Source organism: Streptomyces lomondensis (assembly GCF_014651035.1).
GTDB lineage: Bacteria > Actinomycetota > Actinomycetes > Streptomycetales > Streptomycetaceae > Streptomyces > Streptomyces lomondensis.
The window spans coordinates 1,247,929-1,305,599 of the sequence record NZ_BMWC01000001.1 but is presented as its reverse complement, the minus strand read 5'-3'; the positions used below and the strand labels follow the sequence as shown (position 1 = coordinate 1,305,599).

Below are 57,671 nucleotides of genomic sequence, written 5' to 3'. Positions count from 1 at the left end.
ACTCCTCCGTGGAGAACTCCACGTCGAGCCCGAAGCCCGGCTCGCTGCTGTCGGCCTCGCCCATGCCGCCGAAGAGGTCGAACTGCCCCTCGGCCTCCTTGCGCTTGACCGCGACCACGTTGTCGATCATCGGTTCGTACTGCGCGGTGAGGCCCTTGCGGGTGTGGCCCATGGAGTCGAAGGCGCCGGCCTTGATGAGCGACTCGGTGGTGCGCTTATTGCAGACGACCGCGTCGACCTTGTCGAGGTAGTCCGGGAAGGAGGTGTACTTCCCCTTGGCCTTGCGGCACCTGATGATCGACTCGACGACGTTCGTACCGACGTTGCGGACGGCGGACAGGCCGAAGAGGATCACGTCGTCGCCCTGGGCCGCGAAGTTGGACATCGACTCGTTGACGTTCGGCGGGAGCACCCTGATGCCCATGCGGCGGCACTCGTTGAGGTAGACGGCCGACTTGTCCTTGTCGTCCTTCACGGACGTCAGGAGCGCGGCCATGTACTCGGCAGGGTGGTTCGCCTTGAGGTACGCCGTCCAGTACGAGACGAGTCCGTACGCGGCGGAGTGCGCCTTGTTGAACGCGTAGCCGGCGAAGGGGACCAGCACGTCCCACAGCGCCTGGATGGCCTCGTCGCTGAAGCCCTTCTTGCGGGCACCCTCCTGGAAGAGGACGAAGTTCTTCGCCAGTTCCTCGGGCTTCTTCTTGCCCATGACGCGGCGGAGGATGTCGGCCTCGCCGAGCGAGTAGCCGGCGATGATCTGGGCGGCCTTCTGCACCTGCTCCTGGTAGACGATCAGGCCGTAGGTGACGTCCAGGACCTCCCTGAGCGGCTCCTCCAGCTCGGGGTGGATGGGCGTGATCTCCTGCTGCCCGTTCTTGCGCAGCGCGTAGTTCGTGTGGGAGTTCATGCCCATCGGGCCCGGGCGGTACAGGGCCGACACGGCGGAGATGTCTTCGAAGTTGTCCGGCTTCATCAGCCGGAGCAGGGAGCGCATGGGGCCGCCGTCGAACTGGAAGACGCCGAGGGTGTCGCCGCGCTGGAGCAGTTCGAAGGTCGTGGGGTCGTCGAGCGGGAGGCTCAGGAGATCGATGTCGATCCCCTTGTTGGACTTCACCATCTTGACGGCGTCGTCCATGATCGTCAGGTTGCGCAGGCCCAGGAAGTCCATCTTCAGCAGGCCGAGCGACTCGCAGCTCGGGTAGTCCCACTGCGTGATGGTCACGCCGTCGGTGTGCCGGACCCAGACCGGGACGTGGTCGGTGATGGTCTCGCTGGACATGATCACGCCGGCGGCGTGCACGCCCATCTGCCTCACCAGGCCCTCGACGCCCTTGGCGGTGTCGATGACCTTCTTCACGTCCGGCTCGTTCTCGTACATCGCCCGGACCTCGCCCGCCTCCGAGTAGCGCGGGTGGTTCGGGTCGGTGATGCCGTCCAGGTTGATGCCCTTGCCGAGGACGTCGGCGGGCATGGCCTTGGTGATGCGGTCGCCCATCGCGTACGGGTAGCCCAGCACGCGCGCGGAGTCCTTGATCGCGTTCTTGGCCTTGATGGTGCCGTACGTGCCGATCATGGCGACCTTGTCGGCGCCGTACTTCTCCGTCACGTACCGGATCACCTCGACGCGCCGGCGCTCGTCGAAGTCGATGTCGACATCGGGCATCGAGATGCGCTCGGGGTTGAGGAACCGCTCGAAGATCAGGCCGTGCGGGATGGGGTCGAGGTCGGTGATGCCGAGGGCGTAGGCGACGATCGAGCCGGCCGCGGAGCCTCGGCCGGGGCCGACCGCGATGCCCTGCTTCTTGGCCCACATGATGAAGTCGGCGACCACGAGGAAGTAGCCCGGGAAGCCCATCGAGATGATGGTGTCCATCTCGTACTCGACCTGCTTCATGCGGTCGTCCGGGATGCCGTCCGGGAAGCGGCGGTGCATGCCGCGCATGGTCTCCTCGCGGAACCAGCTGACCTCCGTGTACCCCTCCGGGATGTCGAACTTGGGCATCAGGTCGCGCTTCTCGAACATGCCCGTGGTGTCGACCATCTCGGCGATCAGCCGGGTGTTGGCGCAGCCCTCCTGCCAGGCGTCCGAGGAGTCGATGGCGTACATCTCGTCGGTGGACTTCAGGTAGTAGCCGGTGCCGTCGAACTTGAAGCGGTCCGGGTCGGAGAGGTTCTTGCCGGTCTGGATGCACAGCAGCGCGTCGTGGGCGGTCGCTTCGTGCGCGTACGTGTAGTGCGAGTCGTTCGTGACCAGGGGCGGGATGCCGAGCTTCTTGCCGATCTCCAGCAGGCCGTCGCGGACCCGGTGCTCGATCTCGATGCCGTGGTCCATCAGCTCCAGGAAGTAGCGGTCCTTGCCGAAGATGTCCTGGTAGTCGGCGGCGGCCTTCAGGGCCTCGTCGAAGTGGCCGAGGCGCAGCCGGGTCTGGACCTCGCCGGAGGGGCAGCCGGTGGAGGCGACGATGCCCTCGGACCACTTGGCGATGGTCTCCTTGTCCATCCGGGGCCACTTCTGGAGCCAGCCCTCGGCGTACGCGTCGGAGGACAGCCGGAAGAGGTTGTGCAGGCCGGTCTTGTTCACCGCCCACATCGTCTTGTGGGTGTAGCCACCGGAACCGGAGACGTCGTCCCGCTTCTGGTGCGGCTGGCCCCACTGGATCTTGCGCTTGTTGCGGCGCGACTCGGGCGCGACATACGCCTCGATCCCGATGATCGGGGTGACCCCGGCCTTCTGCGCGGAGTGGAAGAAGTCGTACGCCCCGTGGAGGTTGCCGTGGTCGGACATGGCGATATGGGTCATGCCCATCTCGTTGCACGCGTTGAACATGTCCTTCAGCCGCGCGGCACCGTCCAGCAGCGAGTACTGGGTGTGGACGTGCAGGTGCGTGAACGGCGGCTTTGACACGGCTGCGGCCTCCAGAGAAAACGTACGTCGAATGGGGCCCGACAGGCTGCGGACAGTCTGGGGGACAGCGTCGAAGTCTATGCCTCGGCACTGACACTCCGAGGGCTGACCCGCGTACCTTCATGCGGGGCTCGCGGGCACTCCCGCGGACCGCCGCACGTTAGGAAGGGGGCGGACCTGCCGTCCCCAGACGTATGCACCAGGAGGCACCCAGCGATGTCGTTCCCGCAGCTCGACGACGAGCACCGCGGTGAGGAGATCCTCGCCGTCTTCGACACCGCCTTCGGCCAGCTGCTCGCCGCCGACCCGGCCGCGTTCCGCGTGAAGTTCCGGAAGATGGCGGCCTCGGCCTTCGCCTTCTACCGGGGCACGGCGTGCCTCTTCTACCACGACCTCGACCGCGAGGGGATACTGAGCGGCCCGTACCTGGACGAGCGCACCTCGCGCGTGTGGATCCACGGCGACCTGCACGCGGAGAACTTCGGCACGTACATGGACGCGAACGGCCGCCTGATCTTCAACGTCAACGACTTCGACGAGGCCTACGTCGGCCCCTTCACCTGGGACCTGGGGCGCTTCGCCGCCTCCATCGCGCTGATCGGGTACGCCAAGGCGCTCAGCGACGAGCAGATCACCGAGCTGGTGCGGGTGTACGCGGGCGCGTACCGCGAGCGGATCCACGCCCTGGCCACGGGCGCGAAGAGCGACGAGGTGCCGCCCTTCACGCTGGACACGGCCCAGGGCCCGCTGCTGGACCCGCTGCGCGACGCCCGCTCGCTGACCCGCTTCGGGCTGCTGGAGTCGATGACGGAGATCCGCGACTTCGAGCGCCGCTTCGCGCCGGGCGGCGGCTCCGTCGAGCTGGACGCGGCCACCCGCTACAAGGTCCTCGCCGCCTTCGACGGCTATCTGGAGACGCTCCCGGACAGCTCCCTGGCCCGCCCGGACTCCTACCGCGTGAAGGACGTCGTCGGCCGGCGCGGCATCGGCATCGGCTCGGCGGGGCTGCCGTCGTACAACATCCTCCTGGAGGGCCACAGCGACGCCCTGGAGAACGATGTCGTGATCTACATCAAGCAGGCCCAGACCCCGGCGGTCTCCCGGCACATCACGGACGAGGCGATCCGCGACTACTTCCAGCACGAGGGGCACCGCACGGTGATCTCCCAGCGCGCCCTCCAGGCACACGCCGACCCGTGGCTGGGCTGGACGGAGCTGGACGGCGCGGGCCAGCTGGTCGCCGAGGTCTCGCCGTACGCGGTGGATCTCGACTGGGGCGACATCGACGACCCGGAGGAGATCGCCCAGGTGGTGGCCGACCTCGGCCGGGCGACGGCCACGATGCACTCGGCGGCGGACGACCAGTCCGGCGAGTCCCTGGTGCCGTTCTCCACGGAGCGGGCCATCGACGCGGCGATCGCGGCCGACGAGGACGGCTTCGCGTCGCTGCTGACCGACTTCGCGCACGGCTACGGGGCACGCGCGCGTGCCGACCACCAGATCTTCGTGGACCTGTTCCGCAACGGGCGGATTCCAGGTCTGTGACGGGAAGACCCTTCACAGGCATCCTTTAGGGGTCCCTTACCGGACCACGTGACAGACTCTCCTCTCGCTATGGACATATCCGGGAACCAGCTCAGGGCCGTACGCGCGGCGCTGTTCACGGCAGTGGTCGTGACGCTCAGCACCGCGTCGCACGTGCTGCTGTCCCGGGCCCCGCTCCCCCTGGGCACGGTGGCCGCGGTCGCCGCCGCCGTGTTCGTGATCGCGTACGCCCTGGCGGGCCGCGAGCGCTCCTTCGGGAGGATCGCGGCCCTGCTGATCCCGCTGGAGCTCGCCGCCGACACGGTGTTCACCACGGGCCAGCACGCCTGCTACGGCCGGGCCGGCGGCCCGGTCGCCGGGCCGCTGCGATCGGTCGGCCTGGACGTGCTGTGCGGCGGCGGCGAGGTCGGCACCCCACTGGCCCGCATGGCAGGTGCCACGGGCACGGAGCGCCTCGCGGCCGTGATCGCCCACGCCGACCCGGCCACCGCCTGGCTGCTGCTCGGCGCACACCTCGGCGTCGGCCTCCTGGCCGCGCTTTGGCTGCGCCGCGGCGAGCGGGCCCTGGCCGAGCTGCTGCGGGCGGTGGCGGCGACCTCGTTCCGGCCGCTGCTGCTGGCGGCCGCCGCGGTGACGACGCAGCGGCCCCCGGCCGGGCGCCGGCCAGCGCCGCGCGCCGCCGACCGCACGCCCACCGCCCGCGATCTGGTCCTCGCGTACTCCCTGGGACGGCGCGGACCGCCCCGCTCGCCCGCCTTCGCGTGAGGCACCCGCCTCCGCGCAGAGCGCTTTCGAGCACCGACGGTCCCCCTTACGTATCCCGCACACGAGGTGTGCGCGTCCCCAACGGAGAACATCACCATGAGCAAGAGGAACAGCCAGGCGGCGAAGACGGCGGCCCGTGAGCGGCTGCGCGCCGAGCGCGAGCGCGAGGCCAAGCGCGCCAAGGCCAAGCGGCAGATCGTCGTCGCCTGCTCCATCGTCGGCGTCCTGGCGATAGCCGGCGGCATCGGCTACGCGGTCGTACAGGCCAACAAGCCGACCCACTGGGAGGCCGTGAAGGACGAGAAGGTCGTCGCCCCGGCCCACACCACGGGCACCGACGGGACCACGGTCGTCATCGGCAAGGAGTCGGCGAAGAAGACCCTGAAGGTCTACGAGGACCCGCGCTGCCCGGTGTGCGCCCAGTTCGAGCAGACCGTCGGTCCGACCGTGAAGAAGGACATCGACGACGGCAAGTACAAGATGCAGTTCATCGGCGCCACGTTCATCGACGACAAGGACAACGGCGAGGGCTCGAAGAACGCGCTGAGCGCCCTGGGCGCCGCGCTCGACGTGAGCGACAAGGCGTTCCTCGACTACAAGGCCGCGCTGTACTCCGCGAAGTGGCACCCGGAGGAGACGACCGACAAGTTCAAGGACGACAGCTACCTCATCGAGGTCGCGAACACCGTCCCCGAGCTGAAGAACAACAAGAAGTTCCAGGACGCGGTCGAGAAGGGCACCTACGACGCCTGGGCGATGGCCATGTCGAAGACCTTCGACGACAACAAGGACGGCGTGACGGGCACGCCGGGCTTCGTCATGGACGGCAAGCAGCTCACCGCCGACAGCCAGGGCACGCCGCTGATGACGGTGGCCGACTTCAACCGGGTCGTGGGCGAGGCCCTCAAGAAGTGACGGCGGGTCGGGTACCGGCCACCGCGTGAAGAGCGGGCGAACTTCCGGAGTTCGCCCGCTCTGGTGCATACCGATCAGTAACCTGATCGGTCGTGACCAGTCGATACAGATCATCGAACACGTCAGAGGGCCTCAACTCCCTCACGCCGCGCCGCCGTACGGTCGTCAAGGCCGCGGCGGCGACCGCTGTCCTGGCCGGGCCGCTCGCCGCCTCCCTGCCGGCGCGCGCCGCCGCCCAGGCCCCCGCCTTCCTGCACGGCGTCGCCTCCGGTGACCCGCTGCCGGACGGCGTGCTGCTGTGGACCCGCGTGACCCCGGTCCCGGAGGCGATACCCGGCTCCGGGCTCGGCCCGGACACCGAGGTGAGCTGGGTGGTCGCCAGGGACAAGGCGTTCACCACCGTGGTCGCCAAGGGCTCGACCACCGCGACGGCCGCCTCCGACCACACGGTGAAGGCCGACATCCGCGGCCTGGAACCGGCCACCGACTACTGGTTCCGCTTCTCCGCCGGCGGCACCGACTCCCCCGCCGCCCGCACCCGCACCGCCCCGGCGGAGGGCGCGGCCGTCGCGGGCCTCCGCTTCGGCGTGGTCTCCTGCGCCAACTGGGAGGCCGGGTACTTCTCGGCGTACCGCCATCTCGCGGCCCGCGGCGACCTGGACGCCTGGCTGCACCTCGGCGACTACGTCTACGAGTACGGCACCGGCGAGTACGGCACCCGCGGCAGGGTCGTACGCCCCCACGCCCCGGCCCACGAGATCGTCACGCTCGCCGACTACCGCGTCCGGCACGCGCGGTACAAGACCGACCCGGACCTCCAGGCGCTGCACGCGGCGGCCCCGGTCGTGGCGATCTGGGACGACCACGAGTTCGCCAACGACGCCTGGTCGGGCGGCGCCGAGAACCACACGGAGGGCGCCGAGGGCGTCTGGTCCGCCCGCCAGGCCGCCGCCAAGCAGGCCTACTTCGAGTGGATGCCGGTGCGCCCGGCGATCGCCGGCACCACCTACCGCCGGCTGCGCTTCGGCAAGCTGGCCGACCTCTCGCTGCTGGACCTGCGGTCCTTCCGCTCGCAGCAGGTCGGGGTCGGCAACGGCGCGGTCGACGACCCGGACCGCACGCTCACCGGCCGGGCCCAGCTCGACTGGCTCAAGGCGGGCCTGACGGCGTCCGACACCACCTGGCGGCTGGTCGGCAACTCCGTGATGATCTCGCCGTTCGCCATCGGCTCGCTCTCCGCCGACCTGCTCAAGCCGCTGGCCAAGCTGCTGGGCCTGCCGCAGGAGGGCCTCGCCCTCAACACCGACCAGTGGGACGGCTACACCGACGACCGCCGGGAGATCCTGGCGCACCTGCGGACGAACGCGATCCGCAACACCGTCTTCCTCACCGGCGACATCCACATGGCCTGGGCCAACGACGTGCCGGTGGACGCCGGCACCTATCCGCTGTCCCCGTCGGCCGCCACGGAGTTCGTCGTCACCTCGGTCACCTCCGACAACCTCGACGACCTCGTCAAGGTGCCGGAGGGCACGGTCTCCGCGATCGCCTCGCCGGCCATCCGCGCCGCCAACCGGCACGTCCACTGGGTCGACACGGACCGCCACGGCTACGGCGTCCTGGACATCACGGCCGACCGCGCGCAGATGGACTACTACGTCCTGTCCGACCGCACGAAGCGCGACGCGACGGCCACGTGGTCCCGCTCGTACCGCACGCGCAGCGGCACGCAGAAGATGGAGCGCGTGTACGACCCGGTGTGACCGCCGCTACAGGGTTTCGAGGAAGCCGAGCGCCACCCGCCAGGTGGCCTCGGCGGCCTCCGCGTCGTAGTCCGGCAGGTCGGGGTCGGTGTAGAGGTGGCCGGCCCCGGCGTACCGGTACACCTCGACGTCGGCGCCGGTGCGGCCCATCTGGAGGTACCAGGCGCTGAGCCAGTCGTCCGTCTCGAAGGGGTCCGGCTCCGCCACGTGCAGCTGGACCGGCAGGCCGTCCGCCGTGACGCCCGGCGCGATGTCCGACGTGCCGTGCAGGAGCAGCAGCCCGCGCGCCTTGTCGTCGCCGAGGGCGAGGGTCTGGGCGATGGAGGCGCCGAGCGAGAAGCCCGCGTACACCAGCCCGCGGTCCGAGTAGGGCGCGGCGGCCAGCACGGCCCGCTTCAGCAGCTCCTCCTTGCCGATCTTCTCCTTGTGCTCCATGCCCTCCTCGACCGTCTCGAACGTGCGCCCCTCGAAGAGGTCGGGCGTCCACACCTCGTGTCCGGCCGCACGCAGCCGGTCGGCGGCCTGGAGCACCGCGGGCCGCAGCCCATGCGTCGAGTGAAAGAGCATGATGTTCATGAAGCCATGGTGCCAGCCGGGTATGACGAGCCGAGATCGCGGCACTACCCAGGACGCCGCCGAAGTCACATGTTCATGCCCCCGGCGAGCCGGTTAGGTTCGGGGGCATGGAGAACCTGCTACGACCGCTGATCGTGGTCGGTGGCTCGGTCGTGCTCACGCTGGTGATCGGCTGGGCCACCGACTTCCTGCTGCGCAAGGCCGACGACCGGCATCACGACACCCCGCTGTGGGGGCTGCTGCGCCGTGGCCGCATCCCGTACCAGCTCGTGCTCCTCGTGGCCCTGCTGAGAGGGGCGTACGACGAGGCGCAGCTGCTGGAGAGCCGCCGTGAGGGCATCGGCCAGGCGCTGACCCTGGTGCTGATCGGGTCGGCCGCCTGGCTGGTGATCCGGATCGCGGCGGCGATCGTGGAGACGTCGTACAGCCGGTACGCCAATGCCCGGGCCCACCGCGACCCGGCCAGGGTCCGCCGGGTGCGCACCCAGGTGACGCTGATCATGCGGGTGGTGTCGGCGATCGTCGGCGTGGTGGCCGCCGCGAGCATGCTGCTGACGTTCCCGGCGTTCCGCGCGGCGGGCGCCTCGCTGCTGGCCTCGGCGGGCATCCTCGGCATCGTCGCCGGTGTCGCCGCGCAGTCCACCCTGAGCAACATGTTCGCGGGGTTCCAGATCGCCTTCGGCGACATGGTGCGCATCGGGGACACCGTCGTCGTGGACGGCGAGTGGGGCACGGTCGAGGAGATCACGCTGACGTTCCTGACCGTGCGCACCTGGGACGAGCGGCGGATCACCATGCCGGTGTCGTACTTCACGTCCAAGCCGTTCGAGAACTGGTCGCGCGGCACGCCGCAGATGACCGGGACCGTCTTCTGGCACGTCGACCACACGGCCCCCGTGGAGGCGATGCGCGAGAAGCTCCGCGACATCCTGCGCGAGTGCCCGGCCTGGGACGGCCGCGCCTACGACCTGTCCGTCACGGACACCACCCCGAACACCATGCAGGTGCGGGCCCTGGTGACGGCGAAGGACGCGGACGACATCTGGACCGCGCGGGTCGCCGTCCGGGAGCAGATGGTGCGCTGGCTGGCCGAGGAGCATCCGTACGCCCTGCCCCGGGTCAACACGGCGGACGCGATCCTGCCGCCGTCCCGGAACGGCCACCGCCCGTCCCCGGACGGCGTCCCGCACCAGCAGCGCCGCTTCCACGGCTCGGCCCGCCCGGAACGCTGACGGCACGGCAGGAGGGCTGCCCTGGAGCGGACAGCCCTCCTGCCGGTGCTCCGGTCAGTGACCGCGCTCGGCGCCGCCGTTGACCTGGATGATCTGGGAGGTGATGTGCCCGGCGCCCGGGGAGGCGAGCCAGTGCAGGGTCTCGGCGACGTCCCCGGGGGTCCCGGCCCGCCCGGTGGAGGTCTCGCCGACGAGCCGCGCCCGCCGCTCCTCGTCCATCGCGTCCCCGAAGAACTCGGTGTCCTCGACGTAGCCGGGCGCGACCACGTTCACGGTGATGCCGCGCGGCCCCAGCTCCCGCGCCAGATCGTGGGCGTACGGATGCAGACCCGCCTTGGCCGCCGCGTACGCCCCGCTCCCGGATCCCCGGTAGGCGGCGATGGAACCGAGAAACAGCACCCGCCCGCCGGGCTCGGCGAGCCGCGGCTTCAGAGCCTCGGTGAGCAGGACGGCGGTCAGGGTGTTGAGCCGGAAGTTCACGTTCCAGGTGTGCGCGACGGCCTCCAGCGGATCATCACCTGCGGCGTCCGGTTCGAGCAGCCCGTTGCCTCCGGCGCTGTGCACGAGCACGTCCACGGACCCGAACTCCCGCTCCACGAAGGCGGCGACGCCCCGCACGTCCGCCGGCTCGGCGAGATCGGCCGCGTATGTCAGCGCGCCGGGCACCCCGGCCTTCTCCAGCACCGCGGCCCGCCGCCCGAGCAACAGCACCTGATCCCCGCCCGCGGCGAACACCCGGGCCGCCGCAAGCCCAATTCCGGTACCTCCACCACTGATTACAACATTTCGTGCCATACGGACGACCCTACGACGCCCCAACCACCGACCGTCAACCGCCGACCGCCGACGGCGAACCACCCCCACGGGATTCCAGGACCTCTCGGGTGACAGCTACGGGCAGCTCGTGGGTGGGCAACTCACCGCAGACTACGCACGTCAAGATGCCGCAGCACCCGGTCCACAACCTCCGGATCCGCCCCCGGCTCACTCCGCGCCGCCAGCACCTCATGCCGCGCCGCGCTCAGCATCTCCTGCTGGATCCGCCGCACCCGCTTCACCCGCCGCGCCCGCTCCCGGTACGCCTCCCGCCGCTCGTCCTCCGCCAGTTCGGGACTGATCCGCACCCCGATGTCGAAGGCCCGCCGCAGCATCTGCTCGGACAGCTCCTCCGGCAGCTCCTCGTCCTCCTCGATCTCCCGCAGCCTCCGCTTCGCCGCCTTGGCCGCCCGGACCGCCAGCGCCTTCGCGAACTCCTTCTCCTGGTCCGTGTCGGCCTTCACCCCGAGCCGTCGCACCAGCCACGGCAACGTCAGCCCCTGCACCACCAGCGTCGCCATGATGACCCCGAACGCGATGAAGATGATCTCGTCCCGGCTGGGGAACGGCGCCCCCGAATCCGTCTCCAGCGGAATGGCCAGCACCAGCGCGACCGACGCCACTCCCCGCATCCCCGACCACCACATCACCACGGTCTCGCGCCAGCTGACCGGGATGTCCTCGTCGTAGTCCCGCCGCGCGTGCAGCCGCTTGGTCAGCCAGGTCGCCGGCAGCAGCCACAGCAGCCGTACGAACACGACGACGCCCACCACCGCCGCGGCCCACCCGAGCAGCTCGCCCCACCGCCCGGACGCGGTGTGGATGGCGTTGTGCAGCTCAAGGCCGACCAGCCCGAACGCCACGCCGGTGACGAGGGTGTCGACGATGTTCCAGAACGTGTGCCCGGCCAGCCGCGTCATGACGTCGTCGGCGTCGGAGCCGTGCTCCGCGAGGAACAGCGCGGTGGTGAGCACGGCGAGCACGCCCGACCCGTGCAGCTCCTCGGCCATGACGTAGGAGGCGTACGGCACCAGCAGGGTCAGCCCGATCTGCAGCGTCGCTTCCCCGAGCAGCTCCATCAGCTTGTTCGCGCCCCAGCCCAGCGCCAGGCCCACGGCCACGGCCACCACGGCCGACAGCACCAGGTCGAGCCCGGCCTTCCAGGGCGAGAACGTCCCGCTGACGGCGGCGGCGATCGCCACGTGGTAGAGGACGATGGCCGTCACGTCGTTGAAGAGCCCCTCGCCCTCCAGGATCGACACCAGCCGGCGCGGCAGCCCCAGCTGCCCGGCGACGGCGGTCGCCGCGACCGGGTCCGGCGGCGCGACCAGCGCGCCGAGCGCGAACGCCGCGGCGAGCGGCAGCCCCGGCACGATCGCGTCGGCCGCGGCGGCCACGCAGGCCATGGTGACGAACACCAGCGCCACGGCCAGCAGGAAGATCGGTCTCTTGTTCGCCGTGAACTGCCGCCAGGAGGTGCGGCGCACGGCGGCGTACAGCAGGGGCGGCAGCAACAGGGGGAGGATCAGGTCCGGCGGGATGTCGACGTTCGGCACGAACTCGAGCAGGGCGAGGACTATGCCCAGCAGGGTCATCAGCACCGGCGCGGGCACCCCGAGCCGGTCCCCGACCGGGACGCTGATCACGGCCCCGAGCAGCAGCACGAACAACAGGGCCAACTGATCCACGGTCAGCGCTCCGGAAGGTCAGCGGTTCACAGGACTGCCCTCAAGCCTGCCACGCAACTCCAGCGACAAACCGTTTCAGCACCCGCCGCGACGGGCTAGAGCGAACGCCGCATCCCCCGGTGCGGAATGCCCGCCTCCAAATACTCCGGGCCGTACGGCTCGTAGCCGAGCCGCTCGTAGAAGCCCAGCGCGTGCGACTGCGCGTGCAGGTCCATGGCCGTGAGCCCACGCGCGCGTGCCGCGTCCTCGATGGCCCGCACCAGGGCGACGCCGACACCGAGCCCGCGTGCGTGGCCGGTCACGGCCAGCCGGCCGAGGGAGCCCACGGACGGGTCGGCGCCGGTCTGCGCCACGGCCGCCTCCCCGAACAGCAGCCGCCCGGTCCCGAGCGGCACGCCGTCCTCCCGGACCGCCAGCACATGGACGGCCCCGGCGTCGTACGCGTCGTACTCCAGGTCCTCCGGCACGCCCTGCTCGCCGACGAAGACCTCCTTGCGCACCGCGAAGCACGCCTCGCGGTCGGCCGGGTCCCGCGCGACCCGCACCACGTACCCCGGGGTGCTCACGCGTAGGTCTCCTCCCGGACCTGGTCCAGGGCCTTCTGGAGGTCCTCCGGGTAGTCGCAGGAGAACTCGGCCCACTGCCCGTCCCCGGGGTGCTCGAAGCCGAGCCGCACCGCGTGCAGCCACTGGCGGGTCAGGCCGAGGCGCTTGGCGAGCGTCGGGTCGGCGCCGTAGGTCAGGTCGCCGACGCAGGGGTGCCGGTGGGCGGCCATGTGGACGCGGATCTGGTGGGTGCGGCCGGTCTCCAGCTTCACGTCGAGCAGGGACGCGGCGCGGAAGGCCTCGATGAGGTCGTAGTGCGTGACGGACGGCTTGCCCTCGGCCGTGACCGCCCACTTGTAGTCGTGCTGGGGGTGCCGGCCGATGGGGGCGTCGATGGTGCCACTGGTCGGGTCGGGGTGGCCCTGGACGAGCGTGTGGTACCGCTTGTCGACCGTGCGCTCCTTGAACTGGCGCTTCAGCGACGTGTACGCGTACTCCGACTTGGCCACCACCATCAGCCCGGACGTGCCGACGTCGAGGCGGTGGACGATGCCCTGGCGCTCCGCGGCCCCGGAGGTGGAGATCCGGTACCCGGCGGCGGCCAGCCCCCCGATGACGGTCGGCCCGCTCCAGCCCGGCGACGGGTGGGCCGCGACGCCGACCGGCTTGACGATCACGACCACGTCATCGTCGTCGTGCACGATCTCCATGCCCTCGACCGGCTCGGCCACCACCTGCACCGGCGCGGGCGCCTGCGGCATCTCGACCTCCAGCCAGGCGCCGCCGTGCACGCGCTCCGACTTGCCGACCACCGATCCGTCGACCGTGACCTTCCCCGCGGCGGCGAGCTCGGCCGCCTTGGTCCGGGAGAAGCCGAACATGCGGGAGATGGCGGCGTCGACGCGCTCGCCCTCCAGGCCGTCGGGCACGGGCAGGGTACGGATCTCGGGAATCGTGCTCACCCGTCGAGTATGCCGGACGGCTCCGACACGGCCGCACGCGCGCTCAGTCCTTGTGGACGGTCCCGTCCGGGTCGAGCCCCTTGAACGACAGAAGCACGATCAGGATGCCGCCGCACACGATCGCCGAGTCGGCCAGGTTGAACACGGCGAAGTGCTTGGGCGCGATGAAGTCCACGACCGCGCCCTCGAAGACGCCCGGCGCCCGGAAGATCCGGTCGGTGAGGTTGCCCAGCGCACCGCCGAGCAGCAGGCCGAGCGCGATCGCCCAGGGCAGGCTGTAGAGCTTGCGGGCGAGCCGGGCGATCACCACGATCACCGCCGCCGCGATCATGGTGAAGATCACGGTGAAGGCCTCGCCGAAGCCGAAGGCCGCGCCCGCGTTGCGGATCGCCTCGAACTTCAGCCAGTCCCCGATGATCTCGATGGGCGGGTGGTGCTCCAGCTTGGCCACCACGATCATCTTGCTGATCAGGTCGAGGGCGTACGCGAACGCGGCCACACCGAACAGCACCCCGATACGGCGCCTGCCCCGGGGCCGGCCGGCCGTGGCCGCCGTATCGTCGGTGCCGGACTCGCCGGGCCGGTCCTGCCCGTTCCCGGCCGCGTCCGGTGTGTCCGGCGTACCGATGATGCGCTCCGCCTCTGCCACGTGAGTCCCTCAACCTAGGTGCCTGACTGAGGACGAGGGTACGGCACACCCCGCGCACCCCACGTGCTCAGGAGGCATTCGGCGGCCGGTCAGTACCGGCGCTCCTGCTTCTGCTTGCACTCCACGCACAGCGTGGCCCGCGGGAAGGCCTGCATCCGGGCCTTGCCGATGGGGTTGCCGCAGTTCTCGCACAGGCCGTAGGTGCCCGCGTGCAGGCGTTCCAGCGCGCGCTCGGTCTGGACGAGCATCTCGCGCGCGTTGGCGGCCAGGGCCAGCTCGTGCTCGCGCGTGATGTTCTTGGTGCCGGTGTCGGCCTGGTCGTCGCCCGCGCCGTCCCCGGAGTCCCGCATCAGACCGGCGAGCGACCGCTCCGACGAGGTGATCTCCTCGCGCAGCCGCGCCTCCTCCGACATCAGCTCGGCGCGCGCCTCCTCGACCTCCTCCGTCGTCCAGGGGTCCTCGCCCGGACGTACCGCGAGCTCACCGGGGTCCGCCGCGCCGGCCCGTGCCTTCGGCACGGCGGTCTTGGCCGCCGTGGCCGCGCCAGGAGTCTTCTTCGCACCCACCGTCGTCGCTCCCGTCTGCGTCGCGGCCTCGGCCGCGCGCGCCTTCTTGGCCGTGCTGCTCCCGGCCGTGTCCTGTGTGCCCGCGCCGGTCCGGGCAGCGCCCTTCCCGGCCGGGCCCTTAGTGGTGGTGCTCTCGCCTGCGGCGCCCTGCCCGGCAACGCCCTCGGCGCCCTTCCGCGCGGCGCCGGCCTTGGCGGCCTTCGCCCTCTTGACAGCGGCCCTCTTCTCCGCCGCCCCCTTACCGACCGCCTTCCTGGCCGCCGTCTCCGTACCCGCCGCCTCCCTGGCTTCCTCGGCGCCGGCCTTCTTGACCGCCGCCTCCGTACCTGCCGCCCCCTTGCCGACCGCTTTCTTGGCCGCCGCCTTCCTGGCCGCCGCATCCCTGACGACCGCCTTCCTGGCCGCCGCCTCCCTGACGACCGCCTTCCTGGCCGCCGCCTCCCTGACGACCGATTTTTCGCCCGCCGTCTCCTTACCCGCCGCCTCCCTGACGATCGCCTTCTTGGCCGGAGACTTCTTGGCCGGAGCCTTTCCGGCCGCCTTCTTGGCCGGGGCCTTCTTGGCCGGGGCCCTCTCAGCCGGGGCCCTCTTGGCCACTGTCTTCTCGGCCGTCGCTCTCTCGTCCGACGCCTTCTCCGCCGACGCCTTCTCGGCCGGAGCCTTGGCGGCGGCCTTCTTGGGTGCGGCCTTCCCGGATGCGGCCTTCTTGGCCTCACCCTTCTTGGCCACGCCCTTCTCGGCCACAGCCTTCGCCGTCACCTCCGCCTTCTTGACCGCCGCTTTCGTCTTCTTGACAACCGCCTTCGTCCCCTCGGTCGCCTTCCCCGCCGCCCCCTTCGCCGCCCGCCCCGCCGAGCCCCCCTGCGTGGACTTCTTCCCACCCACGTCCTTGGCCGCACCACCGGAGGTCCCCGCGGACCTGCCGGACGCCGGCTGCTGTACGGCGGTCTTCTTCGCCACCATGGCCGCGGCCCCTTCACATATTGTGATCTTGCTCGCGAATCGTGCTGGGACGATAAATCGACTCGAGTCCCGCGGCAACGGGGCACACGGCCCGATTCGCCCGCCTCGCGCACGCCGCGCGGCGAACCTGCATCCGTTGTGCCCAGCTCCCCGCCCGGTAATCCGCCGAGCCGGACGTCCCAGGATCCGAACACCCATACCTCGCCATTCGGGTCATCAAACCCATAAGCCACTCCGCATGGCACCCCACCCCCGGCGGCCCCGAAAAGCGGTCGGCCGCTGTCCGCCCGGCGCCGTACACTGGGCGGAGCGAAAAGCGTGGATGGGGACGAGTAGCGGCGTACGCAGCCCAGAGCGACCCGGGGACGGTGGAAGCCCGGGGGTGAGCGCGACGTGAAGATCACCCCGGAGCCGCCGGAAGAAAGCTCACGCGAGCAAGTAGAACCGGCATCGCGACCCCAATGAGGGGGCTCACCGACGCGCACCCGGTGTCGGCGGGCCAAGGAGGGTGGTACCGCGGGAGCGCGCCGAAACCGGCGTACGGAATGACACGGCTCTCGTCCCTCCGGACGGAAGGCAGCAAGTCCGCCGGAGGAAGCCCGCTGATGACATCGCCGACGTATCGCCAGGTACCCGCCCAGGTCGACCTGCCCGCCCTCGAGCACGCGGTGCTCGACTTCTGGCGCGAGCAGAAGATCTTCGTCAAGAGCCTGGAGCAGTCCGAGGGCCGCCCCGAGTGGGTGTTCTACGAGGGCCCGCCCACCGCCAACGGCATGCCCGGCGCCCACCACATCGAGGCCCGCGTCTTCAAGGACGTCTTCCCCCGCTTCCGCACCATGCGCGGCTACCACGTGGCCCGCAAGGCCGGCTGGGACTGCCACGGCCTCCCGGTGGAGCTCGCCGTCGAGAAGGAGCTCGGCTTCTCCGGCAAGCAGGACATCGAGGCGTACGGCATCGCCGAGTTCAACGCGAAGTGCCGCGAGTCGGTGACCCGGCACACGGACGCCTTCGAAGAGCTCACGACCCGCATGGGCTACTGGACCGATCTGAACGAGCCGTACCGCACGATGGACCCCGAGTACATCGAGTCGGTCTGGTGGTCGCTGAAGGAGATCTTCGGCAAGGGCCTCCTCGTCCAGGACCACCGCGTCGCCCCCTGGTGCCCCCGCTGCGGCACGGGCCTGTCCGACCACGAGCTGGCGCAGGGCTACGAGACGGTCGTCGACCCCTCGGTCTACGTCCGCTTCCCGCTCACCTCCGGCCCCCTCGCCGGCGAGGCCGCGCTCCTGGTGTGGACGACCACGCCGTGGACCCTGGTCTCCAACACGGCGGTCGCCGCGCACCCCGAGGTCACCTACGTCGTCGCGACGAACGGCGAGGAGAAGCTCGTCGTCGCCGAGCCGCTGGTCGCCAAGGCCCTCGGCGAAGGCTGGGAGAGCACCGGCCGGACCTTCACGGGCGCCGAGATGGAGCGCTGGACGTACCAGCGCCCGTTCGAGCTGGTGGAGTTCCCGGAGCCGGCCCACTTCGTCGTGAACGCCGAGTACGTCACGACCGAGGACGGTACGGGCCTGGTCCACCAGTCCCCCGCCTTCGGTGAGGACGACCTCAAGGTCTGCCGCTCCTACGGCCTGCCGGTCGTGAACCCGGTCCGCCCGGACGGCACCTTCGAGGAGGACGTCCCCCTGGTCGGCGGCGTCTTCTTCAAGAAGGCCGACGAGAAGCTCACCGAGGACCTCGGCAACCGCGGCCTGCTCTTCAAGCACATCCCGTACGAGCACAGCTACCCGCACTGCTGGCGCTGCCACACCGCGCTGCTCTACTACGCGCAGCCCTCCTGGTACATCCGCACCACGGCGATCAAGGACCGCCTCCTCGCGGAGAACGAGAGCACCAACTGGTTCCCCGACACGGTCAAGAACGGCCGCTACGGCGACTGGCTGAACAACAACATCGACTGGGCCCTGTCCCGCAACCGCTACTGGGGCACCCCGCTGCCGATCTGGCGCTGCGAGGACGACCACCTCACCTGCGTCGGCTCCCTCACCGAACTGACCGAGCTGACCGGCACCGACCAGTCGGGCCTGGACCCGCACCGCCCGTTCATCGACGAGGTCACCTTCGCCTGCCCGCAGGACAGCTGCGGCAAGACGGCCACCCGCGTGCCGGAGGTCATCGACGCCTGGTACGACTCGGGCTCGATGCCGTTCGCGCAGTGGGGCTACCCGTACAAGAACAAGGAGCTGTTCGAGGCCCGCTACCCGGCGCAGTTCATCTGCGAGGCCATCGACCAGACCCGCGGCTGGTTCTACACGCTGATGGCGGTCGGCACGCTGGTCTTCGACAAGTCGTCGTACGAGAACGTCGTCTGCCTCGGCCACATCCTCGCCGAGGACGGCCGCAAGATGTCCAAGCACCTGGGCAACACCCTGGAGCCGATCCCGCTCATGGACCGGCACGGCGCCGACGCGGTCCGCTGGTTCATGGCGGCCGGCGGCTCCCCGTGGGCGGCCCGCCGCGTGGGCCACGGCACGATCCAGGAGGTCGTCCGCAAGACCCTCCTGACGTACTGGAACACGGTCGCCTTCCAGGCCCTGTACGCCCGGACGTCCGGCTGGGCCCCGTCCGAGGCCGACCCGGCCCCGGCCGACCGCCCGGTCCTGGACCGCTGGCTGCTGTCCGAACTGCACGCGCTCACCGACCAGGTCACCCAGGCCCTCGACGCCTACGACACCCAGCGCGCCGGCAGGCTGCTGTCCGCGTTCGTCGACGACCTGTCGAACTGGTACGTGCGCCGCTCCCGCCGCCGCTTCTGGCAGGGCGACAAGGCGGCCCTGCGCACGCTGCACGAGGTCGTCGAGACGGTGACGCAGCTCATGGCCCCGCTGACCCCGTTCATCACCGAGCGGGTCTGGCAGGACCTGATCGTCCCGGTCACCCCCGGTGCCCCGGAGTCGGTCCACCTCTCCTCCTGGCCCGAGGCGGACCTCAGCGCCATCGACCCGGAGCTGTCGAAGCAAATGGTGCTGGTGCGCCGCCTGGTGGAGCTGGGCCGTGCCACGCGCGCGGAGTCGGGCGTCAAGACGCGTCAGCCGCTGTCCCGCGCGCTGATCGCGGCCACCGGCTTCGAGGCGCTGGGCTCCGAACTGCGCACGCAGATCACGGAGGAGCTGAACGTCGAGTCCCTGGCGACGCTGAGCGAGGTCGGCGGCAGTCTCGTCGACACCACGGCGAAGGCCAACTTCCGCGCGCTGGGCAAGCGGTTCGGCAAGCGCGTCCAGGACGTGGCCAAGGCCATCGCGAACGCGGACGCGGCCGCCCTGTCCCTGGCCCTGCGCGAGGGCACGGCGTCGGTGGAGGTCGACGGCGAGACCATCACACTGGCTCCGGACGAGGTCATCATCACGGAGACCCCGCGCGAGGGCTGGTCCGTGGCGTCCGACGCGGGCGCGACGGTCGCCCTGGACCTGGAGATCACGGAGGAGCTCCGCCGAGCGGGCCTGGCCCGTGACGCGATCCGTCTGATCCAGGAGGCCCGCAAGAACAGCGGCCTCGACGTGGCCGACCGCATCGCACTGCGCTGGACGGCCACGGACGCGGCGACGGTCGCGGCCCTGACCGATCACGCCGGCCTGATCGCCGACGAGGTCCTGGCGACGGACTTCGCCCAGGGCGAGGCGGACGGCGCCTACGGCGAGCCCTTCACCGACGAGGGCCTGTCCCTGACGTTCCGCCTGCGCAAGGCGTAACCCTCAGGACCTCTCGGACCGAAGGCCCGGACCCCCCAAAGATCTTGGCGGGTCCGGGCCTTCGGCGTTGCGTACGCAGAACGGGATTGCGCAGACACGAACACGCGTGGCAAAAGGGCGAGGCCCCGGGGTGAACCCGGGGCCTCGCCCTGAACGCTGCCGACGTCTACGCCGTACTACTGGCCATCAGGCCGTCAGTTGTCATCCTCGTCGATCAGGAAGCCACGCATCGGCGAGGGCGCCTGACCCATCGGCGAGGGACCCTGCGGACGCACCGGCGCCATCGGCTGGGTCATCGCCGGGGACATCTGCTGCTGACCGCCGTAGGACGGACCGGACGGCGAGGGGGCGCCGCCCATCGTCTGGTTGCCGCCGCCGTAGGACGGGGCGCTCGCGCCGGCCGGGGCCATGGAAGGCGCCGGGGACGGCGGGAGGGAGGCGGTCGCCGGAGTGCGCGGCGGGGCCAGCGAGTCGTCGGCCTGGGTCTCCAGCTGACGCAGCTGCGACTCCAGGTACGACTTCAGGCGCGTGCGGTACTCGCGCTCGAAGCCGCGCAGGTCCTCGACCTTGCGCTCCAGCGTGGCGCGGGCGGACTCCAGCGAGCCCATCGCGACACGGTGCTTCTCCTGCGCGTCCCGCTCCAGGGCGTCGGCCTTGGCACGGGCGTCACGCTCCAGACCCTCGGCACGCGAACGCGCCTCGCCGACGATCTTGTTGGCTTCGGAACGGGCCTCGGCGATCGCCTGGTCGGCGGTCTGCTGGGCCAGCGAGAGGACACGGGCGGCGCTGTCGCCACCGGGGCCTCCTTGACCGGGGCCGCCCATCGGACCGCCCATGGGGCCGCCCATCGGACCACCCATCTGCTGCTGCATGGGAGGCTGACCACCCATGGGGCCCTGACCCATCGGACCCTGGCCCATCGGACCGGGACCCTGAGGGCCACCCTGGCCACCGCCGGGACCGGCGGGCAGCTGCGGGGCACCGCTCGGCAGCTGGGGCGGACCACCCATGGGGCCACCCATCTGCTGCTGCGGCGGGCCCGATATGCCGGCGGGAACGGGACCGCCGGGACCGCGCATGCCCTGCTGCTGTTGCTGCTGCTGATCCTGCTGCTGCTCCGGAGGCTTGCGCATGTTCTGCTGGTTCTGCGCAGCAGCGCGCGTGGCCGCGGCCAGTTTGGCGCGCAGGTCCTCGTTCTCACGGAGCAGGCGGGTCAGTTCGGCTTCGACCTCGTCGAGGAAGGCATCGACCTCGTCCTCGTCATAGCCTTCTCGGAGGCGGACGGTCGTGAACTGCTTGTTCCGCACGTCCTCGGGGGTCAACGGCATCTCTTCACCTCAACGTAGTCGTCGGCATTCGGCAAGACCGTAGTTCACATCGCTCACAGCCGGCTCACGATCGAGATCAGGATGTAGACGATGATCATCAGTACGAAGAAGGACAGGTCGAGCGCCACGCCCCCGAGACGCAGCGGCGGAATGAACCGCCGCAGAAGCTTGAGCGGTGGATCAGTGACAGTGTAGGTGGCCTCCAGAACGACCACCATCGCCTTGCCGGGTTGCCATGAGCGGGCGAACTGGAAGACGTAGTCCATGACCAACCGGAAGATGAGCACGATGAGGAAGCACATCAGCGCGATGTAGACGACATCCAGGACCACGCTCATGACCTCTTGCTTCCCTCTCCCCAGTGCCCTGCTGTGTAGTGCTGTTCTACTGCTGTTTCCGGTGGTGCGTCTCAGCTCTGGTTGAAGAACCCGCCCTCTGCGATGCGGGCCTTGTCCTCCGCCGTGACATCGACGTTAGCAGGCGACAACAGGAACACCTTCTGCGTCACCCGCTCGATACTGCCGTGAAGACCAAACACCAAACCGGCCGCAAAGTCGACAAGTCGCTTCGCATCTGTGTCGTCCATCTCAGTCAGATTCATGATCACCGGGGTGCCTTCTCTGAAGTGTTCCCCGATGGTACGGGCCTCGTTGTAGGTCCGTGGGTGGAGCGTGGTGATCCGGTAAGGCTCTCGTTCGGACACGACCTTGGGCATGATCACCGGTGCGTTCTTCTCCAGGCTTGCGCGTTCTTGTGTGATGGATGCCACGGGCGCGATGCGCGCCGGGCGGCCGGATTCCGCGGGGAGCGAAGCGGAACGGGCGGCCGGTTCACGAGGCGCGGACGGCTGTACGACTCGTACCTCTTCGTCCCTTTGGGGCTGATGTGAGATGTGAGGCTGATGGGACGGCTCGTGCCGCCGGTGATCCCGCTCGGGTTCCGGATCGAGTTCTGGTTCGAAGTCGTCGTCGGGGTCGAATCCGCGGCCGTCGTACCCATCGTCCTCCACGAGGCCGAGGTAGACCGCCATCTTGCGCATCGCGCCGGCCATGCTCTGAGTCCTCCGCTCTGTGGTGGATCGGCTGACGACTGCCAAGTGCCCGCGATCCACGAGGTCCTTGAATCCGCCTTTCGGCGGCAATGACCATATTTTCTGCTGTGGTCCGACTTCTTGGCGACGTTACCCGAGCCTGGGGCGGACTCCGAGTACCGCGCTGCCGACGCGCACATGTGTCGCTCCGGCCGCCACGGCCTGTTCGAGGTCCGCACTCATGCCTGCCGAGACCATGGTGGCAGCCGGATGACTCCGGCGCAGGTCGGTCGACAAATCCATCAACCGCTCGAACGCCGCCTGTTCGCGTCCCGCGTACTCCCCGGTGAGCGGGGCGACGGTCATCAGTCCGCCGAGCCGCAACCCCGGAGCCCCGGCGACGAGGTCGGCCAACTCTTCGATTCCGTCGGGCGCCACGCCGCCGCGCTCGCCCCGCCCGCTCTCACCGGCGTCCAGTGCGACCTGGAGGAGACACCCCAGCTCGCGCCCGGCCCGCTCGGCCTCCTTCGACAGAGCGGTGACCAGCTTGGAACGATCGACGGACTGCACGAAATCCGCGTAACCGGCCACCGAGCGCACCTTGTTGGTCTGAAGTTGACCGACAAAATGCCATGTAAGGGGTAGATCCGCACAAGCGGCGGCCTTGGGGGCCGCGTCCTGGTCGCGGTTCTCGGCGACATGGCGCACACCGAGTTCCGACAGCATCCGCACATCGCTCGCCGGATAGGTCTTGGTGACCACGATCAGGGTCACTTCCTCGCGCCCCCGGCCGGCGGCCGCACACGCGTCGGCGATGCGCCGCTCAACTTTCGCCAGATTTGAGGCGAGTTCGTCCTTACGGTCCGTCATGTCCTGTCAGTCCAGCCACACATAGCCCGCGAGCCGCCCGGTGGTGCGGTCGCGGCGGTACGAGAAGTGATCGCGCGACTCCAGCGTGCACACCGGCGACTGCTCCCGGTCGCGCACCCCGAGCCGTTCCAGTTGCGCGTGCACCCCGGCGCTCACATCGACCGCCGGCGTGCCCCAGCTCGTCTCGGCGTACGCCGCCGGCTCGACGGCGGACACCTCGGCGCGCATCGCATCGGGCACTTCGTAACACCGGCCGCAGACGGTGGGTCCGGTGCGGGCGACGATCCGGGAGGGCTCGGCGCCCAGCTCCGTCATCGCGCGTAGCGCGGCCGGGACGACTCCGGCGATCATGCCGGGCCGGCCCGCGTGGGCCGCGGCGGCGATCCCGGCGACGGGGTCGGCGAGCAGGACCGGCACGCAGTCGGCGGTGAGCACGGCGAGGGCGAGCCCCCGCCGTACCGTGACGATCGCGTCGACCGACGGGATGTCGGACGAAGATCCCCACGGTCCGTCCACCACGGCCACCTCGGCCCCGTGCACCTGGTTCATCCAGACCACCCGGTCCGGCTCGACGCCCAGGGACTTGGCGGCCAGTTCCCGGTTGGTACGTACGGCGTCCGGGTCGTCTCCGACCGCTCCGCCGAGATTGAGCTCCTCATACGGAGCGGCGCTCACCCCGCCCCACCGGTCGGTGAAGGCGAAGTGGGCGCCGCTCACGCTCTCGCACTGTCCTATCACGTCAGAAGGATCACTTGAGGAAGTCCGGTACGTCCAGTTCCTCGGCCGCGCTGTCCGAGTAGGTGCGCGGCGCCGGGGGGACCGGCGGGGCGACCGGGATGTCCTCGACCGGCTTCGGAGCAGGCTCCGGGTCCTCCTTCGGGGTCACGCTGCCGAGCGAGCCGAAGGACGGGCGGCTCTCGGTCTGCCGCACCGGCGCCGGCTCCTCGCGCTTGGCCGAGGCCGAGCCGATGACGTTCTCCCGGCGGGCCGGGGGCTGGCCCCCGTCGAAGCCGGCGGCGATCACGGTGACGCGGACCTCGTCGCCGAGGGCGTCGTCGATCACCGCGCCGAAGATGATGTTGGCCTCGGGGTGGGCGGCCTCGCTCACCAGCTGGGCGGCCTCGTTGATCTCGAACAGGCCGAGGTCCGAGCCGCCGGAGATGGAGAGCAGCACACCGCGGGCGCCGTCGATGGACGCCTCCAGCAGCGGCGAGGAGATCGCCATCTCGGCGGCGGCCACCGCGCGGTCGTCGCCGCGGGCCGAGCCGATGCCCATCAGGGCCGAGCCGGCCTCGGACATGACCGACTTGACGTCGGCGAAGTCGAGGTTGATGAGGCCGGGGGTGGTGATGAGGTCGGTGATGCCCTGGACACCGGAGAGGAGGACCTGGTCGGCCGACTTGAAGGCGTCGAGCACCGAGACCTGGCGGTCCGAGATGGACAGCAGCCGGTCGTTCGGGATGACGATGAGGGTGTCGACCTCTTCGCGGAGCTCGGCGATGCCGTCCTCGGCCTGGTTCGCGCGGCGCCGCCCCTCGAAGGTGAACGGGCGCGTGACCACGCCGATGGTGAGGGCACCGAGCGAGCGGGCGATGTTGGCCACGACGGGCGCGCCGCCGGTGCCGGTGCCGCCGCCTTCACCGGCTGTCACGAAGACCATGTCGGCCCCCTTGAGGACCTCCTCGATCTCCTCGCGGTGGTCCTCGGCGGCCTTGCGGCCCACGGCCGGGTTGGCTCCGGCGCCGAGTCCGCGGGTGAGTTCACGGCCGACGTCCAGCTTGACGTCGGCGTCGCTCATCAACAGAGCTTGCGCGTCGGTGTTGATGGCGATGAACTCGACGCCCTTGAGACCGACCTCGATCATCCGGTTGATGGCATTGACACCACCGCCGCCGACACCGATGACTTTGATGACTGCGAGGTAGTTCTGCGGTGCTGCCACGTCGAAGGCCTCTCGCCTCGAGTTACGTGTCGCCGAATCACCGTGACGCCCTGCGCCCCGCGACCCGACGACTGATGCCGAATGGGACGGTCCGTATCGCCGACCCGAACCCTAACCCTGAAGTTTAGGGTTACCAGTGTGTCTGTTCCTTGGAGTCTTCTGAACAGGACACTAAGTCGACAAGTGGCGCACGTTCAACGAACACGCCGAACCTCCCGTTTTTCTTTTCACCCTATGTGATCAGCCGTAGCACTGCCCAACCAGGGTGCTGGCCTGCGCGGATGTGCGTCAACTCCCTGATGACGCGGGCGCGGTGGGGACGCTGACGTCGAAGTGCCGCGCGTCCGGCGAGGCTTTCATCAGAGCGGTGAGCGTACGGGCCTTCGCCGCGCCCTTCTCGCTGCTTCCCCAGGTGACCGTGCGGCCGCCCCTCAACTCCAGCGAGATGTCGTCGTAGGAACGGACCTTGACGGTGCGTGTGTCGCGTGCGACGGCGGCCGGAACGGCACGGGCGACAGCGACCGCCTCGCGCACCAGCCGGGACTCGCCGAAGCGGCGCAGGCTGGCCGCCGCGGAGCTGGACCGCGACAGCGTCAATTCCAGTGCGGGCACGCCTTTCGGCGCCTCGGAAACCGTAGCGAAACGGACACCTTCATCGTCCACTTCGACGAACCTTCCGCCCTTTTGGACAATCAGAACCGGAGTCCGTTCAACCACTTTCAGGTCGATTCCATGGGGCCAGGAACGGACCACGTCAACCGCGTCAATTCGGGGCAATTTCTGGCGCAGCCGCGTCTCGATCGCATCGGTGTCGACGGAAATCAGCGGCTCGCCGAGCGGGACGTCGGCGGCGGCCTCGACCTGAGCCGGCGTCAGGACCCGGGTGCCGGAGACGGAGACGGTCTCGGCGCGCAGCCAGTCGGAGCCGTAGAACAGCCAGAGCGTCGGGGTGCCGAAGAAGAGCAGGGCGAGGCCCAGGATGACGATCACCCGAAGGTGGCGCCGCCGCAGACGCCTGACGGGCGGCGGGCCGGACGACTCCTGCTGGCGTTCACCGCGCTCGGCGGTGGTCGATCCGGCCACGCTCCCTGCCTTCCGTCATACGGTCCTAGCGGTGTGCACGGGCGGCGGCGATCGCCTCGTACACCATGCCGACGAGCAGGTCGTCGGCGTCCCGGCGGCCGAACTCGGCGGCGGCGCGGGACATCTGGTACAGCCGGTGCGGGTCGGCGAGCACGGGCAGGACGTTCTGCTGGACCCACTCGGGGGTCAGCTCCGCGTCGTCGACCAGCAGGCCGCCGCCGGCCTTGACCACCGGCTGGGCGTTGAGCCGCTGCTCGCCGTTGCCGATGGGCAGCGGGACGTAGGCGGCCGGGAGCCCGACGGCGGAGAGTTCGGCGACGGTCATCGCGCCCGCGCGGCACAGCATCATGTCGGCCGCGGCGTACGCGAGGTCCATCCGGTCCAGGTAACTTACCGGGATGTAGGGGGGCATCCCCGGCATCTGCTGCACCTGCGGCAGTTCGTTCTTCGGGCCGACGGCGTGCAGGATCTGGATCCCGGCCTGCTGGAGCCAGGGGGCGACCGTCTGCACGACCTCGTTCAGCCGGCGGGCGCCCTGGGAGCCGCCGGAGACCAGCAGCGTGGGCAGGTTCGGGTCGAGCCCGAAGGCGGCCCGGGCCTCGGGGCGGACGGCGGCCCGGTCCAGGGTGGCGATGGAGCGGCGCAGCGGGATGCCGATGTACCGGGCGCCGCGCAGCTTGCTGTCCGGGGTGGAGACGGCGACCTGGCTGGCGTACCGCGAGCCGATCTTGTTGGCCAGGCCCGGGCGGGCGTTGGCCTCGTGGATGACGATCGGCACGCCCAGGCGCTTGGCCGCCAGGTAGCCGGGCAGGGCGACGTAGCCGCCGAAGCCGACCACGGCGTCCGCCTTGGTGCGCTCCAGGATCTGCTCGGTCGCCTTGATCGTGCCGCGCAGCCGGCCCGGGACGGTGATCAGCTCGGGGGTGGGCTTGCGTGGCAGCGGTACGGCGGGGATCAGCGCGAGTTCGTACCCACGCTCGGGTACGAGACGTGTCTCGAGGCCGCGCTCCGTGCCCAGGGCCGTGATGCCCACGGTCGGATCCTGCCTGCGCAGGGCGTCCGCGAGGGCGAGCGCGGGCTCGATGTGGCCCGCGGTTCCTCCGCCGGCGAGTACGACATGCACCGAAATTCACCGCTCTCCGGACGAGCGCGCCGCCGAGGCGCGCCGTCGCATCGTGTTCCATCTCCGGGGACTCCGACCGGAACCGGTTCCCCCAGCCCCCCGCTTTCTACCAAAGCGGGGTTGCCGCATCGCAAGCGCCGCCCGCGCAGCGGGCTCGTCGCGCGCGAACGCGATCAGCAGCCCGATGGCGAACATGGTCGGCAGCAGGGCGGACCCTCCGTAGGAGAACAGCGGGAGGGGGACGCCGGCGATCGGCAGCAGACCGAGCACCGCACCGATGTTGATCACGGCCTGGGCCGTGATCCAGGTGGTCACACCTCCCGCGGCATACCTCACGAAGGGGTCCTCCGTGCGTCCGGCCACGCGGATACCCGCATAGCCTAGAGCCGCGAAGAGGGCGAGTACCGACAGCGTCCCCGCCAGGCCCAGTTCCTCACCGGTGACGGCGAAGATGAAGTCGGTGTGGGCTTCGGGGAGTTGGCCCCATTTCTCCACACTCGCACCCAGACCGGAGCCGAAGATTCCGCCCGAGGCGAGGGCGTAGATGCCGTGCACGGCCTGCCAGCAGTCGACGGGTCCGGACTGGGGTTCGGTGGCGCCGAGGCACTGCAGGCGCGCCATGCGGTTCGAGCTGGACGTGATGAGGACGGTGCCGAGCACCGCGGCGATCGACAGGACGCCGATGAACAGCCGGGTGGGAGCGCCCGCCAGCCACAGCAGGCCGAACAGGATCGCCGTGAGGATGATCGCCGTGCCCATGTCGCCGCCGATCATGATCAGACCGAGCAGCATGAAGGCGGCCGGCACCAGCGGGACCAGCATGTGCTTCCACTGGGTCAGCAGCCTCTTGTCCTGCTTGCGGGCGAGCAGGTCCGCTCCCCACAGCACGAGGGCGAGCTTGCCGAACTCGCTGGGCTGGATCTGGAAGGAGCCGCCGAGCGCGATCCAGTTCTGGTTGCCGTTGACCGACACTCCTATCCCGGGGACCTGCACCAGGGCCATGAGGAAGACGGCGCCGGCGAGGATCGGGTAGGCGAGGGCGCGGTGCAGTTTCACCGGCATGCGTGAGGCGGCGAACAGCAGACCGGCGCCGATCACCGCCGCGAGCAGCTGCTTGCGGAAGAAGTAGGAGCCCGGCAGCGACATCTGGAGCGCGGTGATCTGGGAGGCCGAGTAGACCATCACCAGCCCCAGCGCGGTGATCAGCAGGCTGCCGCCGAGGATGAGGTAGTAGGCGGTCAGCGGCCGGTCCCAGCCCCTGCGCGCCTGGGTGTAGAAGTTCAGGACGGGGTTGTCGCGCAGGGACCGGCGGGAGGGGGCGGGGCGCTTGGGAGCGCGCTGGACCGGGGGCCGTCCGGTGCGGCTGGTGGGCATCGCTGGTCACCCCGCCGTTCCAGGGGGGAACGCTCCACCGCGAAGGCCCCCCGGCCGCTGCTCGGGCACCAGCCGCATCCGTGTCACGCGTCCCTCCCAGGTACGCCCGGCACGACCGCCGGGCGAGGCGGACCCGGGTCAGCCCTCGGCGGAGCCGAGCTCACGAACGGCGTCCGCGAAAGCGTCCCCGCGCTTGTTGTAGTTGACGAACATGTCCATGGAGGCGCACGCCGGAGCCAGCAGCACCGTGTCACCGGGGCGGGCGAGCCGCCGTGCTTCCCGAACCGCCGCGCGCATCGCCCCAGTGTCGGTCCGGTCGAGGTCGACGACGGGTACTTCCGGGGCGTGTCGCGCGAGGGCTTCCCGGATGAGCGCGCGGTCCGCGCCGATCAGCACGGCACCGCGCAGCCGCTTCGCCGACTTGGCGACCAGCTCGTCGAAGGCCGCGCCCTTGGCGAGCCCGCCCGCGATCCACACGATCGACTCGTACGCCGCCAACGAGGCTTCCGCGGCATGCGTGTTGGTGGCCTTGGAGTCGTCGACGTACGCGACCCCGTCCACGTCGGCCACGTGCGCGATGCGGTGGGCGTCCGGGGTGAACGCCCGCAGTCCGTCCCGTACGGCCCTGGCGGGGACGCCGTAGGCGCGGGCGAGGGCGGCTGCCGCGAGGGCGTTGGCGATGTTGTGCGGGGCCGGCGGGTCGACGTCGGCGACCTCGGCGAGCTCCTGGGCGTTCTTCTGCCGGTTCTCGACGAAGGCGCGGTCGACCAGGATGCCCTCCACGACGCCGAGTTGGGAGGGCGCCGGGGTGCCGAGGGTGAAGCCGACGGCCCGGCAGCCCTCCTCGACGTCGGCCTCGCGGACCAGGTCCTCGGTGGACGGCTTGTCGGTGGCGTCCACGTTGTAGACGCAGGCGACGCGATTGCCCTCGTAGATGCGGCCCTTGTCGGCGGCGTACGCCTCCATGGAGCCGTGCCAGTCGAGGTGGTCGGGGGCGAGGTTCAGCACCGCGGCCGAGTGGGCGCGCAGGGACGGCGCCCAGTGCAGCTGGTAGCTGGACAGCTCGACGGCGAGGACGTCGTACCGCTCCTCGCCGAGCACCGCGTCCAGCAGGGAGACGCCGATGTTGCCGACGGCGGCCGTGCGCAGGCCCGCCGCCTTCAGGATCGACGCCAGCATCTGGACGGTGGTGGTCTTGCCGTTGGTGCCGGTGACCGCCAGCCAGGGGGCGGCGTCGGGGCCGCGCAGGCGCCAGGCCAGCTCGACGTCGCCCCAGACCGGGACGCCCGCCTGTTCCGCCGCCGCGAACAGCGGCTTGTCCGGCTTCCAGCCGGGCGCGGTGACGATCAGCTCGGTGCCCTCCGGCAAGGTGTCACCGTCGCCCAGGCGCACGGTGATCCCGAGCGCCTCCAGCTCGGCCGCCTGCGCCCGCGCGCGCTCGTCGGCGCCGTCGTTGACGACCGTGACGGTCGCGCCGAGGCCGTGCAGCACCTTGGCCGCCGGGACGCCGGAGACGCCGAGCCCGGCGACGGTGACGTGCTTGCCCTGGAAGTCGAAGGGCTCCGAGGAGGTCACTTGTCCGCTGCCCATCCTGCGTAGAAGAGGCCCAGTCCGACAATCACACAGATGCCCTGAATGATCCAGAAGCGGACCACGACGAGCACTTCGGACCAGCCCTTGAGTTCGAAGTGGTGCTGGAGTGGCGCCATCCGGAAGACGCGCTTTCCGGTGAGGCGGAAGGAGCCGACCTGGATCACCACGGACATGGTGATCAGGACAAACAGGCCGCCCAGGATCGCGAGCAGCAGCTCGGTGCGGGAGCAGATCGCGAGGCCGGCGAGGACACCGCCGAGTGCCAGCGAACCGGTGTCGCCCATGAAGATCTTGGCCGGCGAGGTGTTCCACCACAGGAAGCCCAGGCAGGCGCCCATCAGCGCGGAGGCGACCACCGCGAGGTCGAGCGGGTCGCGGACCTCGTAACAGGCGCCCGGGTTGGTCAGGGTGCCCGCGTTGGCGCAGGACTCCTGGAACTGCCAGACGCCGATGAAGGTGTAGGCGCCGAAGACCAGCACCGAGGCGCCGGTGGCCAGGCCGTCCAGACCGTCGGTCAGGTTCACGCCGTTCGACATCGCGAGGATCATGAACAGCGCCCAGACCACGAACAGCACCGGGCCGATCGTCCAGCCGAAGTCCGTGATGAACGACAGCTTCGTGGAGGCCGGGGTGTTGCCGCGGTTGTCCGCGAACTGGAGCGAGAGCACCGCGAAGGCGATGCCGACGATCAGCTGGCCGGCCATCTTCGCCTTGGCCCGCAGGCCCAGCGAGCGCCGCTTGACGATCTTGATGTAGTCGTCGAGGAAGCCGACCAGGCCCATGCCGACCATCAGGCCGAGCACCAGCAGACCCGAGAAGGTCGGCGCCGCGTCGGCCTCCGGGTCCAGATAGCCCGTGATGACCTTGGCCAGGAAGTACGCGGCGACCGTCGCCAGGATGAAGGCGATGCCGCCCATGGTCGGCGTACCGCGCTTGCTGGCGTGCTCGCGCGGGCCGTCGTCGCGGATGTACTGGCCGTAGCCCTTGCGCGCGAGGAGCTTGATCAGCAGCGGGGTGCCGACCAGCGTGAGAAAGAGACCAATGACTCCTGCGAACAGGATCTGCTTCATCATCGGGCGGAAACCTCACCCTCGGCACCGGACTCGAGCAGCGCCTGGGCAACGCTCTCGAGGCCGACCGAACGGGACGCCTTCACGAGCACGACGTCCCCCGGGCGCAACTCGCTGCGCAACAGGTCGACCGCCGCCTGTGCGTCGGACACGTGCACCGACTCCTCACCCCACGAACCCTCGTTATATGCGCCCAGTTGCAGCCAGGCGGCTTCCCTGCCACCGACCGCGACGAGCTTGCTGACGTTGAGCCGGACGGCGAGCCGTCCGACCGCGTCGTGCTCGGCGAGAGCCTCGTCCCCGAGCTCGGCCATCTTGCCGAGCACCGCCCACGTGCGACGCCCCTTGCCGATGGCCGCGAGCGCACGCAGCGCGGCCTTCATGGACTCGGGGTTCGCGTTGTAGGCGTCGTTGACGACCGTCACGCCGTCCGGGCGCTCGGTGACCTCCATCCGCCAGCGGGAGAGGGAGCCCGCCTCGGAGAGCGCGACGGCGATCTCGTCTGCGGACATGCCCAACTCGTGGGCGACGGCGGCCGCGGCGAGCGCGTTCGACACGTGGTGCTCACCGTACAGGCGCATGGTCACGTCGCTTGCACCGGAGGGTGTGTGAAGCCTGAACGCGGGCTGTCCGGTGTCCGTGAGTCGCACGTTCTCGGCGCGAACGTCCGCTTCGCCGGACTCTCCGAAAAAGATCACCTTCGCCTTCGTACGGGAGGCCATGGCCCGTACGTAGGGGTCGTCCGCGTTGAGGACGGCGGTCCCCTCCTCCGGGAGGGACTCGACGAGTTCGCCCTTGGCCTGGGCGATCTGCTCGCGGCCGCCGAACTCGCCGATGTGGGCGGATCCGACGTTGAGCACCAGGCCGATCTTCGGCGGGGTCAGTTCCGTGAGGTAGCGGATGTGTCCGATGCCGCGGGCGCCCATCTCCAGGACGAGGAACCTCGTCTCCTCGGTGGCGCTGAGCGCGGTCAGCGGCAGCCCGATCTCGTTGTTGAGCGAGCCGGGCGTGAACACCGTCGGCGCCTTGCGCTGGAGGACCTGCGCGATGAGGTCCTTGGTGCTGGTCTTGCCCGCCGAGCCGGTGAGGGCGACGAGGGTGGCGCCGAGGCGGCGTACGACGTGCCGGGCGAGGGCACCGAGGGCGGCCTGGACGTCGTCCACGACGATCGCGGGCACGCCGACGGGCCGGGTGCCGAGCACGGCCACCGCTCCCGCCTCGACGACCGCCGCCGCGAAGTCGTGGCCGTCCACGCGCTCCCCGGCGAAGGCCACGAACAGGCTGCCCGGCACCGCCTCGCGGGAGTCCCGGACGACCGGGCCGGTGACCTGGACGGACGGATCCGGTATGTCGTGCGTCTGCCCGCCGACGACTTCTGCGATCTCGGCGAGGGAGAGGGCGATCACAAGTTCATCCCCTGGGTCTTCTGGATGGCTTCGCGGAGCACCTGGCGGTCGTCGAAGGGACGGACCACCCCGGCGATGTCCTGGCCCTGCTCGTGGCCCTTGCCCGCGACCAGCACGGTGTCGCCGGGCTCTGCGCGGGCGACGGCGGCGGCGATCGCGGCGGCCCGGTCCTCGAAGACCTGCACCTCGCCGCGCTCGTGCGCGGGCACGGAGGCCGCGCCCTGGAGCATCGTGGCGAGGATCGCGAGGGGGTCCTCGCCACGGGGGTTGTCGGAGGTCAGTACGGCGGTGTCGGCGAGCCGGGCCGCGGCGGCGCCCATGGGCGCGCGCTTGGTGGTGTCCCGGTCGCCGCCGCAGCCGAGGACGATGTGCAGCCTGCCCTCGGTGACCTTGCGCAGGGCGCGCAGCACGGACTCGACGGCGTCGGTCTTGTGGGCGTAGTCGACGACCGCGAGGTACGGCTGCCCGGCGTCGACGCGCTCCAGGCGGCCCGGCACGCCGGGTACGGCGGCGACTCCGTCGGCGGCGGCCTGCGGGTCGAGGCCGGCGACGGCCAGGGCGACGATCGCGGCGAGGGTGTTGGCCACGTTGAAGGGGCCCGGCAGCGGCGACCTGGCGGCGATCCGCTCGCCCTTGGGGCCGATGACGGTGAACGTCGAGTCCAGTCGGCCGACCTCGACGTCCTCGGCGCGCCAGTCGGCGTCGGGGTGGCCCTCGGCGGAGTAGGTGACGACCGGGACGGTGGCCTCGTTGGCCAGCCTGCGGCCGTACTCGTCGTCGACGTTGACCACGCCGAGTTTGCCGCGTTTCGGGGTGAACAGCTGCGCCTTGGCCCGGAAGTAGTCCTCCATGTCGGAGTGGAACTCCATGTGCTCCGGGCTGAGGTTGGTGAAGACGCCGATGTCGAAGACGCAGCCGTCGACGCGGCCGAGGACCAGGGCGTGGCTGGAGACCTCCATGGCGACCGCCTCGACGCCGCGCTCGCGCATGACGGCGAACAGGGCCTGGAGGTCGGTGGCCTCGGGCGTGGTGCGCTCGGACTTGATGCGCTCGTCGCCGATGCGCATCTCGACCGTGCCGATCAGGCCGGTCGACTTCACGGTCTTCAGGCCGCCCTCGACGAGGTAGGCGGTGGTGGTCTTGCCGGAGGTGCCGGTGATGCCGATCTGGAGCAGGTCCCGGCCGGGGTGGCCGTAGATCGTGGCGGCCAGCTCGCCCATCTGCGCGCGCGGGTCGTCGACGACCAGGACCGGCAGCCCGGAGGCCGCGGCGCGCTCGGCGCCGGTGGGATCGGTCAGCACGGCGGCGGCGCCCAGGCCCGCAGCCTGGTCGACGAAGTCGGCACCGTGCAGCCGGGCGCCCGGGAGGGCGGCGTACAGATCGCCGGGGCGCACGGCGCGGGAGTCGTGGGTGATGCCCGTGACCTCGGCGGCGCTCTCCGGCGCGGGGGCACCCAGCTGATCGGCGAGTTCCGCGAGGGGTGTGGCGGAGACCTGCACCGGCCTGGGCGGCCCGGGGTATGTCACGGGATGGCCCTTCTGGGTGGTTTGGGACTGATCAGCGTGTGGCACGGCGGTGAGCGTACCGGGCGTACCCGCCTCCGGGCGAAGCGAGGGGCCGGGGGCGCTCTGGTTCCCGGGGTCGGGGGTGATCGTTGTCACGAGGTGGTTCCTGGCTGATTCCGTGCTGACCGGGGCTTGCGGCCGGTCAGCGCCTGAAGGTGACCGGGAGCTTCGCGGGCGGGGCTCCGGTCGGCGGGACCTGGAGGGACTTCAGTGCGAACTCCATGACCTGCTTGTAGACGGGGCCGCAGATCTGGCCACCGAAGTAGTTGCCCTGGGTGGCGTTCTGGATGGCGCAGTAGACGGTGATGCGGGGTTTGTCCGCGGGCGCGAATCCGGCGAACGACGACGTGTAGCCCTTGTACTTGCCGGTGGCCGGATCCACGCGGTTGGCCGTGCCCGTCTTGCCCGCGACGCGGTAGCCGGGGATGCGTGCCTTGGTGCCGGTGCCCTCCTCGTCGTCCACGACGGACTCCAGCATCTGGGCGAGGGTCTTCGCCGTCTTCTCGCTTACGACCCGTGTCTTCTCGGGCTTGGGGGCGGGGGTGAAGCGGCCGTCGGGGCCCTTGGTGCCGCGGACGAGCGTGGGTTCCACGCGGACGCCGCCGTTGGCGATGGTCGAGTACACCGATGCCGCCTGCATGGCGTTGATGGAGACGCCCTGGCCGAAAGGGATCGTGTACTGCTGCGAGGTCGACCACTTGTCGGGCGGGGCGAGGATGCCCTTGGTCTCGCCTGGGAAGCCGAGGCCGGTGTAGCTGCCGAGGCCGAACCTGCGCAGGTAGTCGTAGAGGACCTTGTTGGCCTGGGCCTGGGACTTGCCGAGCTGGCCGGTGGCGAGGATGGTGCCGATGTTGCTGGACTTGGCGAGGACGCCGTTGAGCGTCAGGTACCAGGTCGGGTGGTTCACGTCGTCCTTGAAGAGCCGGTCGCCGCGGTGCAGCCGGTTGGGCACGACGACGTGGGTCGTCGGAGTGGCGGCGTTCTCCTCCAGGACGGCGGCCATCGACATGACCTTGGCGGTGGAGCCGGGTTCGAAGGCGTCCTGGAGGGCCGCGTTGCCCAGGGCGTCCGGTTCGGCGTCGGACAGGTCGTTGGGGTCGAAACCGGGCGAGTTGGCCATGGCCAGGATCTGCCCGGTGCGGGTGTCCTGGACGATGACGTAGCCGCGGTCGGCCGCCGACTCCTTCACCTGGTCGCTGATGGCCTTCTGGGCGGCCCACTGGATGTCGCGGTCGATGGTGAGCTCGACGTCGCTGCCGGGCACGGCGGGGGTCTCGGTGGAGCCCGCGGTGGGGACGAGACGGCCGCCGGACTGGGCGTAGCGGATCTTGCCGTCCTTGCCGGCCAGCTGCTTGTTCAGCTGGAGTTCGATGCCGCCGCCGGGCTTGTCCTCGCCGTTGACCCAGCCCAGTATCCCGGCGGCGAGGTCGCCGTTGGGGTACACGCGCTTGCTGGTGGCGACCGAGAAGACGCCCGCGAGGACGTTGTGCGTGGACTTGTCCGTCTCCGCCTTCTTGGCGAGGGCGGACTTCAGGTCCTTGATCTGCTTCCAGACCTGCGGGGTCTGGCGGGAGGCCAGCTTGACGTAGCGGAGGGCCTTGTTCTTCGGCCGCAGCTTCTTGACCAGGGCCTCCTGCTCCTGGCCGAGGATCGGCGCGAGCAGGGCCGCCGCCTGCTCGGGCCCGTCGGAGATCTTCAGCTGGTCGGGGGCGAACATCGTGGGGTCGGCGGTGATGTCGTAGGCGTCCTCGCTGGTCGCCAGGGCCACACCGGACCGGTCGGTGATCTCCCCGCGGTCCGCGGCCAGCACCTGCCCGACGTACCTGTTCCGCTCGGCCTTGGCGGCATACGTGCTCGCGTCGACGGCCTGCACCTGGAACAGCCGCACCACGAAGGCGACCAGCACGAGCGTCAGCGCGAGCCCGACCAGCCGCAGCCGCGGGCGGGGGCTGCCCAGCCGCAGCGGCTTGGACGCCGCCGGGCGGCCGGGCCCCGGCCGCCGGGCCGGACGGGCCGGACGGGCACCGGGCCCGGGACGGCGCCGGGCATCGGGGCGAGCGGGCCTGGCGGGGCCGGGCACGCGGCGGCGCGGGGGTTCCCTGTCGGACACTTCCGTCACCTGCCGGGGGTCGGGGTGGGCTGGGGACTGACGGACGCGGTGCCCGCACGCAGGCCGGGGCGACCGCGGCGCGGGCGGAGGCCGTCGCCCTCGGCGCGGGGCCCGGACGGCCGCCGTCGCCGCGGACCGGGGCGCGGGGGCCGCGCCGTCAGGCGCCGACGGCTACTTCGGCGGCATGGTACGGCCGGCAGGCACCCCGCCGGGCCGTGCGCGGCGGGCGGCAGCGCCCCGGACGCGTTTCGCCGGCCGCGAGGCGACCGGCACGGCCTCGGCGCCCGGCTCCGGTCCGGGTCGAAGGCCGGCCGGCGGATCACGCGCACGCGGGCCGGACGCGACCCGGGACGGCGACCGGCCGCACGGCGCACGCCGCGACGGCCTCGGGCCTCGGGACCGGCGGCCCTTACGCAACCGGACACGCGGCTCCGGACCTCGGGGCCGGCAGCCCTTGCGGGACCGGGCACCTGGCGGTGCGGCGACTGCCCGGCGGGCACCTCCGTCACCCGGCCGAAGGCCCGGCCCGCCGCGCACCCGCGAGCGGAAACCGCGCCGAGGACCGGGCGAACGCCGGGTCCAGGCAGGCCGGCAGGCCCGGCGAGGCCCGGTACGCGGCAGCGCGGGGGTTCCCTGTCGGACACTTCCGTCACCTGCCGGGGGTCGGGGTCGGGGCGGGGCCGTCGGGCATGGCTTCGGGGGCGAGGATCAGGGGGGTGTGGGCGGTGGTCTGCGGGGCGCCGGCGGCGGGGCTCGGGACGCCCTTGACCGTGCCGTCGGGGCCGAGGAAGGCGGGGTCGCCGCCGGGGACCATGCCGAGTTCGCGGGCGCGGCGCTGGAGGGCCTCGGGCGCGGAGTAGGCGTCGATGTCCCGCTGGAGGGCCTGCTCCTCGTCGGTGAGGTTCTTGGTCTCGCGCTGGAGGTCGTCGAGCTTGAACGCGCCTTCGCTGAGGGCGGAGTTCAGCACCAGAAGGGCGATGAGACCGCCGCCGAGGAGGAGGACGACCAGGAGGACGAAGGGGGTGCGGGCCGCCTGCCCGGGGCCGGTCGGGAAGAGCCGCGCAAGGCGTGCCGCCCGCCCCTTCAACTCGGGTGTGCTGCTCACTGAGGCTCCCTCGGTCCGGCCTGCACGCGCCTCACTCGACGTCCTCCCTGATGCGCTGGGCCCCGCGCAGCCGTGCCGGTGCCGCCCGCCGGTTCTCGGCGATCTCCTCTTCGGTGGGGAGTTCGGCACCGCGCGTGAGCAGCTTGAGCCGCGGCTGGTACCGCTCGGGCACGACGGGCAGCCCGGGCGGCGCCGTCGTGGCGGCGCCGGCCGCGAACACCTGCTTGACGATGCGGTCCTCCAGCGAGTGGTACGACAGCACCGCGATCCGCCCGCCCACGTCGAGCGCCTTCACGGCGGCCGGGATCGCCCTCTCCAGGACGGCGAGTTCGCCGTTGACCTCGATGCGCAGGGCCTGGAAGGTGCGCTTGGCCGGGTTGCCGCCGGTGCGCTTGGCGGCCTGCGGCAGCGCGTCCCGGATCAGCTCGACCAGCCGCGCGCTGGTGCTGAACGGCTCCTTCTCGCGCTCGCGCACGATCGCCGACACGATCCGCTTGGCCTGCTTCTCCTCGCCGTACGCCCGGAGGATGCGCACCAGCTCGCCCGGCGGGTACGTGTTGAGGACCTCGGCGGCGCTGACCCCCGACGTCTGGTCCATGCGCATGTCGAGCGGGGCGTCCTGGGCGTAGGCGAAGCCGCGGTCGGCCTCGTCGAGCTGCATGGAGGAGACGCCCAGGTCGAACAGGACGCCCTGCACGCGCGCGATGCCGAGCCTGCCCAGCACCTCGGGCAGCTCGTCGTAGACGGCGTGGACGAGGGTGGCGCGCTCCCCGTAGGGCGCGAGGCGCTCGCCGGACAGGCGCAGCGCCTCCTTGTCGCGGTCGAGGGCGACGAGCCGGGCCTCGGGGAACCTCTCCAGGAGCGCCTCGCTGTGGCCGCCGAGCCCGAGGGTGCAGTCGACGACCACCGCGTCCGGCCCCTCCAGGGCGGGTGCCAGCAAGTCCAGGCACCGCTGGAGCATCACGGGGACGTGTCGACTCTGGCTCAAGGGGCCCTCTCAGATCCGGCGGGCCCGTACGCACCGCCGGGTCCCCGCCCGCTCGCGAAGGGGAGGCCTGCCGGCGCCGGAAGCGTCAGCCGACCGGGAGCGGGAGGAGGCCGAGCCGTACGTACGCGCCGCGCACGCGGGGAGATCTCCGGTCGCCGCCGGGATCTCCGAAGTAATCAGTCCAGCGGGGAGAGTCTCGCCTCCCGCTTCGCGTCACTTTAGTCCACCCTGTCTCGCGGTCAATCAACCGGCCTGCGCGTCGCGACCTGGCCCGGCGGCCGGCCGTCGCCCGCGGCACACCACCCTTGTGGGTTACCTCACACCCCTCACTCGCCGGCACTCCCAGCCCCCTCCCCCCGGAGGCCTGGGCAGGGTCTGACCAGTAACGTCATGACTATGACGACTTCTGCATCGGTACCCACAGGTTCGGAGAGCGCCAGACCCGCCGGCGGCACGGTCACCGACCGTATCGTCGACGCCAACACCCGGTACGCCGCCGATTTCGCCCACGCCGGGATGGACGCCAGGCCCGCCCTGCACGTGGCCGTCGTGGCCTGCATGGACGCCCGCCTCGACCCGCTCGCCGCGCTCGGCCTGGAGCTGGGCGACTGCCACACGATCCGCAACGCCGGCGGCGTCGTCACCGACGACGTGATCCGCTCCCTCACGATCAGCCAGCGCAAGCTCGGCACCCGCAGCGTCGTCCTCGTCCACCACACCGGCTGCGGCATGGAGACCCTCACCGAGGACTTCCGCAACGAACTGGAGGCCGAGGTCGGCCAGCGCCCGGCGTGGGCGGTGGAGTCCTTCCGGGACGTCGACCAGGACGTCCGGCAGTCGATGCAGCGGGTGCGCACCTCGCCGTTCCTGCCGCACACCGACGATGTGCGGGGATTCGTGTTCGACGTGCGGACCGGCCTGCTGCGCGAGGTCGACCCCGCCTCCTGACCTGGTGGCCCACCCCGGAGAAACAACCTGCGGTAGCTGTCGAAACCCTGTCAGTCACGCGTTCGAATGGTCGCAACACCGACATATCGCGGCCAGTTGTCCACAGTCGAGTGACACGAATCGGTAACGGCAGCAAGAATGCGGGAGTGGCGTCGCGCGGAACCTTTCACGCGTGGTGCCCGTGGTTCGGGGTGGGCCGGCCCGCGTCTTGGGGCGCCGGCCCGGGAAAATGGGGTATCCCGTGCTTCCTGGGAGCAGGGGAAAGGCCGAGGAGGGCCGGGTGACGACCTATGACGATCGAGCGAGCCTCACTGATCTGACCGCCGTGGTGGAGCGCGTGCGGGAGTCGGTGGAAGGCGTGATCGAGGGCAAGCCCGAGGTCGTACGGCTCTCGCTGACCGTGCTGCTGGCCGAGGGACATCTGCTGATCGAGGACGTCCCGGGAGTCGGCAAGACGATGCTGGCCAAGGCGCTGGCGCGGTCCATCGACTGCTCGGTGCGGCGCATCCAGTTCACGCCCGACCTGCTGCCGTCGGACATCACCGGTGTGTCCATCTGGGACCAGCAGCGCCGCGACTTCGAGTTCAAGCCGGGCGCGATCTTCGCCCAGGTGGTGATCGGCGACGAGATCAACCGCGCCTCGCCCAAGACGCAGTCCGCGCTCCTGGAGTCGATGGAGGAGCGCCAGGTCACCATCGACGGCAAGACCTACGAACTGCCCAGCCCCTTCATGGTGGTGGCGACGCAGAACCCGGTCGAGATGGAGGGCACCTACCCGCTGCCGGAGGCCCAGCGCGACCGCTTCATGGCCCGGGTCTCGGTCGGCTACCCCAGCGCGGAGGCCGAGCTGCAGATGCTGGACGTGCACGGCGGCGTCTCACCGCTGGAGGACCTCCAGCCCGTGGCCCACGCGCACGAGATCCTCAAGCTGATCGAAGCGGTGCGCGGCGTGCACGTCGCCGAGCCGGTCCGGCGCTACGCGGTCGACCTGGTCGGCGCCACGCGCACGCACCCCGACCTCAGACTGGGCGCCTCCCCGCGCGCGACGCTGCACCTGCTGCGCGCGGCGAAGGCGTCCGCGGCCCTCAGCGGCCGGGAGTACGCGCTGCCGGACGACGTGCAGGCCCTCGCGGTCGCCGTCCTGGCCCACCGTCTGCTGCCCACCGCCCAGGCCCAGCTGAACCGCCGCACGGCCGAGCAGGTCGTCGAGGAGATCCTCCAGCGCACGCCGGTGCCCGCCGCACCCCAGCAGCAGAGCGGCTTCGGCGGGCTGGGCCGGGGCGTTCCGGCGTATCCCCAGCAGCCGCCGCGGAGGCTGTGATGACCACCGCGGGGACGGGGCAGACGGAGGCCGACCGGGGCGAGAAGGGCGGCATCCGCACCGCCCTGGCCGGTCTGACCACCCGCGGACGCTCCTTCCTGGCCGCCGGCGTCGCGGCCGCCGTCTGCTCGTACGTGCTCGGGCAGAGCGACCTGCTGCGGGTCGGCCTGCTCCTGGCGGTGCTGCCGCTGGTGTGCGCGACGGTGCTGTACCGCACGCGCTACCGGGTCGCGGGCAGCCGCCGCCTCTCCCCCGCGCGCGTGCCCGCCGGCAGCGAGGCCCGGGTCCACCTGCGGATGGACAACGTCTCGCGGCTGCCCACGGGCCTGCTGATGCTCCAGGACCGGGTGCCGTACGTGCTCGGTCCCCGGCCCCGCTTCGTGCTCGACCGCATGGAGGCGGGCGGCCGGCGCGAGGTGTCCTACCGGGTCCGCTCCGACCTGCGCGGCCGCTACCCGCTGGGCCCGCTCCAGCTGCGCCTGACCGACCCGTTCGGCATGTGCGAGCTGACCCGGTCCTTCTCCACGTACGACACCCTGACGGTGATCCCGCGCGTGGAACCGCTGGCTCCGGTGCGGCTCAGCGGCGAGGCGAAGGGGTACGGCGACGGGCGGCAGCGGTCGCTCGCGCTGGCCGGCGAGGACGACGTGATCCCGCGCGGCTACCGCTACGGCGACGACCTGCGCCGCGTGCACTGGCGCTCCACGGCCCGCTACGGCGAGCTGATGGTGCGCCGCGAGGAGCAGCCGCAGCGCGCCCGCTGCACGGTCCTGCTCGACACCCGGGGCATCGCCTACCAGGGCGCGGGGCCCGACTCGGCCTTCGAGTGGGCCGTGGCCGGAGCCGCCTCCGTGCTGGTGCACATGCTCGAACGGGGCTTCTCGGTACGGCTGTTGACGGACACCGGCAACGCGGTGCCCGGCGACGGCGGTGACGGCTTCGCGGGCGCGAGCCAGGAGTCGGCGGACGCGGCCGGGCTGATGATGGACACCCTCGCGGTGATCGACCACTCCGACGGCGCGGGCCTGTCCCGGGCCTACGACGTGCTGCGCGGCGGGAACGAGGGGCTGCTGGTGGCCTTCCTCGGCGACCTGGACGAGGAGCAGGCGGCCGTGCTGGCCAGGATGCGGCAGCGCAGCCCGGGCGCGGTCGCCTTCGTGCTGGACAGCGACACCTGGGTGCGGGAACCGAACGACGTGCCCGGCCCGTTGGACGAAAGCGGAGAGCGGCTGCGCATGCTGCGCGAGGCGGGCTGGACGGCCCTCGGCGTGCCGCGGGGCGCCTCGCTGGACGAGTTGTGGCGGCAGGCCGACCGGGAGCGCAGGGGCATGGCCGCCGCGGGCGGCGGGGAGGGACCGTGATGAGCGGGCGGGTACGACTGACGCTGGGCGCGTGGGCGGCCACGCTGATGGCCGCGTGCGCCCTGCTGCCCCTCGTCGAACCGGCCACGTGGATCGTGCAGGCGGCCTTCCTGCTGGCCATCCAGTCGGGCGTGGGCGCCGCGGCCCGCCGGGTGCCGCTGGCGCGCCCGCTGACGGTGGCGGCGCAGGCCGTGGTCGCGGTGCTGCTGCTGACGTTCGTGTTCGCCCGTGAGCAGGCCCTCGCCGGGCTGGTCCCCGGGCCGGACGCCGTCAACCGCTTCGCGCTCCTGCTCCAGCAGGGCGGGGAGGACATCGCGCGGTACGCGATTCCGGCGCCCCTGGAGTCCGACGGCATCCGGCTGATGCTCATCGGCGGCGTGCTGATCATCGGGCTGCTGGTGGACCTGCTCGCGGTGACGTTCCGCAGCGCCGCCCCGGCCGGTCTGCCGCTGCTCGCGCTGTACTCGGTGGCCGCGGGGCTGTCCGACGGGGGCATGGACTGGCTGTGGTTCCTGGTCGCGGCGGCCGGCTATCTGATGCTGCTCCTGGCCGAGGGGCGGGACCGGCTCTCCCAGTGGGGCCGGGTCTTCGGCGGGGCCCCGCGCGCGGCCGGCGGGGAGCCGAGCGGCGCCATCGCCCCGGTCCGCACCGGCCGGCGCATCGGCGTGGTCGCGCTCGGCATCGCCCTGGTGGTGCCGCTCGGCCTGCCCGCGATGAACGGCGGCCTGCTGGACTCCGTAGGAGCGGGCGCGGGCGGCGGCACGGGCGGCGGCGGCACGATCTCCGCCGTGAACCCGCTGGTGTCCCTGCGCGACAGCCTGAACGCGGACGAGGAGCAGCAGGTCCTGTCCGTGCGAACCAAGATGGCGGACGTCTCGGACCTGTACCTGCGGATCGTGTCCCTGGACGACTTCGACGGCACCACGTGGAAGCCGTCGAGGCGGTCGATCACCGCCGTCCCCGACGGCTCGTTCCCGGACCCGATCGGCCTCAGCCCCGAGGTCAAGCGCACGGAGGTCGACACCACCATCTCGGCGGCCGACTGGTACGCCCAGGACTGGCTGCCCATGCCGTACCCGCCGAGCGGCGTGGACATCAGCGGCAACTGGCGTTACGAGCCCCTGGGCATGACCCTGGTCGGCGACCACGGGCAGAACACGCGCGGGCTGACGTACCAGGTCAAGAGCCTGGACGTGCAGCCGACGGCGGAGCAGCTGGCCGCGGCGGCCCCGCCGCCCCCGGCCATCGAGCGTGACTTCACCGAGTTGCCCGACTCCCTGCCGTCGATCGTGGCCCGCACCGCCCGCCAGGTCACGGCGGGCGCCACCACCCCGTACGACCAGGCGGTCAAGCTCCAGGACTACTTCGCCGTGACCGGCGGCTTCGAGTACGACACGCAGGTCCAGGTCGGCAGCGGCTCGCAGGCGATCGCCCGCTTCCTGACGGACAAGCAGGGCTTCTGCGTGCACTTCTCCTTCGCGATGGCGGCGATGGCCCGCTCCCTGGGCATACCGGCCCGGGTCGCGGTGGGCTTCGCGCCCGGTTCCCCGCAGGCGGACGGCTCGGTGTCGGTGGGGCTGCGCGACGCGCACGCCTGGCCCGAGCTGTACTTCGAGGGTGTGGGCTGGACCCGCTTCGAGCCGACGCCGAACCGCGGCTCGATCCCGTCTTACACCGTGCCGGACACCCCGGGCAGCTCGGTGCCGGACGCGGCGCGCCCGACGCAGTCCACGTCGGCCGCGCCCTCCCCGACGCCCTCGGCGAGCGAGTCCTGCACCCCGGAGCAGAAGAAGCTGGACGGCGGCTGCGCGAGCGAGTCCCCGGCAGCGGCGCTGCCCACGGACGACGGCGGCCCGAAGTGGTACGCGATCCTGGCGTGGGCCCTCGCCGGCCTCGCCGCGCTGGCGCTCCCCATGGCACCGATGCTGTGGCGTCTGCGGACCCGCGCGGTGCGGCTGGGTGCGCACGGCCGCAGCGAGGCGGACGTGGTGCCGCACACGCTGGCCGTCTGGCAGGAGCTGACCGACACTGCGTGGGACTTCGGCATCGCGCCGGAGGAGTCGCAGACCCCGCGCAAGGCGGCCGCCCGCATCGTCCGGCTGGGCAGCCTCGACGAGACGGCCGCGGCCTCGGTGCACCGGGTTGCGAACGCCGTGGAGCAGGTCCTGTACGCCCCGCGTCCCCGCCCGACCGCGGGCCTCACGGAGGACGTCCACCGCGCGACGGCGGGCCTGAGCGCCGCGGTCACCCGCCCGACCAGGCTGCGCGCCCTCCTCGCCCCCCGCTCCACCGTCCGCGTGCTGTGGGCGGCATCGGCCTGGTGGTCGGGCGTCCGGGAACGGACCCTGGCACTGCGGCCGACGTGGGGGAAGGCGTCGGGTCAGCAGGGCTGAGGACGGAGACGGCCGGGGCCGGCCGGACGCGGGTGCGTCCGGCCGGCCCCGGCCGTCTCTGTCGGCCTTGCCGGCTCGGTCGGCCGCCGCCCCGCTGCCGCTCCCGGCAGGTCATCCCTCTCTGCCTCTGCCCTAGGCAGCCGTCCAGGGACGTCGGCAACCGCCGCACAGGCATGCGTCAGGGGGTGACCACCGGGTCGGTGGTCACCCCCTGACGTACGTGTTCAGTAGTCCTGGAGAACTGTGGGGGGCAGGCTAATGGCCGCCCTGCTCGTCACGGCGCTTCTGCCAGCGCTGCTCGATGCGGTCCATCATGGAGCGCCGCTGCCTGCCCTGACGGCGGGCCTGCGGCCCTCCGGCGGCACCGGCGGCCTGTTCGCCCGGCTTGGGGGCCTTGCGCCAGCCGGTCACGGCGAGCACCGCACAGCCCAGCATGACGAGGAAGCCCACGACGCTGAGCCAGACCTGCTTGGCGACCATACCGGCCATGAGGAGCGCAATACCTACGAGGAAGCCCGCGACCGCCTGGTAGACCCGCCGCCGGGTGTACGTACGCAGCCCGCTTCCCTCAAGCGCCGACGCGAACTTGGGATCTTCGGCGTACAGCGCTCGCTCCATCTGCTCGAGCATGCGCTGCTCGTGCTCCGAGAGCGGCACGGAGTCCTCCTCATCGTGCAGTCGCCGGGGCGACCCGGGGGGTCTCTTCAGGATAGGCAGGGAATCGCCCCCGTGAAACCCGCCCCTCTGCGCCAATTGGCAACCGGAACCCGCCATGGACGTCCCGACTCGCCTGAGGCTTCCATTCCCCGGCGGCCGACCCGTCATGCCGGAACGGTCTCCCTCGATCATACGGCGCGAAGCCCCCATTCGGGGGGCCTGTGGCGTACTCCATGCACAGCCAAGGCGCTGATCAACGGCGGTGCCTCATGAAGTGGCTCAGACCTCGGCAGCCCCAGGGGTCTCATCAGTCTCGATGGCCCCGCCAGTCTCGCCGAGCACATGGAGCTGTGTGGCCACCGCGTGGAAGGCCGGCAGCTCGGCCGCGGCCTCCTCCAGCTTCAGCAGCGCCTCCATCGCTCCGGGCTCGGTGTCCACGAGGACCCCGGGCACGAGGTCGGCGAAGACCCGCACCCCGTGCACGGCGCCGACCCGCAGGCCCGCGCCCTCGACCAGCCCCGTGAGCTGCTCGGCGGTGAAGCGGCGCGGCACCGGGTCACCCGTGCCCCATCGTCCGTTCGGGTCGTCGAGCGCCTGCCGGGCCTCCTTGAAGTGGCCGGCCAGGGCGCGGGCCAGCACGGCACCGCCGAGCCCGGCCGCGAGCAGGCTGAGCACGCCCTCGGGGCGCAGGGCGGCCACCGCGTTGCGGACGCCCTCGGCCGGGTCGTCCACGTACTCCAGGACGCCGTGGCACAGCACCACGTCGTAGCCGCCGCGCTCGGCCACGTCGAAGAGGCCATGGGCGTCGCCCTGCACGCCCTTGACCCGGTCGGCGACACCGGCCTCGGCGGCGCGGCGCTCCAGGGCGAACAGCGCGTTCGGGCTCGGGTCGACGACGGTGACGCGGTGGCCGAGCCGGGCGACGGGCACCGCGAACTTGCCGCTGCCGCCTCCGGTGTCGAGGACGTCCAGCGACTCCCGGCCCGTGGCCTTGACCCGGCGGTCCAGGGCGTCCTGGAGGACCTCCCAGACCACGGCGGTACGGAGTGAGGCGCGGGGGCGCATCGGGTCCGACACGTCAGTTGACTCCTCGGCGCGGCACCGCCTCTTGCGCGGCGGAGCGAACGGGCTGCCTTCCCCGGGCCCCGGCCACGGGGAGGGAAGACTTCAGGCGTCCCCCACCCTATTGCCTCGGACGCGGCGGCCGGCATGACCCGGTACCGAGACTCCCTCAGCCGGTCGGCCCGCCTCCGGCATGGCACGGTACCGAGACTCCGCCGGCCGGTCAGCCCGCGTCCGGCATGTCCCTCCCCGGCCCGGGGGCCTCGGGCCGGTCCTGGTCCGGGCGCGGCTGCGGCAGGACCGGCTGGAGGACCAGCATGCGTTCGACGATGCGCAGGAACATCGCCACGTCGCGTATCAGGTCGTCGGCGTCCCGGCCGGTGGCCGCGCCCTGGATGCCCGCCTCGGCCCGGGCGCGGCGGCGGGCTCCGGAGGCGAACAGCGCGCTCCACTCGGTCAGTTCGGGCGCGATCTCGGGGAGCACTTCCCAGGCGCTTCGGATCTTGGCCCGGGCCCGGGGCGAGGTCTCCGGCCGGCCCCGGGCGGCGAGCACGGCGGCGGCCGTGCGCAGGGCGGCGAGGTGGGCGGTCGCGTAGCGCTCGTTCGGGGTTTCCAGGACGGCGGCCTCGTCCAGGCCGGCGCGGGCCTGGGCGAGCAGGTCGAGGGCGGCGGGCGGGGCCGTGGCCCGGCGCAGCACGGGGTGCACGTCGCTCGCCGGGCCGGTCAGTGAGGGGGCAGGGCCGGTGGCGCGGCGCCGGCGGGCGGCTGCTGCGTGGTAGCTGGCCATGACGAACCTCCTGTCGTCTGTGTGACGGCACGTCCGTTACGAAGTGCCGTATGTGACCCATCGTGAGGTATGGCACTGACAATCCGTTCTGACCTGCGGTTTTGCCTCGATCGTAGGTTCGGAGTAGTTTTTGCACTGACCAGTCAGTTCAAATTCAGGGGAGTCTCGTGGGGGAAGGGGCGGGAGGGGTGCGGGTCGCCGCCGAGGGCCTTGGGATCAAGGGGCCGAGGGGGTGGGCGGTCCGCGGGATCTCCGTCGACGCCGGGCCGGGATCGCTCATCGCGATCGAGGGCCCGTCCGGGTCCGGCCGGACGTGCCTGCTGCTGGCGCTGACGGGGCGGATGAAGGTCACGGAGGGCACTGCCGCCGTGGGTGACGCCAGGCTGCCGAAGCAGTCGTCGGCGGTGCGGCGGGTCAGCGCCCTGGCGCATGTCCCGGGGGTCACCGACCTCGACCCGGCCCTGACCGCCGGGGAGCACCTGCGGGAACGGGCGCTGCTCCAGCGGCGCTTCGGCGACTCCCTGCGCGGGCTGCTGCGGCCCGCGAGCGAGCGGGCGGCCGAGGCCGGGCGGCGCGTCGACGCGGCGCTCGCCGCCGCCGGTCTCGACCTGGAGGCGCTGCCCAAGGGTCCCCGTACCGCCGTACGCGATCTGGAGCGGCTGGAGGCGCTGCGGCTGTCGGTCGCCCTCGCGCTGGTCGGCCGGCCGCGGCTGCTCGGCATCGACGACACCGACCTCAAGCTCTCGGACAGCGAGCGGGACGAGGTCTGGGCCCTGCTCAGGTCCCTCACCGAGGCCGGGACGACGGTCCTCGCGGTGTGCAGCGAGGCCCCCGAGGACGCCGTCCGGGTGTCCACCCGCGAGAAGCAGGGCGGCGCGGGCGACCGGGCCGACCAGGGAGAGGAGAAGGCCGATGCGCTCGCCGAGACTGGCCGCGCTTGAGCTCCGCCGCTTCGGCCGGGGGAAGCTGCCGCGCGCCGCGCTGGTCGCGCTGCTGGTGCTGCCGCTGCTGTACGGCGCGCTGTACCTGTGGTCGTTCTGGGACCCGTACGGCCGGCTGGACCGGATCCCCGTGGCGCTCGTGAACGACGACAAGGGGGCGACCGCCGACGGGAAGAAGATCACGGCGGGCGACGACATCGCGAAGGGCCTGCGCGAGAGCAAGACCTTCGACTGGCGCGAGGTGAGCGCCGCCGAGGCCCGGGAGGGCGTCGAGGACGGCAGCTACTACCTGTCGCTCACCCTGCCCGCCGACTTCAGCGAGCGGATCGCCTCCAGTTCCGGCGACTCCCCGGAGACCGGCGCCCTCCAGGTGCGCACCAACGACGCGAACAACTACATCGTCGGGCAGATCTCCCGGACGGTGTTCGGCGAGGTGCGCCAGGCCGCGTCCACGAAGACGTCGCGGTCCTTCCTGGACAAGATCTTCGTGTCGTTCTCCGGCATCCACGGCGAGACCGTGAAGGCGGCGAAGGGCGCCGACAAGCTCAAGGGCGGCATCGGCAAGGCCGAGAAGGGCTCCAAGGACCTCGCCGACGGCCTGAAGGACGCCAAGGACGGCAGCGGCAAGCTGTCCAAGGCTCTCAAGAAGCTCACCAAGGGCGCGGGCGCCCTGGCGGACGGCTCGCAGGGGGTCGCGGACGGCACACAGACGCTCGCCGACAAGGTCAACGGCACCGCCGGCAAGGTCCGCCCCTTCCTGAAGGGCAACGAGAAGACCATCGGCGACACGGCCCGGCTCGTCGCCGACTCCTCCGGGATGATCCGCAAGCACCTGGACACCCTGGTGAAGACGGCCCCGACCGCCGCCAAGGGCGCCCGCGAGGCGTCCGGCACGCTGACCGACGTCTACGCCAGGCGCTGCGAGGACCCCGTCCTGCCCGACGCCGCCTGTTCCGACCTGAAGAAGGCCAAGGACGCGGCCGCCGACGTCACCGTGATCGCGGACGACCTCAATACGCTGATCGCGGACCAGGACGGCGACCTGGCGACGCTCGACAAGAACCTCGCCACCCTCCAGAAGCAGTCGCAGGCCCTCGCCGACCGCGCGCCGCACCTCTCCGAGGACCTCGACGACGCCGTCAAGAAGATCAACAAGCTGAACGACGGGGCGGCCCAGGTCGCCGCCGGCGCGAAGAAGCTGCACAAGGGCCTCGGCGCGGCCAAGACCGGCGCCGTCGACCTCGACAAGGGCGTCGGCGATCTGAAGACGGGCGCGGACGACCTCAACGGCGGCATCTTCAAGCTCGTCGACGGCTCCGGGAAGCTCGCCGGCGGGCTGCACGACGGCGCGGAGAAGATCCCCGACTACGACAAGCAGGACCGCGACCGGCGCACCGAGGTCATGGCCGACCCCGTGCGGCTCGCCTCCCAGGACCTGCACAAGGCGCCCAACTACGGCACCGGATTCGCCCCGTACTTCATCCCGCTGTCCCTGTGGGTGGGCGCGATGGTGGCGTACATGCTGATCGCGCCGATGAACCGCCGTGCGCTCGCCGCGGGCGCCTCGGCGTGGCGGATCGCGCTGGCGGGCTGGCTGCCGGTGGTGGCGATCGGGGTGCTCCAGACGGTGGCCCTGATGTCGGTGCTGCACTGGGCGATCGGCCTGGAGATGGCGCGGGCGGCCGGGACGGTGGCCTTCCTGTTCCTGGTGACGGCGTGCTTCGCGGCGATCGTGCAGTGGCTGAACGCGCGCTTCGGGGCCGCGGGCCGGATCCTCGTCCTCGCCCTGCTGATGCTCCAGCTGACCTCGGCGGGCGGCACGTACCCCGTGCAGACCAGCCCCGGCTTCTTCAACGCGCTCCACCCCTTCCTGCCGATGAGCTACGTCGTCGAGGCGCTGCGGCGGCTCATCACCGGCGGTGGTCTCGAACCGGTGTGGCACGCGTGCGTGGTGCTGACGGCGTTCACCGCGGGCGCCCTCGCGCTGACCGCCGTGGCGGCCCGCCGGCGCCAGGTGTGGACGCTAAACCGGCTGCACCCGGAGCTGAGCCTGTGAGCCCCACCGGCACATCTCCCGGAAAGGTTCCTGTGACAATCAGGGCCATGGAAAGCAGCAGTGCCGCGTCGGGCGGCAGCACGCGCCGCGAGGCCACCCGGCAGAAGCTCTACGAGGCGGCCGTCACGCTCATCGCCGAGCAGGGGTTCTCCGCCACGACCGTGGACGAGATCGCCGAGCGTGCCGGGGTCGCGAAGGGCACGGTCTACTACAACTTCGCGAGCAAGTCCGTCCTCTTCGAGGAACTGCTGCGACACGGGGTGGGCCTCCTCACCGCCTCCCTGCGGGAAGCGGCCGAGCGGACCGCCCGGGAGGGCGGCGGCAAGGTCGACGCCCTGGACGCGATGATCCGCGCGGGCCTGGTCTTCATCGACCGCTACCCGGCCTTCACCCAGCTCTACGTGGCCGAGCTGTGGCGCACCAACCGCGCCTGGCAGTCCACGCTGATGGTGGTCCGGCAGCAGGCCGTCGCGGTCGTGGAGGGCGTCCTGCGCGACGGCGTGGCGGGCGGCGAGTTCAGCGAGGAGATCGACGTCTCACTCACGGCGTCCGCGCTGGTCGGCATGGTCCTGGTGGCCGCGCTCGACTGGAAGTCCTTCCAGCCGGAGCGCTCCCTGGACGACGTCCACGCGGCCCTGTCCCGACTGCTCCAGGGGCGGGTGAGCGGCTGCCGCTGAAGGCAGCCCCGGCGCGGATGCGAAAGCGCCGGTCCGCTGTGGCCGCGTCCCCCGCGGGCCACCTCGAACCGGCGCCTTCCTTGCTCCCCCGTTTTTCCTGCTCCCCCGTACGTCCCCCCGCAGGACCCCCGTTCGGTCGTCCCCCGGTTCTCCCCCGTGCCTCGCTCCCGCCGACACCGTCGGCGGAAGGAGCGGATCGTGGGCCGGCTCCGTTCCGGCGCCCCGTGTCGCCGGTGCCGGAGCCGTGCCCCTCTCCGTGCCTCCACTCTCTCGTTTCCGCAGGTCGTCCCCCATCCGCGCGCGTACTCAACTCCCTCACTAGGTACGGATACTCAGTCCTGCGCACGCGGCCCCAGAGCCTCCCCCGGCCGGCTGGTCACGATCACCTCCGTGCCCGTACTCGGGAGGTTGCCGGCGGGGGCTGTCAGTGGGGGCCGATAAAGTCCCTGGCATGGCACGGATTGCGGTGATCGGCGCCGGGATGGGCGCGCTGGCGGCGGCCGCCCGGCTGGCCGTCGCGGGCCACCGGGTGGCGGTGTACGAGCGGACGGACACGTACGGCGGGGCGCTGCGCCGCTTCGAGCGGGACGGGTTCTCCTTCGACACGGGCCCCGGCCTGCTCCCGCTGCCCGCCGTCTACCGCGACCTGTTCGTCAAGACCGGCAAGGAGCCGCTGGAGCGTTGCGTCGAGCTGGTCCAGGTCGACCCGTCGTCCCGGCACGTGTTCGCGGACGGCACGCGGGTGTCCCTGCCGAACGCCTCGCGCGCGGGCGTCGTCGCCGCCCTGGACGAGGCCCTCGGCCCGGGCGCCGGACAGCGCTGGGGCGACTTCCTGGTGCGGGCCCGCGAGGCCTGGGACCGGACGCGCCGCCCGCTCCTGGAGGAGCCGCTGTGGCCGAACTGGCAGGTGCTGGCCGAGCGCGAGCCCTACCCGTCCGTGCCCCACAAGCGGCTGCTACGCACCCGCCGGGCGGGCACGCTCGCCGAGGTCGGCGCCTGGGAGCTGCGCGACCCCCGGCTCACGGCGCTCCTGGAGGGCTACGCCCTCGCGCAGGGCCTGGACCCCCGGGTCACCCCGGCGAGCACGGCCGTACTGCCGTACATGGAGCACGCCTTCGGGATCTGGTACGTGCGCGGGGGCATGCGCGAGCTGGCGCGCGCGGTGTACGAGCGGTGTGTGGCCCGGCGGGTCGAGTTCCGTTTCGGCGCCGAGGTGACCGGCGTGCTGGAGAAGGACGGCCGGGCCTCGGGGGTCGAACTCGCGGACGGGACGGTCGCGGAGGCCGACTCCGTGGTGGCCGGCGTCGCGCCCGGCGTGCTGGACCGGCTCGCGGCGGGACATGCGGTGCGGGGCGACGGCGAGGTGCCCGCCCAGCGGGCGACGGCCAGCCGGCTGACGGTCCTGCTCGCCCTGCGCGGCGCCCGCCCCGAGGGCACGGCCCACCGCACGGTGGTGCACACCCAGGACCGCGAGGCCGAGTTGGCGGCGCTGTTCGGCACGGCGGCGGGGAACGCGCATCCGACCGTGACGGTCCTGCGGCCCGACGACCCGCACCTGGCCCCGGCGGACCACGAGTCGGTGACGCTCACGGCGGCGGTGCCGGCACGGCCGGATGAGTCCTACGGCGCACTCGCCGAGGACATGATCTCCGCCGCCGAACGCGCCGTACCCGGCCTGCGCGACCGCCTCCTCTGGCACGAGGTGCGCACCCCGGCCCATATCGCCGAGGCCACCGGCGCGGCGGGCGGTGCGGTGCCCGTGCCGGCCCTGGCGGCGGCCGGCGGGCGCCTGCTGCACCCGTCCAACAGCACGCGCGTGCCCGGCCTGTTCACGGTCGGCGGCTGGGCGCACCCCGGCGGCGGACTGCCGCACGCGGGCATGTCGGGCGCACTGGTCGCGGGACTGATCGTGGAGGGACCGGACTTCCGGGGCTCACGGTAACCGGCCCCGGCTCCGAGGCCGAGGGCTTCAGAAACGGTCTTCAGAAACGGTACTGCTCGTCGAAGCCGTTCCCGTGCGTCTGCTGCTGCCCGCCGCCCTGGTAGGGGTACGGCTGCTCCGGCGGCAACTCCTGCCCGTACTCGTCGGTGTTGCGCTGCTGCGGGACCCAGACACCGCCGGGCGGGGTCTCGCCACCGGGCGGGGTCTCGCCGCCATAGGTGCCGGCGTACTGCTCCTGCCCGTAGCCCTGCTGCTGGCCGTAGTACTGCTGGTCGCCGTAGCCGGTCTCGTACGTGCCCGTGCCGTAGTTCGACGAGCCGATGTACGGGTCGGAGTAGGCGGCGTACTGCTGCTGGCCGTTGGCGTCGTAGCCCTGCTGCTGGCCGTAGCCCGAGTAGTCGTAGGCGTAGGACTGGTCGGTGGCCTGCGCGGCGTACTGGTCGTGGGGCTGGCCCTGGTATCCGGTGTCGCCGTAGACGCCGTAGCCGCCGGTGTCCTCGGGGACGGGCTGCGGCTCGTAGACGGCGGTGGTCTCGGCGTCGGCCGGGCGGCCGGGGCGCGACGGCGTGAAGACGTCGTCGTGGTCGTAGTCGTCGTCCTGGCCGTAGGCGGCGGTGTCGCGGCGGTAGTCGGCGCCCTCGTCGCCGTGGCCGCTCTCGGCCGCCTCCAGGCCGGAGACCTCCAGGGTCGGCTCCTGGCGGCCGCGCTCACCGCGGCGGCGCTTGCTGCCGCCCAGCATCGGGGCGTTCATCGCCCAGCCGGAGGAGAAGCCGCTGCGGAAGGACAGGGTGACGTAGGTCTGCCCGACCGCGAAGGCGGCCGCGCCCAGTCCGATCACCACGACCGACGGGATCAGGACACCGACGACGACGCCGAGGAAGCCGACGAAGGCGAGCAGGCGCCAGCGCAGCCGCGCCTTGTACTGGAGTAGCACCTCGCCCAAGAGCCACAGCGCGACGATACCGAACGCGATGTAGAGGACCGCCCAGCCCATGTACGCCCCTCTCCCAGTGGCCGCTACGCAGTGTGTCGTATACCGGTGCGAACGGTCTAGGCCTGCGGTCGCTGGTGCAGGCCCAGGTTCTCGTAGATTTCCAGTGTCGCGGTGGAGTTGTTGAGCGTGATGAAGTGCAAGCCGGGCACACCCTCGGCGAGCAGCCGCGCACAGAACTCCGTGGCGAATTCGATCCCAATGGAGCGTACAGCGGCCGGATCGTCTTTTGCTGTGAGGATCCGCTCTTTCAGGGCGGGCGGGAACGCGGCGTTGGTGAGCGAGCCGATCCGCTCCAGCGACCTCACGCTGGCGATCGGCATGACCTCGGGGATGATCGGGGTGTCGCAGCCGGCGGCCGAGACGCGGTCGCGCAGCCGGAGGTAGTCCTCCGGGTGGAAGAACATCTGCGTGATGGCGTAGTCGGCGCCCGCGCGGCACTTGTCGACGAAGTGGCGGACGTCGGAGTCCCAGTCGGTGGAGCGCGGGTGCATCGCCGGGAAGGCGGCGACGCCCACGCAGAAGTCACCGGACGCCTTGATCAGCTCGACCAGCTCGGAGGCGTAGGCCAGGCCCCGGGGGTGCGGCACCCACTCGCCCATCGGGTCGCCGGGCGGGTCGCCGCGCAGGGCGAGCATGTTGCGGATCCCGGCGTCGGCGTACTGGCCGATGATGTTGCGCAGGTCGGCCACCGAGTGGTCGACCGCGGTGAGGTGGGCGATCGGCGTGAGGGTGGTGTCGGAGGCGATCGCCTCGGTCGCCTTGACCGTGCCCGCGCGGGTGGAGCCGCCGGCGCCGTAGGTCACGGAGACGAAGTCGGGTGCCACCGCCTCGACCCGGCGCAGCGCGTTCCACAGGTTCCGCTCGCCCTTCGGGGTCTTGGGGGCGTAGAACTCGAACGAGTACGTCGTCTTGCCGGTCGCGAGCATGTCGCGGACGGTGCGCGCGTGGTCCGACCTGATGGATGCGGTGCCGAGGGCCATACCGGCAGGTTAGCCAGGGGCGGTCGGTCCCCCAACCGGACGCGCATATTTGCCCTATTTGTCTACTTGTTGTCCACCCTTTGGACAATCCGGCGTCACTGGTTCTCCCGCAGCCGCTTCGCGAACGCGGCCGCCGCCGCGCCCGGGTCGTCGGCCTCGGTGATCGCCCGTACGACGACGACGCGCCGGGCTCCGGCGTCCAGGACCTGGTCGAGATTGCCGAGGTCGATGCCGCCGATGGCGAACCAGGGGCGGTCGGTGCCGAGGGCCGCGGTGTACCGGACGAGGTCCAGGCCGGGGGCGTGGCGGCCGGGCTTGGTGGGGGTCGGCCAGCACGGGCCGGTGCAGAAGTAGTCCACGCCGTCCTGCACGGCGGCCGCGGCGGCCTCGGGCTCGGCGTGGGTGGAGCGGCCGATCAGGACGTCGTCGCCGAGGACGGCCCGGGCCGCGGGGACCGGGAGGTCGCCCTGGCCGAGGTGCAGCACGTCGGAGCCGACGGCATGGGCGACGTCCGCGCGGTCGTTGACCGCGAGGAGCTTGCCGTGCCGGGCGCAGGCGTCGGCGAAGAGGGCCAGGTGCTCCAGCTCCTCGGCCGCCTCCATGCCCTTGTCCCGCAGCTGCACGATGTCGACGCCGCCGGCCAGCACGGCATCGAGGAACTCCGCGAGGTCGCCCTGCCGCTTGCGGGCGTCGGTGCAGAGGTAGACCCGGGCGTCGGCGAGCTGGGCCCGGGCGGTGGCGGCGGTGCCGGTCATGCGTGTCCCCCTGGGTGTCGGTGGCGCGGGCGCGCCCGGGTGATCCGTGTGGTTCGGGTGCGAAGCGCCCGGGTGTCCGTGCGGTTCGGGTGCGAAGCGCCCGGGTGTCCGTGCGGTTCGGGTGCGAAGCGCCCGGGTGTCCGTGCGGTTCGGGTGCGAAGCGCCCGTATGCCGGTGGCGTGCGCCGCGGGAGCTCCAGGTCCCCGCGTCGACCGCCTCGGGCACCTTACGCCTGCCCTCAGGGCGGCCCGGCGGCCCGGAGGCCCACGGCCCCGAACAGGCGCGGCCGACCCCCGGGCCGTGACCCCCACGGGCCACGGCCCACACACCGGGCGGTTGTTCAGGCCCGGCCCCGCTCTCGCGGTGCCGGACGGTTGTTCGGTCGAGGTCGGGTCAGACCGCGAGCGCCTGGGCGCGGCGCTTCACCTCCGTGCCGCGGTTCTCGCTCAGCGCCTGCGCCGGCGTGCCGGGCAGGGACGGGTCGGGGGTGAACAGCCACTCCAGCATCTCTTCGACCGTGAAGCCGTCGTCCCGCAGGAGCGTCAGGGTGCCGGACAGGCCCTTGACGACCTTGTCCCCGTCGATGAAGGCGGCGGGAACGTGCAGCGCGCGGTTCTCACCGCGGCGTACGGCGATGAGCTGGCCCTCCTTGACCAGCTGCCGCACACGCGTCACCTCGACGCCGAACTGTTCGGCGATGTCGGGGAGGGTGAGCCAGGCGGGGACGAGAGCATCGATCTTTGCGTCAATCTCGGTCACGGAAACCAGCCTGCCATCCGCCACTGACAGTCGGAAGTCAGCCCCGTCCACCTGGGCGGACGCGCCGGGCCGGAGACCGGTCCCCGGCCCCTACGCCGTGGCCGCTTTCAGGGGCCTCGCCGGGTCCTGGAGCAGCACCGGATTCATCGGCGTGCCCGACTCGATCAGGCGGCGGCCCTGGGCCAGGTCCCGGGGGCGGCCCACCGCCAGCAGCGCGACCAGCCGCTCGGCGCGCAGCCAGCAGACCGTCCAGGCCGGGCCGGACGGGTCGCCCCGCCACACCGTGGTGTCGGCGGCCGCGTGGTGCCCGGCGTACTGCACGAACCGGCCGAACTGCTCGGACCAGAAGTACGGCACCGGGTCGTAGACCGCCGGGGTCTCCCCCGTGGCCCGGCCGATGATGTTCAGCGCCACCGTGCGCGGCCCCTGGAGGGCGTTGTCCCAGTGGTGCACGAGCAGGCGCTCGCCGTACCGCCCCGAGGGGAAGGAGGCGCAGTCGCCGACCGCGTAGACGTCCGGCGCGGACGTGCGCAGGTGCTCGTCGGCCACGATCTCGCCGTGCGTGCCGAGCGCGATCCCGGAGCCGGCCAGCCACGCCGTCGCCGGGCGGGCGCCGATGCCGACGACAACCGCGTCCGCGGGCAGCCGCGAGCCGTCGTCGAGGAGCACCTCGCCGGGCTCGACGCGCTCCACGCGCGCGTGAGTCCGCAGCACGGCCCCCGCGTCGGCGTACCAGCGGGCCATCGGGGCGGCCACCTCGGCGGGCAGGGCCCCGGCGAGCGGCCGCTCAGCGGCCTCCACTACGGTCACCGCGCAGCCCGCCTCGCGCGCGGCCGTGGCGAACTCCGCGCCGATCCAGCCCGCGCCGACGACCACGATGTCGTGCCGGCGGGCCAGCACCGGCCGCAGCCGCTCGGCGTCGTCCAGGGTGCGCAGCAGATGGACGCCGGGCACGCCCTCCGCGCCGGGCAGCCGGATCGGTTCGGCCCCGGTCGCGACGACCAGGACGTCGTACGGCACGGGCCCGTCCTCGGTGTCCAGCTCGTGGTCGCCGGGGCGCAGGCCCAGCACCTCGCAGCCGAGCCGCAGCTCGATGCCGAGGGCCTCGAAGTCGACGTCGAAGGCGGAGCCCTCGGCCTTGCCGAGCAGGACGGCCTTGGACAAGGGGGGCCGGTCGTACGGCTGGTGGGGTTCGGCGCCGATCAGGATCACGGCGCCGGTGAACCCCTGCTCCCGCAGGGCGACCGCGGTCTGCACACCGGCCATGCCCGCGCCCGCCACGACCACGCGCCGCGGCGCGGACGAACCTGGTTCCTGCGTCTGCTCGCTCACCTGATCACCATAGACAACTGACATTTCGTCAGTCAGTGCTCATGCGCCGTGACCTGCTCCACAACGCTCGTCCCGCTGCCCGACTGGGACTCCCACTCCCAGCTCTCCTCCAGCCGCACCCGCCCGTCGGGCAGTTCCACGACCGTCGACACGCAGTGCCCGGAGGATGTGGTCCCATCCGCCTTGAGTTGTACGTACCGGAAGTCCAGTCTGTCGCCCTCCCGGGTACCCACGAGATGTCCGCGTACGACGTCCCCGCCCGTGTACTCGGCCCAAATCTCGCCGTCCTTCTCGTGGTACGTGAACCGGGTGCGGGTCCCGACCTGGCCCGGTGCCTGGTCGGCGACCGGGGCGAGGACGAGACCGTCGAGGGATCGGGCCATGGCGGGTGGCTCCCTTACTGCGCCGTACGGCATCGGGCTAGGGTGGGTGGCCAACGTAAGGCACTCGCGGGAGCCCGGACGCACCGGGCTGAGAGGG

Annotated in this window: 47 protein-coding genes and 1 riboswitch (2 of these 48 only partly in view); of the genes, 14 read left to right on the top strand and 33 right to left on the bottom strand. The window is 71.6% G+C overall.

The annotated features are described in order from the left end of the window. On the bottom strand, positions 1-2,905 hold the 5' portion of the coding sequence (dnaE, locus tag IE255_RS05625) for a DNA polymerase III subunit alpha (protein WP_190048974.1). It extends 635 nt beyond the left edge of the window; the window shows 2,905 of its 3,540 coding nt (coding positions 1-2,905); the start codon lies at positions 2,903-2,905; the stop codon falls past the left edge of the window. A gap of 216 nt (positions 2,906-3,121) precedes the next feature. Between dnaE and IE255_RS05620 the strand changes: the two genes are divergently transcribed. The 4 genes from IE255_RS05620 (at position 3,122) to IE255_RS05605 (ending at position 7,893) form a co-directional block, all read left to right on the top strand. Continuing rightward, positions 3,122-4,450: a DUF2252 domain-containing protein gene (locus IE255_RS05620; RefSeq protein ID WP_190048973.1), complete on the top strand. Its 1,329-nt coding sequence runs from the start codon at positions 3,122-3,124 to the stop codon at positions 4,448-4,450. Positions 4,451-4,519: 69 nt separating this feature from the next. Next, positions 4,520-5,215, top strand: coding sequence for a hypothetical protein (locus IE255_RS05615; protein ID WP_190048972.1), 696 nt, complete (start codon positions 4,520-4,522; stop codon positions 5,213-5,215). A 96-nt stretch (positions 5,216-5,311) separates the two neighbouring features. Then, a complete protein-coding gene (locus IE255_RS05610; RefSeq protein WP_190048971.1) occupies positions 5,312-6,130 on the top strand; it encodes a thioredoxin domain-containing protein in 819 nt (272 codons plus the stop codon). A gap of 92 nt (positions 6,131-6,222) precedes the next feature. Further along, positions 6,223-7,893, top strand: a complete 1,671-nt coding sequence (locus tag IE255_RS05605) for an alkaline phosphatase D family protein (protein WP_190048970.1) — start codon at positions 6,223-6,225, stop codon at positions 7,891-7,893. 6 nt (positions 7,894-7,899) lie between these two features. Here the strand turns inward: IE255_RS05605 and IE255_RS05600 are convergent, their stop codons facing one another. Further along, on the bottom strand, positions 7,900-8,469 hold the full coding sequence (locus IE255_RS05600; RefSeq protein WP_190048969.1) for a dienelactone hydrolase family protein: 570 nt from the start codon (positions 8,467-8,469) through the stop codon (positions 7,900-7,902). A gap of 107 nt (positions 8,470-8,576) precedes the next feature. Here IE255_RS05600 and IE255_RS05595 point away from each other — a divergent pair, with 107 nt between their 5' ends. Beyond that, positions 8,577-9,701: a mechanosensitive ion channel family protein gene (locus tag IE255_RS05595; RefSeq protein ID WP_190048968.1), complete on the top strand. Its 1,125-nt coding sequence runs from the start codon at positions 8,577-8,579 to the stop codon at positions 9,699-9,701. Positions 9,702-9,755: 54 nt separating this feature from the next. Here IE255_RS05595 and IE255_RS05590 read toward each other — a convergent pair whose 3' ends face one another. The 6 genes from IE255_RS05590 to IE255_RS05565 all read right to left on the bottom strand — a co-directional run bounded on the left by IE255_RS05590 (position 9,756) and on the right by IE255_RS05565 (position 15,890). Further along, a complete protein-coding gene (locus IE255_RS05590) occupies positions 9,756-10,496 on the bottom strand; it encodes an SDR family NAD(P)-dependent oxidoreductase (protein WP_190048967.1) in 741 nt (246 codons plus the stop codon). Positions 10,497-10,618: 122 nt separating this feature from the next. Further along, positions 10,619-12,205 carry a Na+/H+ antiporter gene (locus IE255_RS05585; RefSeq protein ID WP_190048966.1) on the bottom strand — a complete coding sequence of 529 codons (1,587 nt, stop codon included), beginning with the start codon at positions 12,203-12,205 and terminating at the stop codon, positions 10,619-10,621. Positions 12,206-12,300: 95 nt separating this feature from the next. Then, a complete protein-coding gene (locus IE255_RS05580) occupies positions 12,301-12,771 on the bottom strand; it encodes a GNAT family N-acetyltransferase (RefSeq protein WP_190048965.1) in 471 nt (156 codons plus the stop codon). Further along, positions 12,768-13,712 carry an RluA family pseudouridine synthase gene (locus IE255_RS05575; RefSeq protein ID WP_190048964.1) on the bottom strand — a complete coding sequence of 315 codons (945 nt, stop codon included), beginning with the start codon at positions 13,710-13,712 and terminating at the stop codon, positions 12,768-12,770. Before IE255_RS05575 ends, IE255_RS05580 begins: the two co-directional genes overlap by 4 nt. A 43-nt stretch (positions 13,713-13,755) precedes the next feature. Then, complete coding sequence (lspA, locus tag IE255_RS05570) at positions 13,756-14,361, bottom strand: signal peptidase II (RefSeq protein WP_190048963.1); 606 nt, start codon at positions 14,359-14,361, stop codon at positions 13,756-13,758. An 89-nt stretch (positions 14,362-14,450) separates the two neighbouring features. After that, positions 14,451-15,890, bottom strand: coding sequence for a TraR/DksA family transcriptional regulator (locus IE255_RS05565; protein ID WP_190048962.1), 1,440 nt, complete (start codon positions 15,888-15,890; stop codon positions 14,451-14,453). A 605-nt stretch (positions 15,891-16,495) separates the two neighbouring features. On the opposite strand from IE255_RS05565, the gene ileS reads away from it, so the two are divergent. Continuing rightward, positions 16,496-19,639 (top strand): isoleucine--tRNA ligase, encoded by a 3,144-nt coding sequence (gene ileS, locus IE255_RS05560; protein WP_190048961.1) that lies wholly within the window; start codon positions 16,496-16,498, stop codon positions 19,637-19,639. Positions 19,640-19,833: 194 nt separating this feature from the next. Here the strand turns inward: ileS and IE255_RS05555 are convergent, their stop codons facing one another. The 16 genes from IE255_RS05555 to rsmH all read right to left on the bottom strand — a co-directional run bounded on the left by IE255_RS05555 (position 19,834) and on the right by rsmH (position 38,226). Beyond that, positions 19,834-20,967, bottom strand: coding sequence for a DivIVA domain-containing protein (locus tag IE255_RS05555; RefSeq protein WP_190048960.1), 1,134 nt, complete (start codon positions 20,965-20,967; stop codon positions 19,834-19,836). A gap of 53 nt (positions 20,968-21,020) precedes the next feature. Further along, a complete protein-coding gene (locus IE255_RS05550; RefSeq protein WP_007448661.1) occupies positions 21,021-21,305 on the bottom strand; it encodes a YggT family protein in 285 nt (94 codons plus the stop codon). A gap of 71 nt (positions 21,306-21,376) precedes the next feature. After that, entirely contained in the window at positions 21,377-22,018 is a 642-nt protein-coding gene (locus IE255_RS05545) for a cell division protein SepF (protein ID WP_190048959.1), read from the bottom strand. Between the two features lie 129 nt (positions 22,019-22,147). Then, positions 22,148-22,867 carry a YggS family pyridoxal phosphate-dependent enzyme gene (locus tag IE255_RS05540; protein ID WP_190048958.1) on the bottom strand — a complete coding sequence of 240 codons (720 nt, stop codon included), beginning with the start codon at positions 22,865-22,867 and terminating at the stop codon, positions 22,148-22,150. Between the two features lie 6 nt (positions 22,868-22,873). After that, complete coding sequence (gene pgeF, locus IE255_RS05535) at positions 22,874-23,605, bottom strand: peptidoglycan editing factor PgeF (RefSeq protein ID WP_190048957.1); 732 nt, start codon at positions 23,603-23,605, stop codon at positions 22,874-22,876. 10 nt (positions 23,606-23,615) lie between these two features. Then, positions 23,616-24,809, bottom strand: coding sequence for a cell division protein FtsZ (gene ftsZ, locus IE255_RS05530; RefSeq protein ID WP_190048956.1), 1,194 nt, complete (start codon positions 24,807-24,809; stop codon positions 23,616-23,618). 288 nt (positions 24,810-25,097) lie between these two features. After that, positions 25,098-25,892, bottom strand: a complete 795-nt coding sequence (locus tag IE255_RS05525; RefSeq protein WP_190048955.1) for a cell division protein FtsQ/DivIB — start codon at positions 25,890-25,892, stop codon at positions 25,098-25,100. A gap of 25 nt (positions 25,893-25,917) precedes the next feature. After that, positions 25,918-27,015, bottom strand: coding sequence for an undecaprenyldiphospho-muramoylpentapeptide beta-N-acetylglucosaminyltransferase (murG, locus tag IE255_RS05520; protein ID WP_010039354.1), 1,098 nt, complete (start codon positions 27,013-27,015; stop codon positions 25,918-25,920). Between the two features lie 6 nt (positions 27,016-27,021). Beyond that, entirely contained in the window at positions 27,022-28,389 is a 1,368-nt protein-coding gene (gene ftsW, locus IE255_RS05515; RefSeq protein WP_190048954.1) for a putative lipid II flippase FtsW, read from the bottom strand. 138 nt (positions 28,390-28,527) lie between these two features. Then, positions 28,528-29,979: a UDP-N-acetylmuramoyl-L-alanine--D-glutamate ligase gene (gene murD, locus IE255_RS05510; protein ID WP_190048953.1), complete on the bottom strand. Its 1,452-nt coding sequence runs from the start codon at positions 29,977-29,979 to the stop codon at positions 28,528-28,530. Further along, positions 29,961-31,052: a phospho-N-acetylmuramoyl-pentapeptide-transferase gene (mraY, locus tag IE255_RS05505; protein ID WP_190049357.1), complete on the bottom strand. Its 1,092-nt coding sequence runs from the start codon at positions 31,050-31,052 to the stop codon at positions 29,961-29,963. Before mraY ends, murD begins: the two co-directional genes overlap by 19 nt. Then, on the bottom strand, positions 31,052-32,458 hold the full coding sequence (locus IE255_RS05500; protein WP_190048952.1) for a UDP-N-acetylmuramoyl-tripeptide--D-alanyl-D-alanine ligase: 1,407 nt from the start codon (positions 32,456-32,458) through the stop codon (positions 31,052-31,054). The genes mraY and IE255_RS05500 overlap by 1 nt, the downstream gene beginning before the upstream one ends. After that, positions 32,455-33,984, bottom strand: a complete 1,530-nt coding sequence (locus IE255_RS05495; RefSeq protein WP_190048951.1) for a UDP-N-acetylmuramoyl-L-alanyl-D-glutamate--2,6-diaminopimelate ligase — start codon at positions 33,982-33,984, stop codon at positions 32,455-32,457. The genes IE255_RS05500 and IE255_RS05495 overlap by 4 nt, the downstream gene beginning before the upstream one ends. Positions 33,985-34,165: 181 nt before the next feature. Beyond that, a complete protein-coding gene (locus IE255_RS05490; RefSeq protein ID WP_308280870.1) occupies positions 34,166-36,133 on the bottom strand; it encodes a peptidoglycan D,D-transpeptidase FtsI family protein in 1,968 nt (655 codons plus the stop codon). 649 nt (positions 36,134-36,782) lie between these two features. Beyond that, positions 36,783-37,238: a cell division protein FtsL gene (gene ftsL / locus IE255_RS05485; RefSeq protein WP_190048949.1), complete on the bottom strand. Its 456-nt coding sequence runs from the start codon at positions 37,236-37,238 to the stop codon at positions 36,783-36,785. Between the two features lie 31 nt (positions 37,239-37,269). Next, a complete protein-coding gene (gene rsmH / locus IE255_RS05480; RefSeq protein ID WP_190048948.1) occupies positions 37,270-38,226 on the bottom strand; it encodes a 16S rRNA (cytosine(1402)-N(4))-methyltransferase RsmH in 957 nt (318 codons plus the stop codon). A gap of 396 nt (positions 38,227-38,622) precedes the next feature. On the opposite strand from rsmH, the gene IE255_RS05475 reads away from it, so the two are divergent. The 4 genes from IE255_RS05475 (at position 38,623) to IE255_RS05460 (ending at position 44,249) form a co-directional block, all read left to right on the top strand. Then, on the top strand, positions 38,623-39,174 hold the full coding sequence (locus tag IE255_RS05475) for a beta-class carbonic anhydrase (RefSeq protein ID WP_190048947.1): 552 nt from the start codon (positions 38,623-38,625) through the stop codon (positions 39,172-39,174). Between the two features lie 280 nt (positions 39,175-39,454). Beyond that, complete coding sequence (locus IE255_RS05470; RefSeq protein WP_190048946.1) at positions 39,455-40,495, top strand: AAA family ATPase; 1,041 nt, start codon at positions 39,455-39,457, stop codon at positions 40,493-40,495. Then, the gene (locus IE255_RS05465) at positions 40,495-41,856 is read left to right on the top strand and encodes a DUF58 domain-containing protein (protein WP_190048945.1); all 1,362 of its coding nucleotides are present in this window, start codon (positions 40,495-40,497) and stop codon (positions 41,854-41,856) included. The genes IE255_RS05470 and IE255_RS05465 overlap by 1 nt, the downstream gene beginning before the upstream one ends. After that, positions 41,856-44,249 (top strand): transglutaminase TgpA family protein, encoded by a 2,394-nt coding sequence (locus IE255_RS05460; protein ID WP_190048944.1) that lies wholly within the window; start codon positions 41,856-41,858, stop codon positions 44,247-44,249. The genes IE255_RS05465 and IE255_RS05460 overlap by 1 nt, the downstream gene beginning before the upstream one ends. Positions 44,250-44,504: 255 nt before the next feature. Here the strand turns inward: IE255_RS05460 and IE255_RS05455 are convergent, their stop codons facing one another. From IE255_RS05455 to IE255_RS05445, 3 genes are all read right to left on the bottom strand, one after another. Then, positions 44,505-44,906, bottom strand: coding sequence for an SCO2097 family morphological protein (locus tag IE255_RS05455; RefSeq protein WP_037765734.1), 402 nt, complete (start codon positions 44,904-44,906; stop codon positions 44,505-44,507). A gap of 279 nt (positions 44,907-45,185) precedes the next feature. After that, entirely contained in the window at positions 45,186-45,983 is a 798-nt protein-coding gene (locus IE255_RS05450; protein ID WP_190048943.1) for a methyltransferase, read from the bottom strand. A 208-nt stretch (positions 45,984-46,191) separates the two neighbouring features. Further along, on the bottom strand, positions 46,192-46,755 hold the full coding sequence (locus IE255_RS05445; RefSeq protein WP_190048942.1) for an SAV_6107 family HEPN domain-containing protein: 564 nt from the start codon (positions 46,753-46,755) through the stop codon (positions 46,192-46,194). 167 nt (positions 46,756-46,922) lie between these two features. Between IE255_RS05445 and IE255_RS05440 the strand changes: the two genes are divergently transcribed. The 4 genes from IE255_RS05440 to IE255_RS05425 all read left to right on the top strand — a co-directional run bounded on the left by IE255_RS05440 (position 46,923) and on the right by IE255_RS05425 (position 52,371). Then, complete coding sequence (locus tag IE255_RS05440) at positions 46,923-47,696, top strand: ATP-binding cassette domain-containing protein (protein WP_229906284.1); 774 nt, start codon at positions 46,923-46,925, stop codon at positions 47,694-47,696. Then, complete coding sequence (locus IE255_RS05435; protein WP_190048941.1) at positions 47,668-49,752, top strand: YhgE/Pip family protein; 2,085 nt, start codon at positions 47,668-47,670, stop codon at positions 49,750-49,752. The genes IE255_RS05440 and IE255_RS05435 overlap by 29 nt, the downstream gene beginning before the upstream one ends. A 47-nt stretch (positions 49,753-49,799) precedes the next feature. Further along, the gene (locus tag IE255_RS05430) at positions 49,800-50,429 is read left to right on the top strand and encodes a TetR/AcrR family transcriptional regulator (protein ID WP_190048940.1); all 630 of its coding nucleotides are present in this window, start codon (positions 49,800-49,802) and stop codon (positions 50,427-50,429) included. Between the two features lie 451 nt (positions 50,430-50,880). Beyond that, positions 50,881-52,371, top strand: coding sequence for a phytoene desaturase family protein (locus tag IE255_RS05425; RefSeq protein ID WP_190048939.1), 1,491 nt, complete (start codon positions 50,881-50,883; stop codon positions 52,369-52,371). 40 nt (positions 52,372-52,411) lie between these two features. Here IE255_RS05425 and IE255_RS05420 read toward each other — a convergent pair whose 3' ends face one another. The 6 genes from IE255_RS05420 to IE255_RS05395 all read right to left on the bottom strand — a co-directional run bounded on the left by IE255_RS05420 (position 52,412) and on the right by IE255_RS05395 (position 57,574). After that, positions 52,412-53,365, bottom strand: coding sequence for an SCO2102 family sporulation regulator (locus IE255_RS05420; RefSeq protein WP_190048938.1), 954 nt, complete (start codon positions 53,363-53,365; stop codon positions 52,412-52,414). Positions 53,366-53,421: 56 nt separating this feature from the next. Further along, positions 53,422-54,345: a methylenetetrahydrofolate reductase [NAD(P)H] gene (gene metF / locus IE255_RS05415; RefSeq protein WP_190048937.1), complete on the bottom strand. Its 924-nt coding sequence runs from the start codon at positions 54,343-54,345 to the stop codon at positions 53,422-53,424. A 95-nt stretch (positions 54,346-54,440) separates the two neighbouring features. Continuing rightward, complete coding sequence (gene thiE, locus IE255_RS05410; protein WP_190048936.1) at positions 54,441-55,100, bottom strand: thiamine phosphate synthase; 660 nt, start codon at positions 55,098-55,100, stop codon at positions 54,441-54,443. Between the two features lie 393 nt (positions 55,101-55,493). Beyond that, positions 55,494-55,859, bottom strand: coding sequence for an Rv2175c family DNA-binding protein (locus IE255_RS05405; protein ID WP_086565101.1), 366 nt, complete (start codon positions 55,857-55,859; stop codon positions 55,494-55,496). 90 nt (positions 55,860-55,949) lie between these two features. Continuing rightward, complete coding sequence (locus IE255_RS05400) at positions 55,950-57,191, bottom strand: NAD(P)/FAD-dependent oxidoreductase (RefSeq protein WP_190048935.1); 1,242 nt, start codon at positions 57,189-57,191, stop codon at positions 55,950-55,952. 32 nt (positions 57,192-57,223) lie between these two features. Continuing rightward, positions 57,224-57,574: an avidin-fold protein gene (locus IE255_RS05395; RefSeq protein WP_190048934.1), complete on the bottom strand. Its 351-nt coding sequence runs from the start codon at positions 57,572-57,574 to the stop codon at positions 57,224-57,226. Positions 57,575-57,630: 56 nt separating this feature from the next. Next, a riboswitch (TPP riboswitch) is annotated at positions 57,631-57,671 on the top strand; it runs 71 nt beyond the window's last position.

Excerpts from the sequence above, each read along its gene's own strand:
- IE255_RS05590 (WP_190048967.1), bottom strand. The coding sequence starts at position 10,496 with ATGGCACGAAATGTTGTAATCAGTGGTGGAGGTACCGGAATTGGGCTT.
- IE255_RS05465 (WP_190048945.1), top strand. The coding sequence starts at position 40,495 with ATGACCACCGCGGGGACGGGGCAGACGGAGGCCGACCGGGGCGAGAAG.
- IE255_RS05545 (WP_190048959.1), bottom strand. The coding sequence starts at position 22,018 with ATGGCCGGCGCGATGCGCAAGATGGCGGTCTACCTCGGCCTCGTGGAG.
- IE255_RS05595 (WP_190048968.1), top strand. The coding sequence starts at position 8,577 with ATGGAGAACCTGCTACGACCGCTGATCGTGGTCGGTGGCTCGGTCGTG.
- IE255_RS05445 (WP_190048942.1), bottom strand. The coding sequence starts at position 46,755 with ATGGCCAGCTACCACGCAGCAGCCGCCCGCCGGCGCCGCGCCACCGGC.
- IE255_RS05420 (WP_190048938.1), bottom strand. The coding sequence starts at position 53,365 with ATGGGCTGGGCGGTCCTCTACATCGCGTTCGGTATCGTCGCGCTGTGG.
- thiE (WP_190048936.1), bottom strand. The coding sequence starts at position 55,100 with ATGACCGGCACCGCCGCCACCGCCCGGGCCCAGCTCGCCGACGCCCGG.
- ileS (WP_190048961.1), top strand. The coding sequence starts at position 16,496 with ATGACATCGCCGACGTATCGCCAGGTACCCGCCCAGGTCGACCTGCCC.
- IE255_RS05620 (WP_190048973.1), top strand. The coding sequence starts at position 3,122 with ATGTCGTTCCCGCAGCTCGACGACGAGCACCGCGGTGAGGAGATCCTC.
- IE255_RS05395 (WP_190048934.1), bottom strand. The coding sequence starts at position 57,574 with ATGGCCCGATCCCTCGACGGTCTCGTCCTCGCCCCGGTCGCCGACCAG.
- murD (WP_190048953.1), bottom strand. The coding sequence starts at position 29,979 with ATGGGCAGCGGACAAGTGACCTCCTCGGAGCCCTTCGACTTCCAGGGC.
- metF (WP_190048937.1), bottom strand. The coding sequence starts at position 54,345 with ATGGCCCTCGGCACCGCATCCATCAGGTCGGACCACGCGCGCACCGTC.
- ftsW (WP_190048954.1), bottom strand. The coding sequence starts at position 28,389 with ATGCCCACCAGCCGCACCGGACGGCCCCCGGTCCAGCGCGCTCCCAAG.
- IE255_RS05460 (WP_190048944.1), top strand. The coding sequence starts at position 41,856 with ATGAGCGGGCGGGTACGACTGACGCTGGGCGCGTGGGCGGCCACGCTG.
- IE255_RS05550 (WP_007448661.1), bottom strand. The coding sequence starts at position 21,305 with ATGAGCGTGGTCCTGGATGTCGTCTACATCGCGCTGATGTGCTTCCTC.
- IE255_RS05540 (WP_190048958.1), bottom strand. The coding sequence starts at position 22,867 with ATGACGGACCGTAAGGACGAACTCGCCTCAAATCTGGCGAAAGTTGAG.
- IE255_RS05475 (WP_190048947.1), top strand. The coding sequence starts at position 38,623 with ATGACGACTTCTGCATCGGTACCCACAGGTTCGGAGAGCGCCAGACCC.
- IE255_RS05610 (WP_190048971.1), top strand. The coding sequence starts at position 5,312 with ATGAGCAAGAGGAACAGCCAGGCGGCGAAGACGGCGGCCCGTGAGCGG.
- IE255_RS05435 (WP_190048941.1), top strand. The coding sequence starts at position 47,668 with ATGCGCTCGCCGAGACTGGCCGCGCTTGAGCTCCGCCGCTTCGGCCGG.
- IE255_RS05600 (WP_190048969.1), bottom strand. The coding sequence starts at position 8,469 with ATGAACATCATGCTCTTTCACTCGACGCATGGGCTGCGGCCCGCGGTG.
- IE255_RS05430 (WP_190048940.1), top strand. The coding sequence starts at position 49,800 with ATGGAAAGCAGCAGTGCCGCGTCGGGCGGCAGCACGCGCCGCGAGGCC.
- IE255_RS05615 (WP_190048972.1), top strand. The coding sequence starts at position 4,520 with ATGGACATATCCGGGAACCAGCTCAGGGCCGTACGCGCGGCGCTGTTC.
- IE255_RS05565 (WP_190048962.1), bottom strand. The coding sequence starts at position 15,890 with ATGGTGGCGAAGAAGACCGCCGTACAGCAGCCGGCGTCCGGCAGGTCC.
- IE255_RS05425 (WP_190048939.1), top strand. The coding sequence starts at position 50,881 with ATGGCACGGATTGCGGTGATCGGCGCCGGGATGGGCGCGCTGGCGGCG.
- IE255_RS05555 (WP_190048960.1), bottom strand. The coding sequence starts at position 20,967 with ATGCCGTTGACCCCCGAGGACGTGCGGAACAAGCAGTTCACGACCGTC.
- mraY (WP_190049357.1), bottom strand. The coding sequence starts at position 31,052 with ATGAAGCAGATCCTGTTCGCAGGAGTCATTGGTCTCTTTCTCACGCTG.